Source organism: Desulfosoma sp., assembly GCA_037481875.1.
Classification (GTDB): Bacteria; Desulfobacterota; Syntrophobacteria; order Syntrophobacterales; family DSM-9756; genus Desulfosoma.
Genome location: JBBFKY010000015.1, coordinates 1 through 46326, shown reverse-complemented (window position 1 = coordinate 46326; position 46326 = coordinate 1). Strand labels below are relative to the sequence as shown.

The window sequence follows — 46326 nt, the reverse complement described above, 5'->3', positions numbered from 1 at the left end:
GAGATCAAGTCCGATCTGGACTTGGAGCGATTGCCCTCTGGAAAGTTTGCGACCAATGCTTTGGTGTTGACCCTGGGCGGACTGGCTTACAACATCTTGCGCATCCTGGGGCAAAACGGGCTCTTGGGCCGTTTTTCGCCAGCTCGAATCGGGCCAAACGGCGTCGCATCAAGACCGTGATCCAGGAACTGATCTATCTGGCAGGGCGCGTGATCCGAAGCGGTCGTCGACTGAAGCTCCAGTTTGGTCGGCATTGTCCCGCCTTTCAAGCATTTCGGAGTGTCTTTCTCAAATTTTGCCCAGGTTGAGGCAAAAGGGAGTCGTTGCAAGTTCATGACTCAATGACTCATTTTTGCCCAGGGTAAAGCAGAAGTCGGTGCAAGAGCCTGGATCTACTTTATGTTCACGTTGAACGGGGGTGAGGTACGCCCGAAAACAGCTCAATGATCCCACTCATGAGCACTTTTCTGCCACTTGAGAGTCGATGATTCGGGCAAATGGCTGAAACAGGGCATCGTGGACAGCTCAAAACAGGGTCACCATGCCCACAGCTTAGTTCGCTCCACCACACCTCACGGATTCAGGTTAAAGCTATCAAACAATCACATTTAATTAGCATACCATGACTGCGGAATTCCATGGCATAGGTTAGATTTTCAAAGCGACCCAGCCGTTGTGGTGAACAAATGGGACTTAACCCGTGGCTGTAAAAAGAACCTTTAAAAGGCATAAATCGAAACCGTAACAGATAACCTATGGTAACGCCTGAGGACGACCGGCGTGCCGTGCGCCGGTTGCAACGCCTTGTGGATTTCGCTCTGGCCGTCATTCGCCAGGGAGACCTTTCTTTGGACGAAGTCCACCGACTGGTGGAAGGCGTCCGACACTACGCCTACCGAGAATTTCCCGATAAAAAAGAAACCTTTGAACTGATTTACACGCCCCGGTTTCGACGAGCCGTTGTGGAACGGTACGGTCTTCAGTAGAATCGCGCCAATCTCTCCAAGGGTAGGCGGAAACCGTACATGGAGTGCCAAAGCTCGGGAGGTGTCCTTCATGGCAACCAATGATACCCTGACAGCGGTAGGCCGAATCAAAGTCGGCCATGCCGAGGTTCCCGGCGGTCGATCCGGCTGCACCGTCATTCTTCCGGAAGGAGGCGCTGTAGCGGGCGTGGATATTCGAGGGGGTGCTCCCGGCACCTGCGGTACAGAAGGTTTGCATCCCGTCCATCTGGTGGACCGAGTTCATGCCGTGTTTCTCTCCGGTGGAAGCGCTTTCGGGATTGCCGTCGCTGACGGCGTCCGTCGATATCTGAAGGAACAAGGCGTCGGTTTTGCCACCGAATACGGAGTCGTGCCCACCGTGGCGGGCGCTGTCATCTTTGATTTGGGTATTAACAAGGGTGGGCCTACCCCCGATGCCGATCTGGGCATTGAAGCGTGCCTTAAAGCCCACGCAGGGCCCGTGGATCAGGGATCGGTGGGAGCCGGTTGCGGCGCCACCATCGGAAAGTTCAACGGTCTTTCCTGCGCCACCAAAGGCGGCCTGGGATCCTTCTTCACAGAAACCCCTCGTGGCGTGCGCGTCGGGGCTTTGGTGGTGGTCAATCCCTTTGGTGATGTGGTAGATCCTCATGCAAGCCGCATTCTGGCAGGCTGTCGTGAAAGCCCGGATTCCCGACGTTTTTTGGGCACAGCTGAAGCCATGGCCCAGCGAGAACGGTTACGGGGCTTTTCCCCAAGCGACAACACGGTGCTCGCCGTGGTGGCCACCAACGTGCGCCTCAGCAAGACGGAACTCACCAAGGTTGCCCAAATGGCTCACGATGGATTAGCGCGGGTGGTTGTCCCCTGCCATACGCAGGTGGACGGGGATACGATCTTCGCCCTGAGCACGGAAGAACGAGAGCCGGTCGATGTGAGTATTGTAGGGATGCTGGCGGCACAGGTTGTGGAAAAAGCTATAGTGAGGGCGGTCGTGACGGCGGAGCCTCGAGGCGGCTTGCCGGCAGCTCGGGACCTTTTTCTTCGCCCTGTCGAAATCTAAGGCTTTGCCTGAAAGGGGTGCCGTCATGTTTTGGCGACGGAACGCCCTGCCGGGCTTGTTCCGGTGACCTTCAAAGGCGGGGCATGCCCTTAGGGTAGGAGACGGCGTCATTGCCATGCGGCGCTTTTGCACGCCGCAAGCCCCCCACCCCTTCAAAGGTTACCCAACCTTTGAGGCAAGGACTTAAGCCCCATGGTATCAGGGTCCTTCAAAGGAATGGGGAACAAGCTTTTCCGCTTCATCACCCTCTGTGTCAATTCCTGCCCCCGTTCAGATTTCTTCCAGACCTTTGGCACGCAGTTCACGATCGATCTGTAAAATGCGTTTGGCCAACTGCTCCCGAGCACGTTTTTCCATACCGGAAAATTGCACGGCCACTTCCTGAGCGTTCCGTACAGGGCTGCGGGAACCTGGATCCTGAGAGCGGATCACAAAGGCATGAAAGGCATGGCGAACTTCATCCAAATACAGGACAATCTCCACACGTTGCCGATACTGCAGGGGAGGCCGCACGGTGGAAAGGAATCGAGCACCCCCCGTGGAAATATCCAAAATGCTTACTCTCTGGCCGTCAACCTCCAAAGCGATACCGCTTGTGATGGGGGGACGCACGCGGTAAGCCATGCGGAGGTTGAACGGTTCCACGCCGCCGAGAGCCCTTAGGATCAGGGCCTGGACCGTGGAGCCTTTGCGAATGGGGTAGTTCTCCCGAAGTTCGACGATTTCAGCAGGGACGCCGTAACGGTTCTTGAATTCGTTTTCTTGAACGACAAAGGTGACCGTGCACCGACGACCAAGCTGATCCGATTTCACATCGGGAGTCGGCCGGGACACCACGATGGTAGCCCCGTCCACGTCATAGACCATGGCGCGACGCGCGTCGATGACTTCCCGGTAGAAATCCACCCTGAGCACAATGTCGACGGCGATTCCAGGTTTCAAGGCCACCCTCGGGGATACCACTGCCGCCAAGTCCTGCTTCACCTCTTATGGGGCGCTGAAACGCGCAGTTAGAATTCCCGTTTCCCTTTCTCCATGGGTAATGTCCCAAGGAAACCTCAATGCTTTACTCGGCACAGTCCGGAAATTTCTTAAGAAAAAATCGACTCCTTAACCGTTTCGCTTCACAAAATCTTTCATGAAATCCACGAGGGCCTGAACCCCTTGCAAAGGCATGGCATTGTAAATGGACGCTCGACAGCCTCCCACGGACCGATGCCCTTTCAAACCTCCCAAGCCTGCCTTTTGTGCTTCGTCGATGAACTTCTTTTCCAGTTCCACCGATGGTAACCGAAAGGTCACATTCATCCAGGAACGGGAATCAGGCCGAGCAGTGCCTCGATAAAAGTCCTGGCTGTCCATGTAATTGTACAGAAGGGCCGCCTTCTCGCGGTTGATGGCTTCCATCTTGGCCAAGCCGCCGATGTCTTCCTCCAACCACTTGAGGACCAATTCCACCATGTAGATGGCAAAACAGGGTGGTGTATTGTAGAGGGAATTCTTTTCTGCGTGGGTTGTGTATTTGAGCAGGCTCGGAAGATTGCTCGGCACCCGTTCTAAAAGATCCTGACGCACAATGACCAAAGTCACCCCGGCCGGCCCCGCATTCTTTTGAGCTCCGGCATAGATAAGTCCAAAGGGAGCGGGATCAAAGACGCGGCTGAAAATATCCGACGACATATCACTCACCAGAGGCACATCGCCTGAGTTGGGAAAAGACCGGTACTGAGTTCCGCGAATGGTGTTATTGGACGTGATGTGCAGATAAGCGGCATCCGGGTTGATTGGAATATTTTCGGGAATGTAAGTGTATTCCTTGTCTTCGGAGGAAGCCACCACGCGGACGTTTTTTCCTAAAAGGCGTGCTTCTTTGATGGCTTTGGTGGACCAGGTGCCTGTGTCTACGTAGTCCACCGGAGTGCCATCGGGCGCCAGGTTCATGGGAATCATGGCAAATTGCAGGCTGGCTCCGCCCTGAAGGAAAAGCACATGGTAACGATCATCCAATCCCAACAAACGTTTGATCCTGGCAATGGCCGACTGCAGGACTTCTTCAAAGAGCGCCGACCGATGACTGATCTCCAGAATGGACATCCCCGAGCCCTTGTAGTTGAGGAACTCGTCTCGAGCTTGTTCCAGAGCGCTCAAAGGCAGCATGGCTGGTCCGGGATTAAAATTGTAGATGCGTTCTGTCATGGTTTTCCCCTCCTTTTGAAAATATCATCCGTTACGGCAGCCGCTCGAAGCTACCGACGCCCTTTTCTTTTGTCAATGCCGTTTTCCCATGTATCCTTTAAGGGGCCGCCTTGCTTTCTACCATAAGATTCAGCGTCATTGAACCTGTCGGGCAAAACCCCTGAACACTCCGTCGGGGCAGGACCTTCGGGCCTGAGCATAACGCTGGAACCCGGAGGGCGGCCATCTTTCCGCCCAAGCTCCAAAACCCGTAAGGTCAAACCCAAATGTTTCCCGATGACTGGTAAACCAAGGCACAACCGATGTATACATCCAAGGACTCCCAATCCGTCGGGGCAGGACCTTCGGGCCTGACCATAACGCTGGAACCCGGAGGGCGGCCATCTTTCCGCCCATGCTCCAAAACCTCTACGGTCAAACCCAAATGTTTCCCGATGACTGGTAAACGAAGGCACGACCAATGTATACATTCAAGGACTCACAATCCGTCGGGGCAGGACCCACGTGTCCGCCTAGGACACGCGAACTCGTAGGGGTTGACAGGTGTGCCCGACCAAAAACCACGCACCATGATGGCCATTGTCTTTCGTCCATCTTTGGGTGCGTTCTCACTTGACCTTGTCATTACGTCACAGGAGGTTTTCGGTGGATTTGCTCAATGCACGGACGAAGGTTCTTTCCTACGGAGGCAAAGATATTCGGCTCATCGAAGATGCCGACCTTCTGGCATGGGCTGAAGCTGAAGGCAAAGCACCGTGGGATGCCCAACGGGAAGCCCTGCACCTAGGGATTCTGCCTTCTCGATATCTCAAAAACCTTTGGGCCATCAGCCTGAATGAACAGAAAGCCTTGGCTGAATCCAAGGTTTTTGTCCTGGGCTGCGGAGGACTCGGCGGCACCGTAGCGCAGCTTCTGGCTCGAGCGGGCATCGGACATCTCATACTCTGTGACGGCGACTTTTTCTGCCCCTCCAATCTGAATCGCCAGATCTTTTCCCACACAGCCAACTTAGGTCGCCCCAAAGCCAAAGAAGCGGCTGCCGGATGCCTTTGTATCAACCCCTTGATTCAGGTGCAATCTGTTGAAGACACCCTTCAGGCCGAAAATGCCGAAGCATTGATTCAGGAATGCCACGTGGCGGTGGACGCTTTGGATAATCTGGAAAGTCGCTTCGTGTTTGAAAAAGCGTGCCGAAGCCACGGCGTACCATGGGTGCATGGAGCCGTCGCCGGTTGGTTCGGTCAGATAAGCACTTTTCTGCCGTCCTCACCCGTCGGCTTGGAAGCCGTCTATGGCACGCGTCGGCAACGTTCCCACACGGAGGAGGCTTTGGGAGTGCTTGGCCCGACACCGGCCGTCATTGGCAGTCTGCAGGCCATGGAAGTGCTTCGATTGCTCACCAAGCGCCCTCCCGCCTATAGCGGCCGACTCTTGTATTTTGACGGAGAAACCGGTACGTTCCACCTCTTACCGCTCAGTTCATGAAGTATCAGCCGCTAGGCTCGGCCAAGTCTCAGCCGTTTAAAAAAAGAACCGCATTCGAAATTTTGGCCTCTAAAGGCCTTTCCGGCATTCATACACCTTTCAAGGAACTTTGCTCTTCCATAAACCTTAGGGGTAGACAGCAGTTCAGGTGGACACACGTAAAGCTCTTTCGCCGCAGGAAGATGGCTGCTAAAAGACAGAGGAGCTTTTGGTCAAAAGAGAAAAGGTAGAAACTTTCCACAGATCCGTAGGAGTTTTTCCGAACAGGGGAAAAGGCGATCGTTCTTCTGGATAGCGAGAGCCTCCAGCCCGTCACTTGTGCGGGCGTGACGCCAGGATTCCTAGGAGAACGAAGGTTTTGGGGAGCAGGGGCGAGGCGCCGCCCTCTCCCCTACCATGAAACGACATTAGAGCCCTCGGTATGGCGAGTTCTCGAACAAGCTCCTAGAGCCGATAAAGGGGGAAAGCATGTGGGTGTGGATGGGTTTGATAGGAGTCCTGGTTCTTGCGGGGTTGTTCGCCGTTACGATCTACAACCGGCTGGTGCGTGCGAAAAACCTGGTGGAGGAAGCATGGAGCGGAATCGATGTGCAGTTGAAACGGCGCACAGACCTGATTCCCAATTTGATCGAAACGGTGAAGGGATACATGCAGCATGAACGTGGTGTCCTGGACCAAGTCACAAGGCTTCGAGCCAGAAGCCTCGCCGCCGGATCTGTGGAAGAGCGTGCTTCCGCCGAAGGTGCCATGAGTCGAGCGCTGGGGGCTTTGTTTGCCCTCGCCGAAAATTACCCGGATCTCAAGGCCAACCAAAATTTCTTGGAATTGCAAAGCACTCTGACAGGGATCGAGGAACAGATTCAATTGGCTCGTCGTTATTACAACGGCACCGTGCGTGACTTGAATATTCTCGTGGAAAGCTTTCCAAGCAACCTTTTGGCCTCCGCTTTCGGTTTCCGCAAGGCGCCGTTCTTTGAGATCGGTGAAGAGGAAAAAGCCGTGCTAAAGGTGAGCTTTGCATGAATGGAAAGCGCTCCCTCTATTTTTAGGACATGGAATCCGCCTTTATGAAGGTTCAGAGGCTTGTCCTCAAAACAAAAAGATCAAAAAGGATCGGTTTTATGAGACAGTCGCGTGTAGTGTTTCTTGCTTTGATCACGCTTTTTACCTGGTTTCCCTTGCACAGCCGCGATCTGTCGGCTCAAAGCACTTCCCAGGAAAGAATCCTGGATTTTTTCAGCGACATCATTATCCATACAGACGCCACCCTTACCGTCAAAGAAACCATCACGGTCAGAGCTCTCGGCGAATCCATTAAAAGGGGCATCGTTCGTGATTTTCCCACCACCTACAAGGACCGACTCGGGCATCGTGTTAAGGTATCCTTTGACATCGTGGAAATTCGACGCAACGGTCAAACGGAACCCTATCACACGCAGTTGGTGAGTAACGGTGTCAAGATTTACATCGGTTCAAAAGATGTTTTTATCCCTTCGGGGATTCATCGCTACGAGATCACCTATCGAACCTCACGCGAGCTGGGTCATTTTAAAGATTTCGATGAGCTGTACTGGAACGTGACAGGCACCGGTTGGACGTTTCCCATTGATCATGCGGCGGCTCGAATTCAACTGCCCTCCGGCGCCACTCCGATGCAAAGCGCCGCATACACAGGCCCACAAGGCGCACAGGGTACAGACTTTCGATTCATCAATGAGGGTCGAGGGACCGTGTTTTTTGAAACCACTCGCCCTCTGGATGTGGGGGAAGGCCTGACGGTGGCTGTGGCATGGCCTAAGGGTTTTGTTCAAGAACCCACCGTCACCGATCGGGCTATGGCTCTTTTAGGCGATAACCGTGGCGCCTTCTTTGGATGGATCGGGTTTGTTCTTGTCATGAGCTATTACCTTGCCGTCTGGTTTCGAGTGGGTCGGGATCCTAAGCCCGGAACGATCATTCCTCTCTTTGAACCCCCTAAAGGATTCAGTCCGGCGGCCGTGCGCTTTGTGCGAAGGATGGATTTTGACTCAAAGGCCTTTGCCGCTGCCGTCGTCAACATGGCTGTCAAAGGGCACTTACAGATTCGTGAAGAGGACGATGCTTATGTGCTTGTTCGAAAGAACACGACGACCGCCGGGCTCTCCGCCGGAGAAAAAAAGATCGCCGAAACCCTTTTCGGGATGGGAAACAGTGGAGAAATTCGCCTCAAAAACATGCACGCCTCTAAATTTAAAGAAGCCTTAAACCAACTTCACAACACTCTTTCCCGCGAATATGAAAAAACCTACTTTCTTACAAATTCCAAGTACATGATTCCGGCCCTGATATTTACCGTCCCTGTAGTCGTGCTGCTCATCGTTTATGCTCCGCAGCCGGTGGTGGCGGCTTTCCTTGCCTTTTGGTTAAGCATCTGGTCCGTGGGATGCGCGGCGTTGGCCATGCAAGTTTTTGAAACTTGGAGAAGGTCTCGACGGGGCAGGCTGCCACACCGTATAGTTGGCAAATTTTCAGCCCTTGGAATCACCCTGTTTGCCGTGCCTTTTTGGGTGGCGGAAATTGTAGCTTTAGGTATTTTCGCTTACAGTGTCTCCTTCATGGGGGCTGTTCTTTTAGGGGCCTTGGGCGGCGTTCACGGGCTTTTCTATCAGCTTCTGAAAGCGCCGACACATCTAGGTCGAAAGATTCTGGACCAAATTGAAGGTTTTCGCCTTTATTTGACCATAGCCGAAAAAGATCGCCTGGGCATCCTGCATCCTCCTGAAAAAACACCCGAACATTTTGAAAAGTATTTGCCTTACGCTTTAGCCCTGGATGTGGAACATGAATGGTGTGAACAATTCGCCGATCTTTTCAAGACTCAAAGAGAAGATACCCATGCCTATCAGCCTCGATGGTACAAAGGGACAGATTTCACGTCCTTTGGAAGCGGCCGATTGGCAGCATTAGGTGAGAGTCTCGGGTCCGGCTTGACAAGTGCCATTGCTTCCGCTTCAACACCACCGGGATCCAGGTCCGGATCCGGAGGCGGAGGATCTTCGGGAGGGGGTGGCGGAGGTGGGGGCGGAAGCGGTTGGTGAATCCTCGTCCCAATCCCGGTGGCGACGCGGTGAGTCAAATGTGGTTGGCATCACGTTTTCGAATGAGACAGCGGAAAACGCAAAGAAACCAATCGAGGAGGCAAACAGCATGGAATTGAAATACACGGAAGGGACTTTTTCACAATGGAGCGGTGATGTCATCATCTTTTATGCGTTCCAGGATGAAGAGGCCCCTCTTTCAGGATTAGCCCGTTGGATGTCCCTACAAGCCCCCTGGTTCAAGGACAGCCCTGCCCATAGAGATTTTCGGGCCAAAAAAGCCGAACTTCTTCTCGTGTACTCGCCGACCGTAGCCCCTATCGCCCGGCTTCTTCTGGTGGGTTTGGGAAAAAGAAAAGACTGGTCCCTGGAGACTTTTCGTCATGCCACGGCCATGGCCGTGCGTCGTTGCCGGGATCTTTCACTGGAACGTGTTCTTCTTTCTACGGCGGCCTTAGAGGGATTGCCGGAAAGCGAGGAAATCCTTGTTCGAGAAGCATTCATGGCCGCCGTTTTGGGTTTGTACCGCTACGATGAACTGAAAACGCGTGATGTGGAAAAATTCGAAGGTCCCAAGGAACTGTGCCTTTGTTCCGAAAGTCCCCTACCCTATGTATTTGAACTGATCCATGAGGTGGCAGCCGTCGCAGAAGGCATTGTGCTGGCACGGAATCTGGCCACAGCCCCTTCCAATGTGGTCACCCCTTCACGTATGGCCCAAGAAGCCGCCCGTGTTGCTTCCAGCCATGGCATGCGTTTTGAGGTCCTGGATTTGGACAAGGCCAAAGAATTGGGCATGGGAGGGTTCGTCGCGGTAGCGCAGGGATCTCGAGAACCGGCTCGCTTTATCATTTTGGAACATTGTCCCGATGGGCTTCAAAACCAAGAGCCTTTCGTGCTGGTAGGCAAAGGCATTACCTTTGACACGGGAGGGATCTCCATCAAACCGGCGGCCAAGATGGAAGACATGAAACACGATATGGCCGGAGCCGCCACTGTTCTGGGAACCATGGACGCCATCGGACGCTTGAAGATACCTCGACGTGTCATCGCCCTTATGCCCTGCACGGAAAACATGCCAGACGGTCAAGCCTACAAGCCCGGTGATGTGGTCAAGACCCATGCGGGACTCACCGTGGAAGTGATTTCCACCGATGCGGAAGGACGCATGATTCTTTGCGACGCCTTAAGCTACGCCTTACAGTTTCAACCATCGGCTCTGGTGGATTTGGCGACACTTACTGGAGCCTGTGTCATCGCCCTGGGGGACCGAGTGGCAGGTCTTTTGGGCAACCATGAAGCCTTGCTGAGCACCATGCAGGAAACAGGAAAACCCTTGGGTGAACTCTTTTGGCCTTTGCCGCTCTACGATTTTTACTTCGAAGACATAAAAAGTGACGTGGCCGATTTCAAAAACGTGGGGGATCGAAAAGCGGGAACCATCATCGGCGCCATGTTCTTAAAGCAGTTTGTGCCGGACACAGTTCCCTGGGCTCATGTGGACATTGCCGGAACCGTCTGGGCCGATAAGGACCTGGGCTGGATTCCCAAAGGAGCCACCGGATTTGGTGTGCGCACTCTGGTATCCTTGATCCGCACGTGGAAAACGGAAGAAGGCTCGAACATGAAAACCTGACAATTTGAATCGGCCGGCCGTGGATCACGTGCAGCAGGAAAGAAGCCTATGAAGGAAAAAGACGGTCCCCCTTGGCCCCCAGTGTACCGCCTCAGGGAAAATGCCCGAGCCAAACATGTCACGCTGCGTGTGCGCCCGGAAACAGGCTTGGAACTTACTGTCCCGAAGGGTTTCAACCCGCGCCGTCTTCCCCGTATTCTGAATCATCATCGACAATGGATTGAGGAAGCCCTGACGAAACTTCAGGCTATGCGTCAAGATTTCCAACGTCCGGACGTGCTTCCGAAAAAGATTCATTTGGCGGCCATAGACGCAACCTGGACCGTGATCTACCGGCCCAGGTTCGGGAATAACCTGGAACTTTTCAGCATCCGGGAATCTGAGCCTCGACTTTGCTTGCAAGGAGATTTTTCGCGGGTGTCCGCCTGCTGCCGTCTCTTGCGTCAATGGCTTCGCGAAGAAGCGAAACGATGGCTTCCGTTCTGGGTGGAAGCCGCCGCGCGGAAGACGGGGCTGTCTTTTACGAAGGTCAGGATCACCACCCCAAAAACACGATGGGGAAGCTATTCATCTCGAGGCACCGTGAGCCTCAACGCCGCCGTCCTATTTCTCCCCAGGGAACTGGTGGACATGGTGATCACTCACGAATTATGCCACAGCCGTTCCCCTCGCCACGACACGGCCTTTTGGAGCCTGGTGGCGCGCCATGAGCCGCATTACCAAAGCCTGGAGGCCGCTCTAAGAAGCGCCACAGGCCGGCTTCCCCCATGGTACCTTGCGTCTTTTGTGGGATGACTCTTTTGCTTCAATCTTCCCCCAACAATGGGGGACCTTGTGGAAAGGCCTTTCGGTCGAGCCGCTTTTAAAGCCTATCCGAGAACGGCTTTTCCCAAGGGAGCGCCGGCGTCCCGTCCGCAGGAATGCCAGGTCAGAGGCTCGAGCTTCTTGCAAAACAAAGATTCTGGGACGTAGGGGTACGGCGCGCCGTGCCCCTACGTCTTGGGCTGGAACGGCTCGATCCACGTTCTCGGAGAAACTCCTTCAGCTTTAGGTGGCTCGAACCCGGCGTTCCAGTTCTCGAAGAGCCTCCCCTTCCAAAACTTCCCGTTCCAGAAGCGTCTGCGCCATTTCATCCAGGTAAGATCGTTTGGAATTGAGAATATCGCGAACACGGGCGTAGGATTCTTCGACAAGGCGTCGAATTTCGGCGTCGATTTCTTGAGCCGTCCTTTCGCTGTATTCTCGAGCTCTCGGGGTCATGCCCAGGTCGAGAAAGGCGGATCGAGGTTCTCGAGTAAAGGTCACCAACCCCAAAGTTTCACTCATGCCGTATTCCATCACCATGCTACGGGCAATATCCGTCGCTCGCTGCAAATCGTTTTGGGCTCCGGTAGACACATCCCCGAAAACCAGTTCCTCAGCCACTCGACCTCCAAGCAGCACACACAGTCGATCCAGAAGTTCTTGCCGGGTCATCAGGTACCTGTCTTCGGTAGGCATCTGCTGTGTGTATCCCAAAGCGGCGATGCCTCGAGGAATGATAGAAACTTTGTTCACTGGATCGGCGTGAGGCACACTCATGGCCACCAAAGCATGGCCCGCTTCATGAAAAGCCACGATCTGCTTTTCCTTTGGGTTCATGGCCCGGTTTTTCTTTTCCAAGCCGCCGATGATGCGATCGATGGCTTCCTGAAATTCAGCCATGCTCACTTCTGCTTTATTTCGTCTTGCCGCAAGCAGGGCCGCTTCGTTGACCAAATTCGCTAGGTCCGCCCCCACAAACCCAGGCGTCATGGCAGCGACCTTTTGTAAGTCCACATCGTCGGCAAGCTTCACATTGCGCGTGTGGATTTTGAGAATCGCTTCCCGTCCTCGAATATCCGGTTTATCCACGGCCACATGACGATCGAAACGGCCGGGGCGCAGCAGAGCCGGATCCAAAATTTCAGGGCGGTTCGTAGCTGCCATGATGATCACGCCGGAATTGGCTTCAAAGCCGTCCATTTCCACCAAAAGCTGGTTTAAAGTCTGCTCTCTTTCGTCATGTCCGCCTACGGGATTCAAGCCCCTGGCCTTGCCCAAGGCATCCAGCTCATCGATAAAGATAATGCAGGGAGCGTTTTGTTTAGCTTGAGCGAAAAGATCCCGCACTCGGGCAGCCCCGACACCCACAAACATTTCCACAAAGTCGGACCCGCTCATGCTGAAAAACGGCACACCCGCTTCTCCGGCCACGGCTTTGGCCAAGAGGGTTTTGCCTGTCCCAGGAGCCCCCACCAGCAGGACCCCTTTAGGAATCTTTCCTCCAAGTCTTTGAAACTTTTCAGGGTTTTGAAGAAATTCCACAATTTCCTGAAGCTCCACCTTGGCTTCGTCAATGCCGGCCACATCATCAAAGGTGATCCCCACCTGTTTTTCGGCGTAAATTTTGACTCGAGCCTTTCCTACGGACAAAACCCCTTGAGGTCCACCGCCCATACGCCGAATAAGAAAGCCCCAAAAGAGAATGAAAAAGGCCATGGGCAAAAGCCAAGAAAGAATCGCTTCCAGAATCCGGTTTTCCAGGCGACCTGTGTAGGCGATGCCACGTTCATCCAAAAGCCGAACCAGATCGGGATCTTCCACACGCACGGCGACAAACCGTCGGTTGGCCAAGTCTCCCTGAGTGATCTCACCCGTGATGCGGTTGGCCTCGATCACCACGTTTTTGACGGATCCCTGTTGCACCAAGTGTTTGAACTGGGAATAGGGAATAGGAACTCGCTGTTGTTGGACCATGATATCGTGAATCCAGGAGATGACCATGAGGGCCAGAAGAAAGTACCAGAAAGAAAAATGCACCTTGCGTCGAGGGTCCTGGCCCGCTCCCCCCATGGACTCCTTGACACGGTCCACCCAACTTTTCCACCCTGTGGGATTCTGATCCTGTTTTTCAGCCATTCGCACTCCTTTCCGCCTTGGTTTGACTCCGCTCGAGTTTTTGACATCTTAACCGAAATCTGTTACCTGTGCATCTGTTTTTCTTTAAAGGCCAAGGTGTTGGGTGTTGAGGAAAACCGAAAGGCAAGGAGGACGAGAGATGAAAAAGTGGAGCGTGTGGCTGGTGGTTTTGGCAGTGTTCTGGGCCGCAGGTGCCTTGGCGGCGACACCCAAAACGGGAGGAACCCTTGTTTTCGGACGAGGCGGGGACAGTGTGGGGTTGGACCCGGCCTTTGAAACCGATGGTAATTCCTTCATGATCTGCGACAATGTCTATGACCAATTGGTCCTCTATGCCGATGAATCCACGGATATTGTGCCCGGCCTGGCCACATCATAGGATGTCTCCCCCGATGGACTCACCTATACGTTTCATCTGCGCAAAGGGGTAAAGTTCCACGACGGCACGGATTTTAACGCCGATGCCGTGGTTTTTTCCCTAGGACGTATGATGAAGGAAAAGAAAGTCAAATTTTTCAAGACCCAATGGGAATTCCCCAAGGAACAACCTCCCGCGGAATACTGGCTTTCCATGGAAATGGATAAGATCGTTGCCGGCATCGAAGCGGTGGATGATCACACGGTGGTCTTCAAATTGTTGCGACCCGAAGCCCCTTTTATCGCCAACATGGGCATGGATTTCGCCGCTATCGTCAGCCCGACGGCGGTGCTCAAACTGGGACCCGACTTCAAAAGCAATCCTGTGGGGACCGGTCCTTTTAAGTTCGTCAAATGGATCAAGGATGATCGAATCATTTTGCAAGCCAACCCCGATTATTGGAACGGACGCCCCTACCTGGATCAGGCCATCTTTCGCACGATCCCCGACAATTCCGTGCGTTTTTTGGAACTGAAAACCGGTAACATCGACATCTGCCAGTACCCCAATCCGGAAGACATCGAACTTGCGTCCAAGGATCCCAACCTGAAGATTGTTTCCCAACCTGGAATGAATATCGGGTATGTGAGCTTCAACCACACCAAACCCTTATGGCAGGATAAGAGGATTCGTAAGGCCATCGCTTACGCCGTCAATAAAAAAGCCATTGTGGATAACATCTATTACGGACTTGGACAAGTCGCCAAAAACACCATTCCTCCCACCCTGTGGGGATATAACGACGATATTCAAGATTATCCGTATGATCCGGAAACGGCCAAAAAGCTTCTGGCGGAAGCCAAGTTCTTCGAAAAGCTCAAGGAAGCCGGCCAGACCAAGATCACGCTTTGGAGCATGCCGGTACCCAGACCATACAATCCTAACGGCATGAAAGTTGGTGAAGCTATTCAGGCTGACCTGAAAAAGGTGGGGATCGACGTGGAATTGGTCACCTTTGAGTGGGGAACTTATCTCAAGAAACAGCGGGAACAAGACCCGTCCATGGATCTGTTTCAGCTGGGCTGGACGGGAGACAACGGGGATCCCGACAATTTCTTGGCTGTGCTTCTAGACGGTTATGCCGATCCGAACGTACGCACCCAATGGAAGAACGAAGAATATCACAACATCATCGTCAAAGCTAAACAGGCTTCCAGTAAAGAGGAAAGAATCAAACTGTATCGTAGGGCTCAGGAACTCATTCACGAAGAAGTTCCCTTGATCAATTTGGCCCATTCTCTGGTGGTGTGTCCTATGAAGAAGTCGGTCATGAACTTCAAGTTGCACCCTACGGCCAGTATTCGTTTACACAAGGTGTGGATCGAGTCCTGATGGAAACGAGAAAGGGTTGGATGATTCTTAAAAAATAAACCGAAGGTTGGGATGGGCTTTGCCCGTCCCAATCCGTCGTCTAGAGAGGCGTCCGTGCTGTCCTTTGTTGTTCGACGCGTCCTGACATTGATCCCCACCGTTTTCGGCATCTCCGTGCTGGTGTTTTTGATGATTCATCTGGTACCCGGAGATCCTGCCGAAATGATGCTGGGAGAAAGAGCCTCCGAACAAGCTTTGCAGCAACTGCGTCAAGAACTGGGGTTGGACCGACCCTTGCACGTCCAATACGCAATGTTTGTCTCCAGGCTTGTGCAAGGGGATCTGGGCCGAGCGTTGCGCACCAATGAAAAAGTCGCAACGGAAATCGCCGAACGTTTCCCCGCCACCGTGGAGTTGTCCTTAGCCGCCATGTGCTTTGCGGTCACTCTGGGCATGTTTGCCGGAGTCATCTCCGCCACGCGTCAGTATTCCATGTTTGATTATTCCAGCATGGTTTTGTCCCTGGTCGGTGTGTCTATGCCCATCTTTTGGCTGGGTTTGATCCTCATGATCATTTTTTCCCTGCATTTGGGTTGGCTTCCTCTTTCCGGTAGACTCAGCTATGATGTGCACATCGAACCCATCACTGGACTGTTTCTCCTGGACAGCGCGCTCACAGGAAACTGGAAAGGATTTCGAGATGCCTTGTGGCACATCGTGATGCCGGCTTTTACCTTGAGCACCATTCCCATGGCCATTATCGCGCGCATCACACGTTCCAGCATGCTGGAAGTGCTGCGGCAGGACTACATTCGAACGGCCAAAGCCAAAGGCTTGCCTCCCAGGCTGGTCCATTACAAACACGCCCTAAAAAACGCCCTCATTCCCATTATCACCGTAATCGGTCTCCAGTTCGGGATATTGCTTGGGGGCGCGATTCTTACGGAAACCATCTTTGCCTGGCCCGGCATAGGCCTTTGGCTCCTCAACGCCGTCTACGCTCGGGATTTCAATGCGGTGCAAGGGGGAACCATGCTTATCGCCACTGCTTTCGTGACCATCAATATGATCGTGGACATTTTGTATGCCTGGATCAACCCGCGTATCAAGGTGTCCTGACATGGCGACGGCTTCTTCCGCATCCTCCCGAAACCTGGATTCCACAAAGTCACTTCAGGCGGAAAAGACATCCAGTCCTCTGGCGGAAGCCATGTGGCGGCTTCGAAAGAACAAGACGGCTTTGGCCGGCTTGATGATCATCCTCCTCTTTTTGATCATGGCCCTTTTCGCCCCTGTTTTGGCTCCTCACGACCCCCTGGAACAATCCCTCTACGCCAAGCTGAAACCCCCCGTATGGCAATTCGGGGGATCCTGGAACCATGTGTTGGGCACGGACGATTTCGGTCGTGATCTTTTAAGCCGGCTTATTTACGGAGCACGTGTCTCCATGGTTGTGGGGGTGGTTTCTGTTTCCATCGCACTTTTTTTCGGTACCCTTGCAGGGTCCGTGGCTGGTTTTTATGGGGGCCTTCTCGATAATGTCATCATGCGTTTCATGGACCTCCTTCTGGCCTTTCCGAGCATTCTTCTGGCCATCGTCATTGTGGCCTTTTTGGGGCCCAGCTTACAAAATGCCATGATCGCCATTGGGGTTGTGAGTATTCCTCGGTACGCACGCCTGGTGAGGGGATCTGTGCTGGAGGAATACGCCAAGGACTACGTGCAGGCGGCCCGGGCTTTAGGCGCAGGAGATGCCCGTTTAATCTTCCTGCACATTTTACCCAATTGCCTGGCACCCCTCATCGTGCAGACCACGCTGGGATTTGCGTCCGCCATTTTGGAAGCTGCGGCACTGAGCTTTTTAGGCCTTGGGGCTCAGCCGCCCACGCCAGAATGGGGAGCCATGCTGGCCAATGGTCGAGCCCTGATTCTGCGGGCCTGGTGGGCGGTGACCTTTCCCGGGCTGATGATCCTCTTTTCGGTCCTGGGCTTCAACCTTCTAGGGGATGGTTTACGCGACGCTCTGGACCCTCGACTTCGTGACTGATAAAGGACCTGTTTCATGGCGCCACTGCTGCAGGTTGAACATCTGAGCACCTATTTTTACACGGATCGCGGCACGGTTAGGGCCGTGGATGATGTGAGCTTTTCGCTGGAGTCTGGAAAGACTCTGGCTTTGGTCGGGGAATCGGGTTGCGGCAAGAGTGTGACGGCTCTGTCTGTGATGCGGCTGATTCCCGTACCGCCAGGAAGGATTGTTTCCGGCCGTATTGTCTTTGACGGCACAGACCTTTTGCAACTGTCTGAAACGGATATGCGCCGGGTGCGCGGCAACAAGATTTCCATGATTTTTCAGGAACCCATGACATCCTTAAACCCTGTGTTTCGTGTGGGGGACCAGATCGCCGAAGTGCTGGAGTGGCACCAAAAGCTTTCCCGCAAGGAGGCACTGGATCGCGCCGTGGAACTGTTGCGTATGGTCGGGATTCCTTCCGCGGAATCCCGCATCAGAGACTATCCGCATCAAATGAGCGGTGGAATGCGCCAGCGGGTCATGATCGCCATGGCTTTGGCCTGCAATCCCAAGCTGCTCATCGCCGATGAACCCACCACGGCTTTGGATGTGACCATTCAAGCCCAAATCCTGGAACTCATGGACAATCTGCGACGGACCACGGGCACGGCGGTGCTCCTCATTACCCATGATCTCGGAGTGGTGGCAGAAACCGCCGAACATGCGGTGGTCATGTATGCGGGACGAGTGGTGGAGGAAGCGCCTGTGCGCGAACTTTTTCATCACCCTCTGCACCCTTACACTCAAGGGCTCATGCGATCCATTCCAAGCCTGGTGGAAGACGAAAAACGTCGGCTGGAAGCCATTCCCGGAGTGGTACCCAGTCTGCTGGCGTTGCCACCGGGATGCAAGTTCAACGATCGTTGCTCCTATGTGATGGACCGGTGCCATACTGAAGAGCCGCCTCTTCAGACAATGGGTTCCGAACACCGGGTTCGATGTTGGCTCTACGACACGGCTTCTCAAAACAACACGGAATGAAAGAAATTTTCCATGGCATATACGGAATCTGCAAAACCTCTTGTGGTCCTTAAAAACGTCAAGAAACATTATCCGGTCACAGGGGGCGTGTTTCGTCGTCAGGTGGGTGTCGTCAAGGCTGTGGATGGTGTCAGCCTGACCATTCGAAAGGGGGAAACTCTGGGTTTGGTCGGGGAAAGCGGTTGCGGCAAGTCCACTCTAGGTCGCGTGATTCTGCAATTGGAAAAGCCCACATCCGGCTCCATTCTCTTTTCCGGTCTGGACATCGTCGCCTTGCGTCGACATGAACTGAGACCTTTACGACGCCGAATGCAGATCATTTTTCAGGATCCGTACTCCAGCCTGAATCCGCGCCAGACCGTGGGACGCATCATCGGAGAAGGGCTGGTCATTCATAAGGTGGGCACGCCCGCCGAACGACAGGAACGTGTTCGTCATCTCATGGAAGTGGTGGGACTTCGACCGGAACACATCCATCGATACCCCCACGAGTTCAGCGGCGGACAACGCCAACGTATCGGTATCGCTCGAGCCCTGGCGCTGCAACCGGAACTTGTCATCTGCGATGAACCCGTTTCAGCCTTGGATGTTTCCATTCAGGCACAGGTCATCAACCTGCTCATGGACCTGCAGGAACAATTCGCCTTGACCTATCTGTTTGTGTCCCATGATTTGTCCGTGGTCCGTCACATCAGCGATCGCGTCGCGGTCATGTACCTGGGACGTATTGTGGAATCGGCCGATAAAAAGGTCCTGTACAGGGATCCTCTGCATCCATACACCCAGGCACTTTTAGAGGCGGCGCCTCTTCCCGATCCTGACCGCAAAAAAGAGCGAAAGGGCTTGAGCGGGGATCTTCCCAGTCCTTTGCATCCCCCTCAAGGATGCCATTTTCACCCAAGATGCCCTAAAGCCATGGACACCTGCCGGCGTTTTGTGCCATCCTTGGTGCCTCTTCAAGAAGACCGCCTCGTGCGGTGTTTTCTCTACCATGACGTCACGGAAAACGAGTCGTAAACAAAGCCATGCCAAGACAACGTCCCAACTGGCACGAATACTTCATGCTGATCGCAAAGATTGTGAGCACGCGTTCCACATGCAATTCCAGACCCACGGGCGCGGTGATCGTCAAGGACAACCACATACTGTCCACAGGCTATAACGGGGCCATGCCCGGAGCTCCTCACTGCATCGATCAGCCGGACCTACCGGACGGCCGCCCTTATTGCTATCGGCGCAGTCTGGGAATCCCTGATGTGGACAAATACAATTTTTGCAAAGCGAGCCACGCTGAAGCCAACGCCATCGCTCAGGCGGCGCGTTACGGTATTTCCGTGGAAGGCGCAACCCTTTACACCACGCTGGCTCCTTGTTACGTGTGCTTGAAACTGATCGCCACAGCTCGCCTTCGAGCCGTCTATTATGAACACCGCTACGATTCAGCATCTCCGGAAAGGGATCTTTTTTGGCAGCAGGCGGTTCGAGAAGCAGGCATCGAAGTTTTTGAGCAATTGATTATTTCTTCGGAAACCTACGACTACATTCTGTCCGATATTCGTAACATCACCTCCCGGCGTCGCACCCCAGCCACCGATTTCCTTGCAAACCCATGAAACCGGTTTTTCTTCCCATCCATTGTCAGGAACACATTCTTCGACTTAATCCCACAGGAACCGTGGGGCTGCTCACCCTGTGGTCCCGCCCTGATGTGATCCTGGAAAGGCTACGACGCCGCGGTGCCGATCTCGATCCCGAAACCAGCCCTGTGGCCGCCGTCGGCACTTTGTACGGGAACGGCCTTCGAGAACTCCTAAGAAATCTTCTCTACAATCCTCAGATCGACACTCTTGTGGTTTACGGTCGAGATCGTTCCGGATCTCTCAGTGAGTTGCAGGCTTTCTTTGAGCTGGGTTTGGAACCTTATGAAGGATCTTCGGTGGCTTATGAACCCAATGAGCTGGAAACTCCTAAACCGGTGCGTATTCGAGGTACCGGGCGGGTGATCGACAACCTGGTAAGACCCGAGCATTTCCAAAGGCCGCCGGTCATCCGATATTTCGGATCTCCTCAGGACAATCCCGATGCCGCAGATCTGATTCGCTTTCTTCAAGACTACAGACCCGATCCGAACACGCCGACGCAACGTCTGCGCATACCCTTACCTCGAGTCCGTGTGATCGGATACCCTAGCAATCCTCGAGCTCACACGATCGTAGCCGAAGACCCTTTAAGCGCCTGGAAGGATCTAATCGCCACCCTTTATCGTTTCGGGACACCCGTCACCTTGGCAAAGGGAGAACGCCGTGAATTACAGAACGTCAAGGTGGTGGTGGAAAATCCAAGACCTATTCCCGACACACAGCTGCAACGCTATGGGTTTGATCCGGAAAGACTTTGCCGATACCAGCAGGACATTCTCAGCGGCGCCATAGAACCTGACGAAACCTATAATTACGGAAACCGCCTGCGGGCCTATTTCGGTCTGGATAGCCTCCAGGCCGTTATTGAACGTCTTCGAAGAGACCTTCAGGACCGAAAAGCCTACGCCGTCCTTTGGGATCCTCGCCGCGACCTGACGGCCGAGACAGGACATCCGTGCCTAGTCAGCATCTTCTTTCGAATTTTTCAAGGCACTTTGACGCTCACTGCGGTGTTTCGTACTCACAATGCTCTGGATGCTTGGCTGGTTAATTTTTATGGACTTATGGCCGTGCAGCATTATGTAGCTCACCGTCTTTCTACGACCCCAGGGCCCATTACGGTTTTCAGCCATTCCATCACCATCGACACGGCACAGGAAGACCGTGCTTCCATCATTGCCGCGGAAAAGTCGTTTCAGTATCGAGAAGATCCCATGGGGTATTTTCGTATCCGTCTCGACAAGGACGCCATTGTCGTGGAACATCGTCATGGAGATGTGACGCTTAAAACCTATCGGCATACCAAGGCGTCTCGTATTCAGCATGAACTGGCCAGGGATGGAGCTCTTTCGGACATCAATCACGCCTTGTACGTGGGACGTCAACTGGAACGGGCCGAACGGTGTCTTCGAGACGGATCCGTTTTTCGACAGGAATAAAAACTTTCAGGGTAAGCTATGCCAAAAGCCGCTTTTTTCTTTGACATCGGACACACTCTGGTGACCGGCGCTGCCCAATCCCCTCGACGTCTTTTGGAATCCGCCCTTGGTCTGAATGAACATCAGACCAAAGCGGTCGGAAAGCTCATCATGACCCTTTGGGCTGAAACACCGGAAACCATCAGTGAAGCGGTGGCACGCCTCCTTCCAAACATTGAACCTTCCCTTGTGGCTCAAGAAGTGCGCCGAATCTGGGATGATCAGATAGCCTGTGTCCGCGAAATTCCGGAAGCGACGGCGCTGATTCGCCGCCTGAAACAGGCCGGACACAGCGTGGGTCTCATTTCCAACATCTGGCATCCTTTTTTCCTTGGGTTTCAAAAACGCTGTGCGGAGATCGAGGCCCTGACGGATTTTCAATTTCTGAGCTACCGAATGGGTGTCAAAAAACCTGCGCAAGATCTCTTTCAAAAAGCTGTGGATGCCGCCCGTCGACGGGGTTTTGCTCCGTGCTGGATGGTCGGGGATTCCTACGAATTGGATATGGCTCCAGCCCGTCTTGTCGGCATGCAAAGCCTATGGATTCTGTGCCGACCGGAAAGGGAACGGGACATTCTTGCCGAGATTCTGAACGGAAAAAGGGAGCCTCCCGACGGCAGTGTCCCGGAACTCAAAGACGTTTTCGGGTTTTTGCAAGAGAAAGGCTATCTATGATGACAGTGTTCTCCATTTTTTTGGCGATTGTTTTTTTCTTTGCAAGCATGACCTATGTGCTTTACTGGTACGATACGGCTAACGGGCCGGCGCTAGAGAATCTCCGTCTTCGATGCCAAGGGCGTCTTGTACTGTGTGTCCTCCAAGGGTATCTGTGGGCTCTCATGGCTCAAACCTTGGCTGTGCTGACCTTTCCTCTTGGCTGGCTTCCCGAGCGTAAAAAGAACCAAGAACAAGGTGACGGCAACAATCCTATTATTGTCACTCTGCACGGGCTTTATCACAACCGCAGCGCTTTTTTGTTCATCCATTGGGCTTTGAAGCGGGCCGGCTTTGAAGATGTTCGATCCTGGTCCTATGCATGCTGGAAGACGGATTTTTTTCAATTAAGCGCTCGGCTGAGTCATGATCTGGAAGCTTTGCATCGCATGGCTCCAGATCGTCCCCTTCTTGTGATCGGTCACAGCCTGGGCGGTCTCTTGGCCCGGCATGCCATCACCAGGCTCAAGCCCAAAACCTTGGCCGGTTGCCTGACTTTAGGATCTCCCCATCAAGGCAGCCGCCTAGCCGTTTTCGCTTTAGGAAAGCTGGGACGATCCCTTGCCTATCGAAGCTCCCTCATCCAAAAGATCGAACACGATGAAACAGCCCTCGCCGACACAAGCACCTCCTGCCTGGCTCTGGTTTCTCCCGTAGACAATATGGTCCTCCCCATGGAAGCTCTGGAACCCGCTGGGTCTCATTGGCAGCTACAATGGACACCGCCCATGAGTCACGTGGCCATGCTGTACCATCCGACGATTCTTCGACAGATTGTCTTGTGGGCGAAGCAGTGGCGCCCGAGGGAAAACGGAGCCTCAGGCTGAAACCAGAGAAGCCCGAAAGGAAGGGGAGTCCCAAAGGTGGCGGAGTCTGGAAATCTTTACGAAAAGGAATGTCTCGAAAGGTTGCGCCGGAAACTTCATTACTTGTGCCGGCGACGCGCTACGCAGGAACTGGAACTTATCCTTTGCCGTTTCTGGAATGAACATGCTCAGGATCTTGGGGAACAAGATCTTTACGAACTGGAAAATCTTTTGGCCTTGGACGATATGGATCTTTTAGCCATGTGTCTCGGGCAAAAGCCGTTTCCACCCGAGTTTCGAAAAGATTTGACAAGGCGCCTCCTTCCCAAACCCCTGCCCGGAAGGTGAGGATTCTTGATCAACCAAAGCCTGGGAAGACCTCTGGCTGAGGATGGGGTTCTCGGGTATAAGACTCATCCCTACGGGTTGGTGGGGCGGACACACGGGTCCGCGTCCGCCCCTATGGGTCCGGGCTGGCTAGGTGGCAGGCAATAATGAGGGAACCCCCTTCTTTTGTTCTACGTTTGGGCCTGGACCTGGGCTTCTTGAGCCCGAGTGACCCATGCCTTGGCGCAGATCGCCATGGCTATGGCTGCGCTGACGGCGTTAAAGCCTAACTGTGGATAAAAGAGCAAGACGCCGCAGACGCCTGTAATCCATCGTTCCACCATAGAAAGGGGTCGAAACAGAAAGCCTACCACTCCCACATTGAGAAAAATCACCGCTCCAATGGAGGCCATGTACCGTAGCGCAATCGCTTGAAATGCCTCCCATCCGGAAAAGATTTCCGTGATTGGAACAATGAGAAGCCCTGTGCCGCTCAGCGACAAGATAAAGGTGAGCCCGATGAAATACTTGGGCAGAGCCACGCGCGCGGCGAAGACACCGGTCTTTATGGGATCCGTTCCCATGACGGCCCCCGCCGCATAGGCCGAAAGCGCCACAGGCGGTGTGACTTCCGCCAGTACGGCAAAGTAAAAGAGGAACATGTGCGTGGCCAGCAGAGCCGGTCCTTCGGGAATGCCGTTGATCATGGCCAATTTTTGAATCGTGGGCGCGGTGAGAGCCGAAGTCAGAACATAGGTTGCGATGGGAGGGACACCCATGCCCAAAATGAGGCTGAAAACACCGGTGAACAGCGTAGCCAAAAGAAGGCTTGAGCCGCTGATCTTTAACATGACGATGGAAAACTTGGACGCCAAACCGCTGAGCACCATCATGGACATGATCATGTTCGCCGCGATGACCGCACTGGCGATGTGCAAAAGGGACACGGTACCTTCTTCCAGAGCATCCCAGACTTTGCTCACAGGAGGCCTCACCGATCCGTCGGCATAGGCGAACAATAAAAACAGCCCGATGGCTACAGACACGGTCAAATTGATGGCAAAACCTCGGTAAATCAAAGCAATAATCACAAGGATGGGGAGGAAAATATAACAGTAGCGCCAAAAATACGCCCAGTTGGTCGTGGCGGTGATCTCCAGATGAGGCAGTTTTTCACGACGTACGTACAATTCATTATAAAGCACAATACCCAGCAGATAGAGCAGCATCGGCCCTGTAGCCATCACAATGATCATGGAGTAGGGAATGGAGAGAAGTTCCACCATGATAAACGAAACGGACCCCATGACCGGAGGGGTAATATAGGCGATGGAACCTACTGTTGCTATGACACCCGCCGCCACAAGACGATTGTAGCGCACCTGATCGTAAAGGGGTCGCGTGAGGGTTGCCACAAACTGAGTGTCGGCGGCTCCGGACCCGGAAAACATCCCCATGAGCACCGCCATGACGGAACTGGCTCGGCCCGGAGATGCGGGGCTACGGCCCACCAGAAGAAGGGCAATGTTGGCGAGAATCTTGCCGAACCCCATTTGGCTTACCACGGCTCCCAGTGTGGTGAAATAGATGAGGTATTTCAAGGAAACACCCGTAATGGAGCCGAAGATGCCGGCTTCCGTTTCGCAATACATCTTGCCCAGCAACATATCCACACTGAATCCGGGATTGGCGAAGGTGCCGGGTATGTAATGGCCGTAAACATTATAAAGGATAAAGATCATGACCAAGGTCGGCATGATGGGGCCGCTGAGCCGAAAGATCACTCCCAAGACCAAAAGGACTTCCGAAAAAGCCATGAAAAGATCCCAAGGTTCCGGCATGATGGCGCGATAGATAAGCTTTTCATAAGTGACCACAAGGTACAAAAAGGGAAAAAGGCTCAGAATGCCACACAAAAGGTTGGCGTAAGCACTCACGTGCGGAATGGTCACCGAAACCATGGTTAAAACCCAGACCCCAAAGCCCAAAACCTTCAGGAACAGGGGTAGATCCAAGCGTATGAATTCATATGTAAGAAAGGCTGTCATCACCAGTAATGGGAGTGCACCCCACAGGCTTCGAGCTTTCAATTTGTAGATGCATACCCAATACCCAAGAAGTGCAATCATGCACACGTGAGTGGCCCGCTGCACCTGGGTCAGGTCCAGGATGGAAAAATGGAATGATGACATGGGGGTATACGGGTGAACGACTAGGTAGAGATGATAGAGCGTTCCCACGATGGCCAGCACATACACAAGTCTTCGAATCAAAACGTCCATAACAGAGTCACCTCCAAGCAGCCGTCTTGAATCTCCCACCTGTCGTCACCAAAGGAGAGCACGATCCCTTGCACACTGCACAGCTTGAGCGAGGACGTCTTCTGGCGGGATAAAAGAGCGTCGATCTCGTAAGTTCCTGATGTGTAGTAGTTTTCGGTCTCCTCATCCGTTTCCATGGAGAAATGGTCAAACTGGGAAAGCACTTGAAAATGAATGGTTACCGGTTTGAGGGTTACCGAGTTGACGAAATGCCAGGCGCCTTTTTGAAAACGGTACAGAAGCACCACACGAGACCGGCCTTCATGAACCAACCGGACAGGTTTCAAGAAAAACCCTACGGTGAACAGTGCGAGAAGCAAAACCGTCAGGCTGATCACCGTAGGGCGCACGCTCATGCCCGAAACAATCCTGCTATTTCAAAAGGCCCTTTTCCTTAAAGTAACGCACAGCCCCGGGATGGAACGGAATAGCCGTTTTGCCGACAAAGCGAGCCGTATTCTCCGCTGTCGTGTCCTTGGACGGCTTCACCGAAGCATGGAGCGTTTCCAGGTTTTCAAAAACCGTCTTAGTGATTGTGTATGCCAAATCTTCGGGAAGACTGTCGGGCGCCACGAACATGTTCCAGAACGCCAGAGTAGGAACATCTTCGGTCAAAGAATAGACTTCCTTCTTGACCATAGTCGGATCCACGAGGCCCTCAAACTCCTTCATGAAAGCAACGACTCCAGGATCCTTTTCCGGCAGAGGCACCAAGGCCAAGTTCATGCCCTTGCGTTTCAAGGTGTTAGCCAGTTCCACAACGCTTCCTGTGGGCAACCCGCCGGACCAAAAGTAAGCGTCAATGGTCCCGTTGGCCAAAGCTTCATCGGATTCCTTGGCCCCGAGTTTTTCCCATTTCTTGAACCCTTCGGGATTGATGCCCGCCGCCTTCAACAGATTCAGCGCGGTAAATTCGGTGCCGCTTCCAGGAGCCCCAGTGGAAACACGTTTGTCTTTGAGGTCGGCTAAGGTTTTGATCCCGGACTGGTCGGTGGTCACCACATGCAGGTAATTCGGGTACATCATCCATAAAATACTGGCTTTGGCAGGTCTGTCCGCAAACTTCTCATGCTTTCCGGTGAAGGTAAAGTAGGCGGTGTCAGGAAGCACCGTGGCCAGAAAATAGGTTTTCTTGTCCGGATCCGTCTTGTCTCGAATGAGAAGCATATTGTCCACGGAGGCCGCGGTCTGAATCGCCGTCGCAGGAACCGCATTGTTCTTGGTCAGAATTTCAGCCACCTGTGTGCCGTAATAGTAATAAACGCCGCCGATCCCTCCCGTGGCCACCAGCACCTTGGCCGATTGGGCCTGAGCCTGTCCGATAAATAGACACATGACCAACATTCCCACCAATGCAAGCTTCCTCATACGCCTCTCCTTTCTTTTGATCCTCCATTCACTCCGGCTCCCTTTCCAATAGCCTCAGCCATTGGAAACCCACCAAAGACTTCAAAAGATTTCGTACAATTTTTGTCGAGAAGAAACAACCTTTTTAGGAAATGAAAAAGGGGAAAAGATGCCGTCACGGCGGCTCCTTCCCCCTTCCAGGCGCGCGTCACACAGGCGTGATGCCGTGCTTGCGCTCCGGAGCTTCTTCGTCCTTGTCCAGGGTCATTTCCAGAGCTCTTATGAGGCGTCGGCGCAGTTCCGCAGGCAAGATGATATCATCCACGTGCTGCAAGCCGGCAGCATAAGTGGGATTGACGTAGCGTTCCATGAATTCGGCTTCACGTTCGGCGCGTATCTTTTCTGGATCCTGAGCGGAGGCAATTTCCTTACGAAATAGAATGTTCACCGCTCCTTGAGGGCCCATGAGGCAGATTTCGGCTGTAGGCAGAGCAAAGACCACGTCCGCTCCCAAGTCCTTGCTGCACATGGCCAGGTAGCCTCCCGCATAGGCCTTTCGCACAACGCAGGTGATTTTGGGCACGGTAGCTTCCGCGTAGGCATAAAGCATTTTGGCGCCGTGACGAATGATGCCGTTGTGTTCCGATCGTGTACCGATGAGAAAGCCCGGGACATCCTGCAGATTGATCAAAGGAATATTGAAAGCGTCGCAAAATCTTATGAAACGAGATCCTTTGTCCGCCGCATTGTAGTCCAAGGCACCGTTGTATTTCATGGGGTTATTGGCCACAACACCGACCACATGGCCGTTAAGGCGGGCGAAGCCGATGATGAGGTTCTGGGCGAATTCCTTTTTCAGTTCAAAGAAACTGCCCCGATCAAAAACCACCTCGATGACCCGGCGCATGTTGTAGAGTTTCTTCTGGTCCGTCGGAATGATCTCTTCCAGTTCCTTGGTTTCTCGATCCGGACTATCTTCGGGCACCTCATAAGGAGGCAGTTCCTTATTGTTCAGAGGCAGATAGGACAAAAGGCGCCGTGTTTGTTCTAAACATTGGCGATCATCCGCCATGGTGCCGTCGGAAACTCCCGTAATGCGCCCATGCACCTTGGGCCCTCCCAGGGATTGTTCGTCGGTCTTTTCGTAGACCACCGCTTCCACTAAGGGGGGACCGGCAATGAACATGGAACTGGTTTTGTCCACCATGAAGATGAAGTCCATAAGCGCAGGCGAATAGGCCTGGCCGCCGGCCACAGGACCCATGATAAGAGCGATTTGAGGGACAACGCCCGAAGCCGCCACGTGACGATAGAACAACTGACCGTATTGGCTCAAAGCCCCCATTTGTTCGGTCACGCGGGCTCCACCCGAATCATTGATTCCTACAACGGGGTAACCGTATTTTCGGGCCATGTCGATGATTTTGCAGATCTTTCGCCCGTGCATTTCCCCAAAGGTGCCGGCCACCACGGTAAAATCTTCCGCATAAACCATGCAACCTCGACCGTTGATTTCCCCATAGCCGATAATGACCCCATCGGCGGGTAACTCCCTTTTGTCCAACCCGTAATCCCGGCCGATGTGCTTGGCAAAAAGGTCCAGTTCCTCAAAGGTGCCGGGATCGAACAAAAGATCGATGCGTTCCCGGGCGGTAAGCTTCCCTTTCGCGTGTTCCTTGGCCTGAAGCTCCGAGCCACCGCCCGCTCGAAGCCTTTCCCGTTCCGCTTGGAATTTTTCCGTCAGCTCTTTCCACTCCGGTGCCATACCCCCTGACTCCCCTTCCTTCTATCGGTTCGGCTGATGGCCGCACGTGATGCCGGCGATGATCATCTTCTGCACATTGCTGGTCCCTTCCACAATCTGATAGGACTTGACATCCCGATAGTAGCGTTCAATGGGGTATTCCGTGGAAAATCCATAGGATCCAAAGATCTTCATGGCTTCGTTGGCCGCGCGCACCGCGCTTTCCGAAGCGAAATACTTGGCAATGGACGTTTGCAGCTGGTTGGGCTTGCCTTGATCCTTAAGATAGGCCGCATGGTAGACAAGCCATTTGGCGGCTTCATGTTCCGCGGCCATTTCGGCGATCTGAGCCTGAATCATCTGGTAAGTGGAAATGGGGTTGCCGAACTGGGTGCGTTCATTGGCGTATTTGACGGCCAGCTCCAAACACGCTCCGGAAACCCCCAAGGCACCGGCGGCACAGCTCAAGCGCGTGTTATTGAGCATCCACATACAGATCTTGAACCCTTCCCCCACCTGACCCAACACAGCGTCCTTGGGAATCTTCGCTCCGTCAAAAATAAGTTCTCCCGTAGGGGAACAATGAAGACCCAGCTTCGTTTCAATGGCACGCCGCTCAATGTTGGGATTGTTGGCCACATCCACAATAAAGCAGGTCATTCCCTTGTATTTCTTTTCCTTGTCCGTGTAAGCGTAAACCAGACCCACATCGGCTACGGGAGCGTTGCTGATCCACATCTTTTGGCCGTTGAGTTCCCAATGGTCCCCCATGTCCTTGGCCGTGGTGCGCATCCCCGCCACATCGGAACCGGCATTGGGTTCGGTGATGGCAAAGAAGCCGATCTTTTCTCCGGAAACCCAACCGGGAATGTAGGTCCTCTTTTGCTCTTCCGTGCCGAATTGATTCACGGTGATGGCGGGACCGATGTTCTGCATGTTGAAAGGCACACGCCAAGAAGGGGACACTTTGGCGATCTGCTCGGTCATGAGCACCGATTCCACGAAGCCCATGCCGTTTCCCCCGTATTCCTCAGGAATGCAGCACCCGAAAAAGCCCAATTCCCCCATCTTTTTTAACCGTTCTCGGTTAAACACATGGCCCCGCTCTTCTTCCTCCACCGTCGGAAGGATCTCTTTTTCGGCAAAACGGCGCGCCTGTTCCTGCACCATGCGCTGTTCTTCGGTGAGTTCAAACTGCATGAGCGTCCCCCTTACGTGTTTATTCGATGACCATCAAAACATCGTCTTCTTCAACGCGGTCGCCTTCGGAAACTTTGATCTCCTTGACGACACCGCTGCAGGGTGCATGCACGGAAGTTTCCAATTTCATGGATTCCATCACCAGCACCTCGTCGTCTTCCTGCACCGTATCGCCGGGCTTCACCTTGATTTTCAAAATTTTCCCCACCATAGGGGCCAGAACGTCTTCAGCCATGTGGATTCCTCCTTCAAAGTTCGTGAAGTTTACGAAGCATGCGTCCTTAACGAAAACCTTGATGACCGCATCAAAGCGTCTCATTGCAACATCGCAAGGAACACTCCCGCCGCCAAAATGGTCCCGATAACGCCGGCAATGTTCGGGCCCATGGCAAACATGAGCAAATAGTTTTTCTTGTTGGCTTCACTACCTACTTGATGCACCACTCGAGCGGCCATGGGCACGGCGGACACTCCTGCGGCGCCGATAAGAGGGTTGATTTTGTCCTTGAGAAACAAGTTCATGAACTTGGCGAAAAGCACCCCTGAAGCTGTGCTCACGGCAAAGGCCACCAAACCGAGCACAAAAATGAAGATGACCTTAGGCTGTAAAAAAGTGGCGGCGTTCATGGTGGCTCCAACGGATAAGCCGAGGAAGATGGTGACAATATTCATGAGCTCATTTTGAGCGGCCCCGGCCAGACGTTCCACAACACCGGATTCGCGAAAGAGATTTCCAAGCATGAACATGACCATCAGGGGAGCCGATGCGGGTACCACCAGAATGGTCACCAGTGTGGCCACAATGGGAAAAAGGATGCGCTCCAGCTTAGGGACCTTACGGGATTTCTTCATGACAATGGCCCGTTCAGCGGGCGTGGTGAGAAGCTTCATCACCGGAGGTTGAATGATAGGCACCATGGCCATGTAGGAATAGGCGGCTACGGCACAGCTTCCTAGCATATGCGGGGCGAGCCTTGTGGCGAGATAAATGGTGGTGGGACCGTCGGCGCCTCCGATGATTCCCGTGGTGGCCGCTTCCGGCAGCGACATGCCCATAAGCCTGGCGAGGAAAAAAGTGACATAGACACCCACTTGGGCGCCTGCTCCTAAAAAGATCAGAGAGGGTCGCGCCAACATGGGCCCGAAATCGGTCATGGCCCCCAAGCCCAAGAAAATGACCGGAGGAATAATTTCCCACTGCAGGCCGTAATGATAGAAACGCCACAGAAGCCCTTCACCGGGTTCCATCAAGCCCGTCAGAGGCAGATTGGCCACAAGAATGCCGAATCCGATGGGCAACAACAACAGTGGTTCAAATTGCTTGGCAATGGCCAGATAAAAGAGAATCCCGGATACCACCCACATAAAGACCATACCGGGGGTGACGGCCAAAAGGCCCATCTGAGCCCACAGATCCAGAAAGCCTAAGCTCACGATTGCCCCTCCTTGGCCACACGCCCTACAAGCCAGGCCAGCAGATGCATGGCTCCGTAAAGGACTCCCATACCTAGGAAAACCCCCAGCACACCATTGACAAAAACGATCAAGGCCTCACCCATGGCTTTTCTCAAATGACCCCCTGTTCACGAAGCTTTTGGATTTTTTCCTCTGAGTAACCGAGAACGCTTCGAAGCACTTCTTCCGTGTGTTCACCCAAAAGGGGTGGGTGCCTTTCAATGACACAGGGTGTTTCCGAAAACTTCATGGGGCTTGCCACCAGCTTGACGGAACCGGCCGTCGGATGGGGGACCTCCGCCACCATTTCTCGAGCCAGCACTTGAGGGTCCGAAAACACTCGATCCAGTGTGTTGATGGGCCCACAAGGAATCTTGAGCCGATCCAGGGCTTCCAGCCATTCGTTGCCGGTCTTTTGCAACATGGCTTGGGCGACCAAAGGGATCAGTTCCTTGCGGTGAATGACCCGCTGCGGGTTGGTGGCAAACCGCGGATCATCCGCCAAAGACTCCAAGCCGGCTAAACGACAAAAATCCTGCCATTGTCGATCGTTTCCCACCGCAAGGGCGACGTACGTGCCGTCTTTGCACTTGAACGGTTCATAAGGCACGATGTTGGGGTGAGCGTTTCCGTATCGTTTCGGAAGTTCTCCGGAAACCAGATAGTTGCTGCCGACGTTGGCCAGCCAGGCCACCACGGCGTCCAGCAAGGCTATATCAATATATTGGCCTCGCCCGGTGATGGTCCTATGATAGAGGGCAGCCAAAATGGCGCTGCACGCAAAAAGACCGGCCGTGATGTCCACAATGGCTACGCCCACCTTCATGGGAGGCCCTTCGGGATCCCCGGTGATGCTCATGATACCGCCCATGCCCTGAATCATGAAATCGTAGCCGGGCTTGTCCTTGTAAGGCCCGTTTTGACCGAATCCGGTAATGGAACAATAGATCAAACGGGGATTGATCTTTTTGAGATCTTCATAACCCAGGCCTATCTTGGGCAACGTGCCCACTTTATAGTTTTCGATCAGAATATCGCTTTGAGAAGCCAGGGTTCGAATGATTTCCCGGCCTTCTTCCTTTTTCAGATCCACCGTGATGCTGCGCTTGTTCCGATTCACACACAGGTAATAAGCAGCTTCTCCACCCGCTTCCGGAGGGCCCCACTGGCGCGTGTCGTCCCCGGCTCCAGGACGCTCCACCTTGATCACATCCGCTCCCATATCCCCCAGCATCATGGAACAATACGGCCCCGCAAGAACGCGCGAAAGATCCAACACCTTGATGCCGCTTAACGCCCTGGCTTCACTCGTCATGGTGTTCCCCTTCTCCTTGTCCCAGTCTTTCTCACCGCCCGTCCTACGCATGGATCTTGGGATAGGACCCCCGCCAGCCCATGCGTCGAGACAATGCACCCCCTGCTTCCAAAAGCTGTCCGAGACAGCGCTTTTTGTGCTCCGGGTCTTGAAACCGAAGTTCCGGCAACGCCAGGCTGAGCGCCGCCAGGAGATGGCCGTTGTGGGAAAAGATGGGCACACTCAAGGACCCAAGCCCCAAGGTGCGCTCCGCCAAGCTTTCCGCCCAACCCCGATGACGGATGACGTCCATTTCGGCTTTGAGCTTTTCCAGATCCACGATGGTGTTGGCGGTCAAAGCCGTGGGGCGCAGTTCAGCCAGGTAACCTTCGACGAAGGCCCTTGGAGAAAAAGCCAGAAGACACTTGGAAGAAGCTCCGGCATAGAGCGGCGAACGGTTTCCTACAGGCATACCGGCCTTGAGCGACTGCATGGATTCCACACTCTCAATGCACAGCCTCTCACGCCCGTCCACCACATTAAGATGCACCGTTTCACCCGTTTCATAAGCCAGGCGACGCATGATGGGACCCGCTTCCTGCACGATGCCATGCTGGCTCTGCAGCACCTCCAGAAAACGGTAATAGATGGGCCCCAGTCGGTACTGCTGGGTTTGAGGGTCCTGATCTATGAAATGGTAAGCCTTCAAGGTCTGCAAAATCCTCTGAATGGTCGCCGGGCTAAACCCTAAATGAGCCGCCAGTTCACGCACACCCCAGCGCGGCCGGTCCACCTGAAAGGCCAAAAGGACCTGCAGTGCTTTTTCAATGGCGTTTGGTTGCCCCACTTGTTTCATATAACAAAACACCGTTTTTTTATTTGGGTCTTTAACAAAGCCTGCTGCTTGTGTCAAGAATTTCTCACAGGCCGGGAATTTTCGAAGGAACCCCTGAGCGCCTTTTCCAGAGGGACGACGAAGGCGCGGCGTACGAGCCGTCAGAACGTTCCAGCGTTGGCCTTCTTGCGAAAAGTGTGACCGAGTGCTTGGAATGGGCCGTTTCAGGCCAAGATATAGGGGGACAGAACCGTGCTCCTACGTCCCAAACCCTTTGTTTTCTTGGGAGCGCGGGCGTCTGGCCCCCTGTTTGTGCAGGTGGGACCTCCGCACTTCCAGGGATAAATTCTCGGTCACCCTCGTCGGGGCGGACCGGTGTGTCCGCCCCCAAGCCATTGAGGCACGACAATCCTTTGGGGCGGACTCACAATGCGGCCTCTGCAGATGGGGTAGCGGCCGAAACCTTCAGGCTCGGCCGGCATAGAAGAATACCATGGCTTCCCCGGAACCTCGGTTCCCGCCAAGCTCATGTTTCGGAGGCGACGCACATCATGCAGGCGGAATGCCCATGCTTCCAGGAAAAGACGCGGTTTCACGCTTGTAGAGGCGAGGCGCCGCCTCGCCTCTACCTCCAAACGCCATGAAAAACCTTACCCACTTGCCCTTAAACGCCATGAAAGACCTTGCTCCTGCGGGTTCTCGCGTAAATACCCCCTCATCCGCTCTTTCGCCTTTCAGGATCGTTTCGTTGAATTTCCGTCCCTTGTGCGTTATAGAACCGAGGCGGCGGCCCTAAGGGTCGCTTTTCACCTCAATCAAGGAGAATCGCCACCATGATCGGTGCCCTTTTAAGAAAGGTTTTCGGAACCCACAATGAACGCAACATCAAACGCATCGCTCCTCTTGTGGACGCCATCATTCAGTGGGAACCGTCCCTGAGAAAACTGAGCGATCAGGCTCTGCAAGCCAAAACGGCGGAATTTCGCGAAAGGGTCTCGCGAGGGGAACCTTTGGACGATCTTTTGCCCGAAGCTTTTGCGGTAGCACGAGAAGCAGCCACACGAACCCTGGGCATGCGTCCCTTTGACGTGCAGCTCATCGGCGGTATCGTGCTGCATCAAGGCAAAATCGCCGAAATGAAAACGGGCGAAGGCAAAACCTTGGTAGCCGTCATGCCGGTCTACCTTAATGCTTTGACGGGTCGCGGTGTCCATGTGGTCACCGTCAATGATTACCTGGCCAAACGCGACAGTGAATGGATGGGTGCCGTTTACAAGTTTCTCGGCCTTACGGTGGGCTGCATCGTCCACGGGCTGGACGACCGAGAACGCAAGGCCGCCTACGACTGCGATGTCACCTACGGAACCAACAATGAGTTCGGGTTTGATTATCTTCGGGACAACATGAAGTTTCGCCTGGAAGATATGGTGCAGCGCGAACTTCATTACGCCATCGTGGATGAAGTGGACAGCATCCTCATCGACGAGGCGAGAACTCCTCTCATCATTTCAGGTCCGGCGGAAAAATCCACGCAGCTCTATGTGCGGGTCAACCGCATCATTCCTCACCTAAAACCCGACATTCATTACACAAAGGAAGAAAAAAGCCGCACGGTCACCCTCACCGAAGAAGGGGTCGCCGCCGCCGAATCCCTGCTCGGTGTCGATAATCTTTACGATCCTCGAAACATGGACCTTCTGCACCATGTGCAGCAAGCTCTCCGGGCCCACACCCTTTTCCAGAAAGATGTGGACTACATCGTCAAAGACGGCAAAGTGATCATTGTCGATGAATTCACTGGGCGTCTTATGCCTGGCCGGCGCTACAGTGATGGTTTGCATCAGGCTCTGGAGGCCAAAGAAGGCGTACGTGTGGAAAATGAAAACCAGACCTTGGCTTCCATCACTTTTCAGAACTACTTTCGCATGTACAAAAAACTGGCAGGCATGACCGGTACGGCCGATACGGAAGCGGAAGAATTCGCCAAGATTTACAAATTGGAAGTGGTGGTGATTCCCACGCACAAGCCCATGATCCGCATAGATTACCCGGATTGCATCTATCGAACGGAACGGGAAAAATTTCAGGCGGTCGTACGAGAAATCAAAGAGCTCTACACCCAGGGGCGTCCTGTACTGGTGGGCACGGTGAGCATCGACAAGTCGGAAATGCTCAGTCGCATGCTCAAGCGCGAGGGTATTCCCCATCAAGTGCTCAACGCCAAGCATCATGAAAAAGAAGCGGAAATCATCGCCCGAGCAGGTCAAAAGGGTGCCGTGACCATTTCCACCAATATGGCCGGCCGAGGGACGGACATCGTGCTCGGCCCTGGAGTGACCGAACTGGGAGGATTGCACATCCTGGGCACGGAACGCCATGAAGCTCGGCGCATCGACAACCAGCTGCGCGGCCGTGCGGGTCGTCAAGGGGATCCCGGTTCTTCGCGCTTTTACCTTAGCCTCGAAGACGATCTTATGCGCATTTTCGCCGCTGATCGCATCTCGGGTTTGATGCAGCGCATCGGCATGGAAGAAGGAGAACCCATTGAACATCGGTTGGTGTCTCGAGCCATCGAAAATGCCCAAAAACGGGTGGAAGCTCAGAATTTCAGTATTCGTAAGCACCTTTTGGAATACGACGATGTGATGAACCAACAGCGTGAAGTCATCTACCGCCAACGTCGAGAAGCCCTTAAAGGCGGTGATCTTAAACCCGCCATCATGGATATGGCCGAAGAACTCCTGGCGGATATCATAGAATCCAACACAGACGAAAAATCATACGCCGAAGATTGGAATCTGGAAGCTTTGAGAACGGAAGTCCAACGTCTCTTTGGACCGGGACTGGTGCCTTCGGCTTCCGAACTTGCCGACATGAGCCCGGAAGACCTCAAGGAACTTCTCTGGCAGCGGGTTCAGGAAAGGTACGCTGCACGGGAAAAGGAATTCGGCGAAACCCTTATGAGGGATCTGGAAAACTACGTCTTGCTCCAGACCCTCGACAGTCTGTGGAAAGACCATCTTCTGAACATGGATCATCTCAAGGAGGGCATTGGGCTTCGAGGCTATGCGCAGCAGGATCCTTTGGTGGCATACAAGAGAGAAGCACATGCTCTGTTTGATGACATGATTCATCGGCTCAAAGAAGAAACCGTGCGGATTCTGTTTCACATTCAGATCCGCCGGGAAGAAGAGGTTCAGCAGCTTCGCCGCGAACAGGAAAACCAGCCCATGTATTACGGCCCTGCCGACGGCCCGAGCACGCCGCAAACGGTCAAAAAGGACAAGAAGGTGGGTCGGAACGATCCCTGCCCTTGTGGCAGCGGGAAAAAATATAAAAAGTGTTGCGGAAAGTGAGGCGGAAATTCATGCATGGGGAAGGAAAGCTCGGGTGCGTGCAGAGAGGTACCTTTCATGTGCGGGGGGTTCGAGTGGCCGCAGCGGAAAGCGGCATGCGTTATAAGAACCGTCTGGACTGCGCCTTGATTTTCACTGACACTCCGGCGGCTGCTGCGGGTGTGTTTACACGCAATCGGTTTTGCGCCGCTCCGGTGGTTTTGTGCAAGGAACACCTGAGCACGAGTGAAGGTTATGTTCGAGCGGTTCTCATCAATGCGGGCATCGCCAACGCCTGCACGGGTGAAGAAGGGTTAAGGCGGGCTCGCCAAAGCGCCGAACGTTTAGCCTCTTTGTTGGGTATCGCTTCGCACCAAGTCCTTGTGGCATCTACGGGAGTCATCGGGCCGCAACTTCGCCTTGAACCTTTGCATGAAGCATATCCTCGGCTCATCGCCGGGTTAGATTCCAAAGGATGGCTGGAAGCCGCCAAAGCGATCATGACCACGGACACGGTGCCCAAAACGGCTTGGGCTCAAACGCAGCTTGACGGCACCCCTATCACCTGCGGCGGCATGGCTAAAGGATCCGGCATGATCTCTCCCGACATGGCCACCATGCTGGCCTTCGTGGCCACCGATGCGTGCCTGACGCCAGAAGTGCTGGCCTATTGGCTCACCGAATCCGTGAACCGTTCCTTTAATCGAATCACCGTGGACGGGGATACCAGCACCAATGATACGGTCCTGGTTCTGGCAAGCGGTTCTGCTGATCATGACCTCATCACGGATCCCTTATCTTCGAAAGCCAAAGTTTTCGGTGAGCTGCTCACTCAGGTTTGTCTGGATCTTGCGCAGCAGATCGTTCGAGACGGTGAAGGAGCCACCAAGTTCGTGACGGTTACGGTCTCTCAAGCCGGCACGCGAGAACGTGCCTTGCAAGTAGCGAGGACTATTGCGAATTCCCCCTTGGTCAAGACCGCCCTTTTCGGTCAGGACGCCAATTGGGGAAGAGTCGTCGCGGCAGCCGGCCGCTCCGGCGTGGATTTTGATCCTCACCGTGTCAGTTTATTTTTTGACGATGTGCGCATTTTTCAAAACGGGCAACCCGTTCAAGACGAAACCCTGGAAGCCAAAGCGTCGGCCGTGCTTCGAGAAAAGGATATTCACATCACCTTGGAGCTAGGAGAAGGAACCGAGTCGGAAACCGTGTATACATGCGATTTTTCGTATGATTACGTAAAAATTAACGCCGATTATAGGTCATGAAAGGAGCCGCTTCATGTGCGCATCACTCCAGCCCGCGTCGTTGGCCCCCGGGGATTCCGTGCCCTCCTTTTCCCTTTTGGATCAGGACGGCAACGTGGTGCGTCCCGAAGACTTTGCCGGATCTAAACTCTTCATCTTTTTTTACCCTCGGGCCAACACGGGAGGTTGCACAGCTCAGGCCGTCTCGGTGCAGGAAGCTCTCCAGCAACTGGAGGGCTTGGGGGTGAAGGTTTTAGGGATCAGCCCCGATTCCCCCGGGACGCAGAAACGCTTCGCCGAAAAGCATGGCCTATGTTACCCTCTGCTATCCGATTCGGACCATTTGGTGGCTGAAGCCTTAGGAGTCTGGGGAGAAAAGGTGGTTCGAGGCAAAAAGGTGCAGGGCATCACGCGTTCGGCTTTCCTCTTTGATTCTTCCGGCATTCTTCTAAAAGTATGGTCCCCGGTTTCCCCTAAGGACACTGTCCCCAACCTTCTCAAGGTCCTGGAATCCCTGCCATGACCGGAACCTGAGTTGTGTTTATCGGGGAAGCCGGAACGTCTCTGCCAATGGGCTCGGCACCGTCTGTTACGCCTTCAAACAGTCAAGAAGGGTCGAAGGCGGGAACACCAACGGAGACATAACCGAGAGCACCGGTTCCCCGATGATCGTAAATCGCCGACTTCGCCTTTGACGGCCCGCCTGCTCATGACACATGCCAGTGGGAGCGATCGTCGGTTTTCCAGGAACTTCGTGCTTGTCACAATGACTCCGTCACATCTTCATCCGCCATAAAGAGCCACAGAGAAGGTATCCTGAACTGGTTCGAATCTCACGTGAGCAACGCCATGTAGACCGCCTTCGTCGATTGTTCAGTCTCGATTCTTTTCATGAGAGCACCTGCCGGCTGAAATTGTGACAGGAGACCCTAGAGCACAAAAGAGAATGAAATTCAATACGATACATTCAGCATGATACTTTTATTTATAGACAGAACCTCACGGATTAAGGAATTAAGCTAATCAAGAAGGCGTTTCAGGGATTCCTGGAATTCGTCGAGGGAGCGAACCCTTAGAGCTCTCTTGAAAAGGATTTTCAAAGCATCCACCTCTTGGATCCTTCGAAGACAACGCAGGACGTCTTTGGGAATATCCTGAAACCGTGCATCCAGCGTTTCTATAATATGTTCCCTCGTGGCCTCCAACGTTCCCTGCTGCATTCCCTGCTCTAATCCCCGCTCTAATCCCTGCTCTAATCCCTTCTCTAATCCCTTCTCTAATCCCTGCTCTAATCCCTCTTGTCTTCCGCGTTCTATCCCCGAACGGAGACCCTCTTCATAGCCTTCCTTCTTGATCAGTTCATAGGCATAGGATTCCGTCATAATATCCCTCCTGCGATCCAGCAATTTCCTGGGTAAATCCTTGTCCACCAAGCCTGAAAGGAGTGCCATGCCGGTCAAAAGATCCGCCTTGTCGCTTCGTTTGAGCTGTGATTCGTAGATGACCTCTTCGGCCATTTGAAAAACTTCGGAGCCTCCCCGCATGAGCCCAACAAAAGGCATGAGGCACGGATTTCCTGATTCCAGCACCTTTCGAGCGTCCATAGCCGCAAGGGAAATGACCCGAAACCGGTAGTGAATGAAGTCGTTCTCAAAGGATTCCACCACGTTTCCGCTGGGAACGAGAAGCATCACTGCGGGATAGACCGTAAGACCCGTTTTCAAGCGGTAGCGAACATCGTATTCCAAAAGCTTCAAGGGGACTTGGGGTTCCCACCGGCTTTGAACTTCCAGGAGAACAATAAAGACACGCCCGTCGGACGTGTGCACCCGAATGGGGAAATCGCTCCGCCTGACCGTAGCCGTTTCCTGAGGAAGTTCCAAGAGCTCAGATTCCGCCACATCCAGTCCAAGAAAATATTCCAGCGCGGCCTGCCGGCAGTGGGACAAAACAACCTTCACGGCCGCATCGTAGCCCCCCATGGCGCACTCCTTACCCAAGTTTCCTGCTACCTTGTCAAATTACCATACTCCTGTGGGATAGCAAACCACGTGATCCTTAGGAACCTGGGGTGATGAACGATAGAGTTCAGATAAAGATGGCGGCGGTTGTGGGCCGTCGCACCAAGAATTGACAAGGTTTGAGAGCGAGAACTTTTTTTTCTGAGGCGGCGACCCGAGAAAATCAACGCCCCTTCGAGAACCACCTGGTTTGTGGCAGTTCCCAAAGCGAGTTTTATAATATGGGCCTGTAGGGCTACGGCGCGGCACGATCTATGCCTCAAGTCGCCGGTTCATCCGGAAGCGTGGAAACTCCGCTCCCAAAATGAGCGGATCAGTGGCCCGTGCCCCCAAGGAAAGAGATAGTCTCGGGTTAGTAGTTTGGGGGAGCGAGAGGCGCCTCCCACCTGCTTCGAAAATACATCAAAGACGAAACTTTGAAAACTTGGACACGTCGCTTTCTCGATTTAGAAACTAAAACCAACACAGCTCCAGGCGCAGGCCAGTTGGTGTGTGGTCCCGCGCGGCGAAAGTGATTCCGCCCCAGGACCCGCCCGCCGTCAAGTACGGAAGGCGGGGCGTTTTGTCGTTTCGGACGCCGGGATTCACGAGAACAGCCGATCGGACGCCTAACCTGCCACAAAACACCCAATAACAGCCGGCAAAAGACCTCCGCCCCGCACCCGGACCTGCCACCGGCTCGGGCAAGCAGGACGTGGATGACCTGATCGAAGAAAACCTTTCAAAGCGAGGATGGATTATGGATGTAACGACACTGGAAACCTGGCTCTGGGACGCCGCCTGCGCCATCCGCGGGCCTGTAGACTCCGCCAAATTCAAGGACTATATTCTCCCGCTGGGCTTCCTCAAGCGGCTGTCCGATGTTTTTGACGATGAAGTGGCGCATCTGAAGACCGAACTGGGCAAGGAGGCCCCGCGCTTGGTGGAGCAAGATCACCGACTCGTGCGATTCTACCTACCGGCAAACGCACGTTGGGAGGCGATCCGCACCCACGCCCCAGCCGGCCTGGGCCAGTACCTGACCGACGCAGTCCGCGCTGTGGCCCGCGAGAACCCTCGCCTGCAGGGCGTGATTGACATAGTGGACTTTAACGCCACCACAGCCGGACAGCGCATTGTCCCGGACGACTACCTGGCGCAGCTCATTGAGGTACTCTCCCGCCACCGGCTGGGTCTCGACGACGTGGAGCCGGACGTGCTCGGGCGCGCCTACGAGTACCTGCTGCGCAAGTTCGCCGAAGATAGCGGCCAGAGCGCCGGGGAGTTCTACACCCCGCGCGAAGTAGCGGTGCTCATGGCACGGCTCATTGAGCCGCGGCCGGGTGAGCGCATCTACGACCCCTGCTGCGGCTCCGGCGGTCTGCTCATCAAATGCCACCTGCGCCTGCTGGAAACGCACGGCGTCCAGGAGAACAACCGGCGGCGGCTGCCGACCTCCCTTCAGCCGCTGCGTCTTTTCGGGCAGGAAATCAACTCGGCAACTTTTGCGATGGCGCGTATGAACGCCGTCATCCACGACCTGGAGGCTGACATCCGCATCGGCGACACCATGCGCCACCCAGCCTTCAAGGACGACGCTGGCCGCCTGAAAACCTTCAACGTCGTGGTGGCCAACCCGATGTGGAATCAGAACTTCCCGACCGATCTCTACGAAAACGACCCCTACGACCGTTTCGGCCTCGGCATCCCGCCTGCCTCCAGCGCCGACTGGGCTTGGCTGCAGCACATGCTGGCCTCGCTCAATGAGACCGGGCGCATGGCGGTCGTGCTGGATACCGGCGCGGTCAGCCGCGGTAGCGGCAACCAGGGCTCTAACCGCGAGCGCGATATCCGCAAGGCCTTCGTGGAGGGAGATCTGATCGAGGCGGTGCTTCTGCTGCCCGAAAATCTTTTCTACAACACCACCGCGCCGGGAGTGATCATTGTCATCCACCGCAAAAAGCGCCACCCCGGCGAGATTCTGCTCATCAACGCCAGCCGGCGCTATGGCAAAGGCCGGCCCAAGAACTACCTGACCGACGCCGACATCGCCGCCATCGCGAACGTATATCACGGCTGGCGGGCCGAGGAAGGGTTTGCCGCGATTATCACCCGCGAGGATGCCGCCCGCAATGACTATAACCTTTCTCCTAGTCGCTACGTCAGCGTAAACGGGCAGGAGGAAACTCTGCCATTGGAGGAAGCTATGGTACTGCTGCGCGAGGCTGAGGAGGAACGGACGGCGGCGGACCGCGCCCTGCGCGACGTGCTGAAAGAAATGGGGCTGGCGCTATGAGCGAGTATACCGTTCTTCCCCCCGGCTTCCCGATGACCGAACTCGGCCCCCTGCCGGAAACATGAGACGCGCAGAGGTTGAGAAGGCAACCCAAAGGACAAATTCATGGATCCGAAGCGATTTGAAAATAGCACATCCGGAAAAGTCATCCGGGTTGGACAGGGGGACACGGCTTACTGGGCTTTCGTGCCCAACCCCTTGCCGCCGCGCCTGCCGGCAGATTGGGAATTAACCGCCGTACTTTCCGCGGCGGACCGGGCCCTGAGCGAGCTGGCCGGCTTAGGGCGCACCATGTCCAATCCCCATCTGCTCATCGGCCCCTTTGTGCGCCGTGAAGCGGTGCTTTCCTCGCGCATCGAGGGGACGCGGGCGGATATTACCGACTTGTATGCCTACGAGGCGAGACAACTGCCGTTGCCCGGCATGGAGTCGTCCGTGCCCGAATCGGATGTACGCGAGGTGCTGAATTACGTGAACGCGCTGGAGTACGGTCTGAAGCGCCTGACGACCTTGCCGGTCAGCCTGCGCCTGATCCGTGAGCTGCACGAGCGGCTGATGGCCGGTGTGCGCGGCGGACATACCACGCCGGGCGAGTTCCGGCGCACGCAGAACTGGATCGGTCCGCCCGGCTGCACGTTGAACGAGGCGACCTTTGTGCCCCCACCCCCGGCGGAGATGCACGCGGCGCTGGACGCGCTGGAGAAATACCTGCACCGCGAGGACGACTATCCGCCGCTGATCCGCCTGGGGCTGGTGCACTACCAGTTTGAGGCCATCCATCCCTTCGTAGACGGGAACGGTCGCATTGGGCGCCTGCTTCTGTCGCTGTTGCTCGTGCAGTGGGATCTGCTGCCGCTGCCCCTGCTCTACCTGAGCGCGTATTTTCATCGTCACCGCCAGGCTTATTACGATTTGTTGCTGGAGGTAAGCGAGCGCGGGGCCTGGCGCGAATGGCTGCTCTTCTTCCTGCGCGGTGTGGCCGAACAGGCCCTGGATGCAACGATCCGTGCCAAAAAGCTGCAAGACCTGCAGCAAAGCTGGCGCGCGCGCCTGACCCAGGCGCGGACGTCGGCCCTGGCTTTGCGTCTGGCGGATAGTCTTTACACGACACCGATACTCACTATACCACAAGCGCAGCGTATGTTGAACGTTACCTACCCCAGTGCCCAAAAGAACGTGGAACGACTTGTTCAGGCAGGCATCTTGCAGTTGATCAGTGAAGGCTCTTACGGCAAGACCTATGCAGCGCAAGAAATCCTGGACGTGATCCACGATGAAGGGCCGGCGTAGTTGTTCAAAATTAAACTTTTGGGCGAAAAAGTATAATTTGCCCAGAGAGAATTGAAACTTAGTACAAATCGCCGGAGAGAAACCGAATGACCGAATCGAGTACCCAAAGTCGCCGCCCGGCACGCCTTGCCCGGGATACCGGTGCGACCGAGAACGGAGGACGGAAGCGATGAACGCACCTGCCAACGGGACCGGGCGCGCCGCCGCGCCGCGTGAGGAGGCCCTCCCCCCAGCTTCCAGATGACTGAACTCAGCCCCCCTGCTGGAGGTGCACAGGTTGACCTCTCAACGCGGTTCCGGTTCTCTCGCTAATCGCGGGCCACACTCCGAGTTCCTTTCGGTTTACAAATGATAGATTATCTATTACAATGTAAACCGCAAGGTGAATCGTGAGAACATTTCAGGGGAGCAGGGGCCATGCAACTCGGTGAACGGCTCAAGAGCAGTCGCCAAGGCGCAGGTTTGAGCTTGCGTGCTCTGGCAGAACGGGTTGGCGTGAGCGCACAAGCCATCTCGAAATATGAGCGCAACGAAGATATGCCCGGCTCGGGCGTTTTGCTGCGCCTGAGCGATGCGCTGGGGGTCAGCATAGAATATCTGCTGCGGCCGCAGACGGTGACGTTGACCGAACCGGTCTATCGTCGCCACCGGAGCAGTATGACGCGGCGGGCAGAGATTCATGTTCAGGCCCAGGTGCAGGATTGGCTGGAACGCTACACGACCATCGAGTGCCTGCTCGGCGAAGAACGATCGTTTGTTATGCCCACCTTTTCCCGCCAGGTAGCGCATTTGGACCAGGTAGAGGACGTTGCTATTGCCCTGCGCGAGGCCTGGCAACTGGGGTTAGATGCCATCCCCAACCTGACCGAAACGCTGGAAGCCGTTGGAATCAAAGTGGGCTTTGTGCCGGGGAACGACCACTTTGACGCACTTTCGCTAGTGGCCAACGGGGTGACGCCGGTGATCGTCGTTAAGCAGGACGCGCCTGGGGATCGCCAGCGTTTCAGCATGGCGCATGAACTGGCGCATCTGGTGTTGGATCTGCCGGAGACGTGGAGCGAAGCACGAGTTGAGCAGGCGGCCAATCGTTTCGCCGCTGCCTTCCTGGTTGCCAAGCCGACGGTGTTCAACGAGTTAGGCTGGCGACGCCATTCCTTGGATCTCGTGGAGCTTCATCTGCTCAAGCAAAAGTACGGGCTAAGCATGCAGGGCTGGGTGCACCGCGCTCAGGATTTGGCGATCATCTCCCCGCAGACGGCACAGAAGCTTTATCGGACTTTTCGCAGCCAGGGATGGCACATCACCGAGCCGGGCGCCCCCTACCCGTGCGAATCTAGCACGCGGCTTGAGCGGCTGGTCTTGCGAGCCCTGCGCGACGATGTGATCGGACCCGAACGCGCAGCGGAACTCCTGGGCAAGCCCCTGACGCAATTCATGATCGAGGTACAACGCCCGCATGAGGAGATTCCGCTGCGTTATTGATGCCAGCGTGTTGATTGACTGTGCACGTGGTGCCATATTGCAGTCACTGTTCCATTTGGAGGCCGACTGGATGATTTCCGACCTGGCGATGGCGGAACTGAACGATCCTACGCCGGACACATTGCACGGTTTGGGATTGCAAGTCATGGCGTTATCTGGGGAGGACATTTCGCAGATCATCGCCATCGGTAGCCGTTACTCCGCCCTCACTGTATACGACCGGGCGCATCTGGTGCTGGCACAACGCGAGCGGGCGATCCTGCTGACCAGCAACCGCCGTTTGCGAGAGGCGGCGGAGCAGAACGGGGTTACCGTGCGCGGCACCTTGTGGCTGCTGGATGAGCTGGTAGCCGCAGGATTGCTCACCACCGCAGCTGCCGCCCACGCGCTGCGGGAGATGCTGGCGCAAGGCAGCCGACTGCCGGCAAACGAATGTCAGAGGCGCCTGAAGGCATGGGAGAAGCAACCATGAAACTCGAGGATTTGCCCGCCGGTTTCCGCCTGACCGAACTCGGCCCCCTGCCCGAAGAGTGGCGGGTGGTGCGGTTGGGGGAGGTTTTTGAAATACAGCAGGGAAAGTCTCTCTCGCCGAAGTCGCGCTCCGGCTCTCCAATGCGTCCGTTTCTGCGAACCGCTAACGTCTTGTGGGGGCGAGTGGACCTCTCCACTCTGGACTACATGCACTTTGAAGAGGCTGAAGAGCGAAAGCTTGGGTTGAAAGCCGGTGACCTATTGGTTTGTGAAGGAGGAGACATCGGGCGAACAGCGATATGGAATCGGCAGATAGGGGCCTGCTACTATCAAAACCCTTAATCCGTGAGATTGTGTCTATAAAGAAAAGTATCTTGCCGGATGTATCGTACTGAATTTCATTTGCTTTTGTGCTTTAGCCTCTCCTGTCACCATTTCACCCGCTAGGTGCCTTCATTAAAAGAACGGAGATTGAACAATCTTCGAAGGTCTTCTCCAGCGCCTACTCGGGCCTGGTTCTTGTGGGCCATTGGATCAACGGCAGCACGGACCTCTGACAACGGTTGGAAAAGGAATTTCCGGGACGGCCGGTGATCTCTCATGCGGATGGGGTCAAGACCTCTATTGGGATTTTGTGTCTGGGGAATAGCGACTTTGAAGGCACCGAGGAGGGGCTGGCGATCACGGGTTTAAAGAGGCTCTGGACATCCAAAAGGTCCCTTCTCAGGAAACCTTGCGACAGCGCTTCGACAAGCACGCGAGACTTTTCGAACGTCTTGCCGGCGCCGCTAGCGTTGAACTGCTTGAGAGACCCAGGTTCCCGTAACGCCTCTTTCCACAGGGGATGTGGCTTTGGACCTGGATGTGTTTTGCCTGG

General features: G+C 54.6%; 39 protein-coding genes and 2 pseudogenes. 27 read left to right on the top strand and 14 right to left on the bottom strand.

The features are described from left to right. The 3 genes and pseudogenes from WHS46_14590 (at position 1) to WHS46_14580 (ending at position 2049) form a co-directional block, all read left to right on the top strand. Positions 1–308, top strand: a pseudogene (locus WHS46_14590) (transposase). Positions 309–755: 447 nt separating this feature from the next. Beyond that, positions 756–986: a hypothetical protein gene (locus WHS46_14585; protein MEJ5349904.1), complete on the top strand. Its 231-nt coding sequence runs from the start codon at positions 756–758 to the stop codon at positions 984–986. Between the two features lie 70 nt (positions 987–1056). Further along, entirely contained in the window at positions 1057–2049 is a 993-nt protein-coding gene (locus WHS46_14580; GenBank protein MEJ5349903.1) for a P1 family peptidase, read from the top strand. Positions 2050–2319: 270 nt separating this feature from the next. Here WHS46_14580 and WHS46_14575 read toward each other — a convergent pair whose 3' ends face one another. Further along, positions 2320–3012 carry a PilZ domain-containing protein gene (locus WHS46_14575; GenBank protein ID MEJ5349902.1) on the bottom strand — a complete coding sequence of 231 codons (693 nt, stop codon included), beginning with the start codon at positions 3010–3012 and terminating at the stop codon, positions 2320–2322. Between the two features lie 147 nt (positions 3013–3159). Next, entirely contained in the window at positions 3160–4245 is a 1086-nt protein-coding gene (gene serC, locus WHS46_14570) for a 3-phosphoserine/phosphohydroxythreonine transaminase (protein MEJ5349901.1), read from the bottom strand. Positions 4246–4890: 645 nt separating this feature from the next. On the opposite strand from serC, the gene WHS46_14565 reads away from it, so the two are divergent. The 5 genes from WHS46_14565 to WHS46_14545 all read left to right on the top strand — a co-directional run bounded on the left by WHS46_14565 (position 4891) and on the right by WHS46_14545 (position 11238). Then, positions 4891–5730, top strand: coding sequence for a HesA/MoeB/ThiF family protein (locus WHS46_14565; protein MEJ5349900.1), 840 nt, complete (start codon positions 4891–4893; stop codon positions 5728–5730). 468 nt (positions 5731–6198) lie between these two features. Next, entirely contained in the window at positions 6199–6753 is a 555-nt protein-coding gene (locus WHS46_14560; GenBank protein ID MEJ5349899.1) for a LemA family protein, read from the top strand. A gap of 98 nt (positions 6754–6851) precedes the next feature. After that, positions 6852–8807, top strand: a complete 1956-nt coding sequence (locus tag WHS46_14555) for a DUF2207 domain-containing protein (GenBank protein MEJ5349898.1) — start codon at positions 6852–6854, stop codon at positions 8805–8807. 109 nt (positions 8808–8916) lie between these two features. Next, positions 8917–10443: a leucyl aminopeptidase gene (locus WHS46_14550; GenBank protein ID MEJ5349897.1), complete on the top strand. Its 1527-nt coding sequence runs from the start codon at positions 8917–8919 to the stop codon at positions 10441–10443. Between the two features lie 48 nt (positions 10444–10491). Further along, a complete protein-coding gene (locus WHS46_14545) occupies positions 10492–11238 on the top strand; it encodes a SprT family zinc-dependent metalloprotease (protein ID MEJ5349896.1) in 747 nt (248 codons plus the stop codon). Between the two features lie 252 nt (positions 11239–11490). On the opposite strand, the gene ftsH is transcribed toward WHS46_14545, so the two are convergent. Further along, complete coding sequence (ftsH, locus tag WHS46_14540) at positions 11491–13383, bottom strand: ATP-dependent zinc metalloprotease FtsH (protein ID MEJ5349895.1); 1893 nt, start codon at positions 13381–13383, stop codon at positions 11491–11493. A 139-nt stretch (positions 13384–13522) separates the two neighbouring features. Here ftsH and WHS46_14535 point away from each other — a divergent pair, with 139 nt between their 5' ends. The 11 genes and pseudogenes from WHS46_14535 (at position 13523) to WHS46_14485 (ending at position 23153) form a co-directional block, all read left to right on the top strand. Beyond that, the gene (locus WHS46_14535; GenBank protein ID MEJ5349894.1) at positions 13523–13762 is read left to right on the top strand and encodes a hypothetical protein; all 240 of its coding nucleotides are present in this window, start codon (positions 13523–13525) and stop codon (positions 13760–13762) included. Between the two features lie 15 nt (positions 13763–13777). Further along, positions 13778–15133: pseudogene (locus WHS46_14530) on the top strand (ABC transporter substrate-binding protein). 93 nt (positions 15134–15226) lie between these two features. Further along, complete coding sequence (locus tag WHS46_14525; protein MEJ5349893.1) at positions 15227–16231, top strand: ABC transporter permease; 1005 nt, start codon at positions 15227–15229, stop codon at positions 16229–16231. Between the two features lies 1 nt (position 16232). Then, complete coding sequence (locus WHS46_14520; GenBank protein ID MEJ5349892.1) at positions 16233–17159, top strand: ABC transporter permease subunit; 927 nt, start codon at positions 16233–16235, stop codon at positions 17157–17159. Between the two features lie 15 nt (positions 17160–17174). Then, a complete protein-coding gene (locus tag WHS46_14515; protein MEJ5349891.1) occupies positions 17175–18167 on the top strand; it encodes an ABC transporter ATP-binding protein in 993 nt (330 codons plus the stop codon). A gap of 12 nt (positions 18168–18179) precedes the next feature. Then, the gene (locus WHS46_14510; GenBank protein ID MEJ5349890.1) at positions 18180–19184 is read left to right on the top strand and encodes a dipeptide ABC transporter ATP-binding protein; all 1005 of its coding nucleotides are present in this window, start codon (positions 18180–18182) and stop codon (positions 19182–19184) included. Positions 19185–19192: 8 nt separating this feature from the next. Then, positions 19193–19780 carry a dCMP deaminase family protein gene (locus WHS46_14505; protein ID MEJ5349889.1) on the top strand — a complete coding sequence of 196 codons (588 nt, stop codon included), beginning with the start codon at positions 19193–19195 and terminating at the stop codon, positions 19778–19780. Next, complete coding sequence (locus WHS46_14500) at positions 19777–21246, top strand: thymidylate synthase (protein ID MEJ5349888.1); 1470 nt, start codon at positions 19777–19779, stop codon at positions 21244–21246. Before WHS46_14505 ends, WHS46_14500 begins: the two co-directional genes overlap by 4 nt. Before the next feature lie 18 nt (positions 21247–21264). Then, a complete protein-coding gene (locus tag WHS46_14495; protein ID MEJ5349887.1) occupies positions 21265–21960 on the top strand; it encodes an HAD family hydrolase in 696 nt (231 codons plus the stop codon). Further along, positions 21957–22826, top strand: coding sequence for a hypothetical protein (locus WHS46_14490; protein MEJ5349886.1), 870 nt, complete (start codon positions 21957–21959; stop codon positions 22824–22826). The genes WHS46_14495 and WHS46_14490 overlap by 4 nt, the downstream gene beginning before the upstream one ends. Before the next feature lie 36 nt (positions 22827–22862). Then, positions 22863–23153 carry a succinate dehydrogenase assembly factor 2 gene (locus WHS46_14485; GenBank protein ID MEJ5349885.1) on the top strand — a complete coding sequence of 97 codons (291 nt, stop codon included), beginning with the start codon at positions 22863–22865 and terminating at the stop codon, positions 23151–23153. Positions 23154–23323: 170 nt separating this feature from the next. On the opposite strand, the gene WHS46_14480 is transcribed toward WHS46_14485, so the two are convergent. From WHS46_14480 to WHS46_14435, 10 genes are all read right to left on the bottom strand, one after another. Then, entirely contained in the window at positions 23324–25414 is a 2091-nt protein-coding gene (locus WHS46_14480; GenBank protein ID MEJ5349884.1) for a TRAP transporter fused permease subunit, read from the bottom strand. After that, positions 25402–25809: a hypothetical protein gene (locus tag WHS46_14475; GenBank protein MEJ5349883.1), complete on the bottom strand. Its 408-nt coding sequence runs from the start codon at positions 25807–25809 to the stop codon at positions 25402–25404. The genes WHS46_14480 and WHS46_14475 overlap by 13 nt, the downstream gene beginning before the upstream one ends. A gap of 16 nt (positions 25810–25825) precedes the next feature. After that, entirely contained in the window at positions 25826–26821 is a 996-nt protein-coding gene (locus WHS46_14470; GenBank protein ID MEJ5349882.1) for a TAXI family TRAP transporter solute-binding subunit, read from the bottom strand. A 187-nt stretch (positions 26822–27008) separates the two neighbouring features. Next, positions 27009–28565 carry an acyl-CoA carboxylase subunit beta gene (locus tag WHS46_14465; GenBank protein MEJ5349881.1) on the bottom strand — a complete coding sequence of 519 codons (1557 nt, stop codon included), beginning with the start codon at positions 28563–28565 and terminating at the stop codon, positions 27009–27011. Positions 28566–28586: 21 nt separating this feature from the next. Continuing rightward, positions 28587–29744 carry a glutaryl-CoA dehydrogenase Acd gene (gene acd / locus WHS46_14460; GenBank protein ID MEJ5349880.1) on the bottom strand — a complete coding sequence of 386 codons (1158 nt, stop codon included), beginning with the start codon at positions 29742–29744 and terminating at the stop codon, positions 28587–28589. 19 nt (positions 29745–29763) lie between these two features. Then, on the bottom strand, positions 29764–29979 hold the full coding sequence (locus WHS46_14455) for a biotin/lipoyl-containing protein (protein MEJ5349879.1): 216 nt from the start codon (positions 29977–29979) through the stop codon (positions 29764–29766). 80 nt (positions 29980–30059) lie between these two features. Then, positions 30060–31178: a sodium ion-translocating decarboxylase subunit beta gene (locus WHS46_14450; GenBank protein ID MEJ5349878.1), complete on the bottom strand. Its 1119-nt coding sequence runs from the start codon at positions 31176–31178 to the stop codon at positions 30060–30062. Beyond that, the gene (locus WHS46_14445; protein MEJ5349877.1) at positions 31175–31315 is read right to left on the bottom strand and encodes a hypothetical protein; all 141 of its coding nucleotides are present in this window, start codon (positions 31313–31315) and stop codon (positions 31175–31177) included. Before WHS46_14445 ends, WHS46_14450 begins: the two co-directional genes overlap by 4 nt. Then, positions 31312–32514 (bottom strand): CaiB/BaiF CoA-transferase family protein, encoded by a 1203-nt coding sequence (locus WHS46_14440; GenBank protein ID MEJ5349876.1) that lies wholly within the window; start codon positions 32512–32514, stop codon positions 31312–31314. Before WHS46_14440 ends, WHS46_14445 begins: the two co-directional genes overlap by 4 nt. Before the next feature lie 43 nt (positions 32515–32557). Next, positions 32558–33349, bottom strand: coding sequence for an IclR family transcriptional regulator (locus WHS46_14435; GenBank protein ID MEJ5349875.1), 792 nt, complete (start codon positions 33347–33349; stop codon positions 32558–32560). Positions 33350–34161: 812 nt separating this feature from the next. On the opposite strand from WHS46_14435, the gene secA reads away from it, so the two are divergent. Genes secA through bcp form a run of 3 tightly spaced genes read left to right on the top strand, consistent with a single transcriptional unit; the run spans position 34162 to position 38433 of the window. Beyond that, positions 34162–36684: a preprotein translocase subunit SecA gene (secA, locus tag WHS46_14430; protein ID MEJ5349874.1), complete on the top strand. Its 2523-nt coding sequence runs from the start codon at positions 34162–34164 to the stop codon at positions 36682–36684. A 38-nt stretch (positions 36685–36722) separates the two neighbouring features. Continuing rightward, the gene (argJ, locus tag WHS46_14425; GenBank protein MEJ5349873.1) at positions 36723–37931 is read left to right on the top strand and encodes a bifunctional glutamate N-acetyltransferase/amino-acid acetyltransferase ArgJ; all 1209 of its coding nucleotides are present in this window, start codon (positions 36723–36725) and stop codon (positions 37929–37931) included. Positions 37932–37944: 13 nt separating this feature from the next. Then, complete coding sequence (bcp, locus tag WHS46_14420) at positions 37945–38433, top strand: thioredoxin-dependent thiol peroxidase (GenBank protein ID MEJ5349872.1); 489 nt, start codon at positions 37945–37947, stop codon at positions 38431–38433. A gap of 496 nt (positions 38434–38929) precedes the next feature. On the opposite strand, the gene WHS46_14415 is transcribed toward bcp, so the two are convergent. Beyond that, positions 38930–39892 carry a Yae1 family protein gene (locus WHS46_14415; protein ID MEJ5349871.1) on the bottom strand — a complete coding sequence of 321 codons (963 nt, stop codon included), beginning with the start codon at positions 39890–39892 and terminating at the stop codon, positions 38930–38932. A gap of 733 nt (positions 39893–40625) precedes the next feature. Here WHS46_14415 and WHS46_14410 point away from each other — a divergent pair. From WHS46_14410 to WHS46_14390, 5 genes are all read left to right on the top strand, one after another. Beyond that, complete coding sequence (locus WHS46_14410) at positions 40626–42206, top strand: class I SAM-dependent DNA methyltransferase (protein ID MEJ5349870.1); 1581 nt, start codon at positions 40626–40628, stop codon at positions 42204–42206. Positions 42207–42311: 105 nt separating this feature from the next. Continuing rightward, positions 42312–43496 (top strand): Fic family protein, encoded by a 1185-nt coding sequence (locus WHS46_14405; GenBank protein ID MEJ5349869.1) that lies wholly within the window; start codon positions 42312–42314, stop codon positions 43494–43496. Positions 43497–43913: 417 nt separating this feature from the next. Continuing rightward, a complete protein-coding gene (locus WHS46_14400; protein MEJ5349868.1) occupies positions 43914–44978 on the top strand; it encodes an XRE family transcriptional regulator in 1065 nt (354 codons plus the stop codon). After that, a complete protein-coding gene (locus tag WHS46_14395) occupies positions 44953–45450 on the top strand; it encodes a hypothetical protein (GenBank protein MEJ5349867.1) in 498 nt (165 codons plus the stop codon). The genes WHS46_14400 and WHS46_14395 overlap by 26 nt, the downstream gene beginning before the upstream one ends. Then, positions 45447–45791 (top strand): restriction endonuclease subunit S, encoded by a 345-nt coding sequence (locus WHS46_14390; GenBank protein ID MEJ5349866.1) that lies wholly within the window; start codon positions 45447–45449, stop codon positions 45789–45791. The genes WHS46_14395 and WHS46_14390 overlap by 4 nt, the downstream gene beginning before the upstream one ends. Positions 45792–46326 lie beyond the last annotated feature (535 nt).

Excerpts from the sequence above, each read along its gene's own strand:
- WHS46_14585 (MEJ5349904.1), top strand. The coding sequence starts at position 756 with ATGGTAACGCCTGAGGACGACCGGCGTGCCGTGCGCCGGTTGCAACGC.
- WHS46_14580 (MEJ5349903.1), top strand. The coding sequence starts at position 1,057 with ATGGCAACCAATGATACCCTGACAGCGGTAGGCCGAATCAAAGTCGGC.
- serC (MEJ5349901.1), bottom strand. The coding sequence starts at position 4,245 with ATGACAGAACGCATCTACAATTTTAATCCCGGACCAGCCATGCTGCCT.
- WHS46_14560 (MEJ5349899.1), top strand. The coding sequence starts at position 6,199 with ATGTGGGTGTGGATGGGTTTGATAGGAGTCCTGGTTCTTGCGGGGTTG.
- WHS46_14555 (MEJ5349898.1), top strand. The coding sequence starts at position 6,852 with ATGAGACAGTCGCGTGTAGTGTTTCTTGCTTTGATCACGCTTTTTACC.
- WHS46_14550 (MEJ5349897.1), top strand. The coding sequence starts at position 8,917 with ATGGAATTGAAATACACGGAAGGGACTTTTTCACAATGGAGCGGTGAT.
- WHS46_14545 (MEJ5349896.1), top strand. The coding sequence starts at position 10,492 with ATGAAGGAAAAAGACGGTCCCCCTTGGCCCCCAGTGTACCGCCTCAGG.
- ftsH (MEJ5349895.1), bottom strand. The coding sequence starts at position 13,383 with ATGGCTGAAAAACAGGATCAGAATCCCACAGGGTGGAAAAGTTGGGTG.
- WHS46_14535 (MEJ5349894.1), top strand. The coding sequence starts at position 13,523 with ATGAAAAAGTGGAGCGTGTGGCTGGTGGTTTTGGCAGTGTTCTGGGCC.
- WHS46_14520 (MEJ5349892.1), top strand. The coding sequence starts at position 16,233 with ATGGCGACGGCTTCTTCCGCATCCTCCCGAAACCTGGATTCCACAAAG.
- WHS46_14515 (MEJ5349891.1), top strand. The coding sequence starts at position 17,175 with ATGGCGCCACTGCTGCAGGTTGAACATCTGAGCACCTATTTTTACACG.
- WHS46_14510 (MEJ5349890.1), top strand. The coding sequence starts at position 18,180 with ATGGCATATACGGAATCTGCAAAACCTCTTGTGGTCCTTAAAAACGTC.
- WHS46_14505 (MEJ5349889.1), top strand. The coding sequence starts at position 19,193 with ATGCCAAGACAACGTCCCAACTGGCACGAATACTTCATGCTGATCGCA.
- WHS46_14500 (MEJ5349888.1), top strand. The coding sequence starts at position 19,777 with ATGAAACCGGTTTTTCTTCCCATCCATTGTCAGGAACACATTCTTCGA.
- WHS46_14495 (MEJ5349887.1), top strand. The coding sequence starts at position 21,265 with ATGCCAAAAGCCGCTTTTTTCTTTGACATCGGACACACTCTGGTGACC.
- WHS46_14490 (MEJ5349886.1), top strand. The coding sequence starts at position 21,957 with ATGATGACAGTGTTCTCCATTTTTTTGGCGATTGTTTTTTTCTTTGCA.
- WHS46_14480 (MEJ5349884.1), bottom strand. The coding sequence starts at position 25,414 with ATGGACGTTTTGATTCGAAGACTTGTGTATGTGCTGGCCATCGTGGGA.
- WHS46_14475 (MEJ5349883.1), bottom strand. The coding sequence starts at position 25,809 with ATGAGCGTGCGCCCTACGGTGATCAGCCTGACGGTTTTGCTTCTCGCA.
- WHS46_14470 (MEJ5349882.1), bottom strand. The coding sequence starts at position 26,821 with ATGAGGAAGCTTGCATTGGTGGGAATGTTGGTCATGTGTCTATTTATC.
- WHS46_14465 (MEJ5349881.1), bottom strand. The coding sequence starts at position 28,565 with ATGGCACCGGAGTGGAAAGAGCTGACGGAAAAATTCCAAGCGGAACGG.
- acd (MEJ5349880.1), bottom strand. The coding sequence starts at position 29,744 with ATGCAGTTTGAACTCACCGAAGAACAGCGCATGGTGCAGGAACAGGCG.
- WHS46_14455 (MEJ5349879.1), bottom strand. The coding sequence starts at position 29,979 with ATGGCTGAAGACGTTCTGGCCCCTATGGTGGGGAAAATTTTGAAAATC.
- WHS46_14440 (MEJ5349876.1), bottom strand. The coding sequence starts at position 32,514 with ATGACGAGTGAAGCCAGGGCGTTAAGCGGCATCAAGGTGTTGGATCTT.
- WHS46_14435 (MEJ5349875.1), bottom strand. The coding sequence starts at position 33,349 with ATGAAACAAGTGGGGCAACCAAACGCCATTGAAAAAGCACTGCAGGTC.
- secA (MEJ5349874.1), top strand. The coding sequence starts at position 34,162 with ATGATCGGTGCCCTTTTAAGAAAGGTTTTCGGAACCCACAATGAACGC.
- bcp (MEJ5349872.1), top strand. The coding sequence starts at position 37,945 with ATGTGCGCATCACTCCAGCCCGCGTCGTTGGCCCCCGGGGATTCCGTG.
- WHS46_14415 (MEJ5349871.1), bottom strand. The coding sequence starts at position 39,892 with ATGGGGGGCTACGATGCGGCCGTGAAGGTTGTTTTGTCCCACTGCCGG.
- WHS46_14405 (MEJ5349869.1), top strand. The coding sequence starts at position 42,312 with ATGGATCCGAAGCGATTTGAAAATAGCACATCCGGAAAAGTCATCCGG.
- WHS46_14400 (MEJ5349868.1), top strand. The coding sequence starts at position 43,914 with ATGCAACTCGGTGAACGGCTCAAGAGCAGTCGCCAAGGCGCAGGTTTG.
- WHS46_14395 (MEJ5349867.1), top strand. The coding sequence starts at position 44,953 with ATGAGGAGATTCCGCTGCGTTATTGATGCCAGCGTGTTGATTGACTGT.
- WHS46_14390 (MEJ5349866.1), top strand. The coding sequence starts at position 45,447 with ATGAAACTCGAGGATTTGCCCGCCGGTTTCCGCCTGACCGAACTCGGC.